The 57,671-nt window shown below is 71.9% G+C and carries 45 protein-coding genes, 2 pseudogenes and 1 riboswitch (2 of these 48 running past the window's edge); of the genes and pseudogenes, 22 read left to right on the forward strand and 25 right to left on the reverse strand.

The window, feature by feature from the left end; translation table 11 throughout:
- The 4 genes from DMB66_RS63460 to DMB66_RS03650 form a co-directional block, all read right to left on the reverse strand.
- On the reverse strand, positions 1-242 hold the start of the coding sequence (locus DMB66_RS63460; RefSeq protein WP_233624274.1) for an exo-alpha-sialidase. The gene continues 943 nt to the left of window position 1, outside the view; only the first 242 of its 1,185 coding nucleotides appear in the window; its start codon is at positions 240-242; its stop codon lies beyond the left edge, outside the window.
- 47 nt (positions 243-289) lie between these two features.
- Positions 290-2,458, reverse strand: coding sequence for an RICIN domain-containing protein (locus tag DMB66_RS03640; RefSeq protein WP_125802550.1), 2,169 nt, complete (start codon positions 2,456-2,458; stop codon positions 290-292).
- Positions 2,458-3,681, reverse strand: a complete 1,224-nt coding sequence (locus DMB66_RS03645; protein WP_233624275.1) for an alginate lyase family protein — start codon at positions 3,679-3,681, stop codon at positions 2,458-2,460. The genes DMB66_RS03640 and DMB66_RS03645 overlap by 1 nt, the downstream gene beginning before the upstream one ends.
- Positions 3,682-3,872: 191 nt before the next feature.
- The gene (locus DMB66_RS03650) at positions 3,873-4,211 is read right to left on the reverse strand and encodes a YciI family protein (protein WP_125802551.1); all 339 of its coding nucleotides are present in this window, start codon (positions 4,209-4,211) and stop codon (positions 3,873-3,875) included.
- Positions 4,212-4,347: 136 nt separating this feature from the next.
- On the opposite strand from DMB66_RS03650, the gene DMB66_RS03655 reads away from it, so the two are divergent.
- Together DMB66_RS03655 and DMB66_RS03660 are read left to right on the forward strand one after the other, a co-directional pair.
- Positions 4,348-4,905 carry a TetR/AcrR family transcriptional regulator gene (locus DMB66_RS03655; protein WP_125802552.1) on the forward strand — a complete coding sequence of 186 codons (558 nt, stop codon included), beginning with the start codon at positions 4,348-4,350 and terminating at the stop codon, positions 4,903-4,905.
- A 1-nt stretch (position 4,906) separates the two neighbouring features.
- Positions 4,907-5,569: a 1-acyl-sn-glycerol-3-phosphate acyltransferase gene (locus DMB66_RS03660; RefSeq protein WP_125802553.1), complete on the forward strand. Its 663-nt coding sequence runs from the start codon at positions 4,907-4,909 to the stop codon at positions 5,567-5,569.
- A 12-nt stretch (positions 5,570-5,581) separates the two neighbouring features.
- On the opposite strand, the gene DMB66_RS03665 is transcribed toward DMB66_RS03660, so the two are convergent.
- Positions 5,582-6,538, reverse strand: a complete 957-nt coding sequence (locus DMB66_RS03665) for a TIGR03885 family FMN-dependent LLM class oxidoreductase (protein ID WP_125802554.1) — start codon at positions 6,536-6,538, stop codon at positions 5,582-5,584.
- Positions 6,539-6,603: 65 nt separating this feature from the next.
- Between DMB66_RS03665 and DMB66_RS63465 the strand changes: the two genes are divergently transcribed.
- Entirely contained in the window at positions 6,604-8,148 is a 1,545-nt protein-coding gene (locus DMB66_RS63465; RefSeq protein ID WP_233624276.1) for an isochorismatase family protein, read from the forward strand.
- Here DMB66_RS63465 and DMB66_RS03680 read toward each other — a convergent pair.
- The gene (locus DMB66_RS03680; RefSeq protein ID WP_125802555.1) at positions 8,132-9,214 is read right to left on the reverse strand and encodes a M20 family metallopeptidase; all 1,083 of its coding nucleotides are present in this window, start codon (positions 9,212-9,214) and stop codon (positions 8,132-8,134) included. The two genes, DMB66_RS63465 and DMB66_RS03680, sit on opposite strands and share 17 nt — an antisense overlap.
- A 181-nt stretch (positions 9,215-9,395) precedes the next feature.
- Here DMB66_RS03680 and DMB66_RS03685 point away from each other — a divergent pair, with 181 nt between their 5' ends.
- A complete protein-coding gene (locus DMB66_RS03685; protein WP_125802556.1) occupies positions 9,396-10,334 on the forward strand; it encodes a GNAT family N-acetyltransferase in 939 nt (312 codons plus the stop codon).
- 115 nt (positions 10,335-10,449) lie between these two features.
- Here the strand turns inward: DMB66_RS03685 and DMB66_RS03690 are convergent.
- A pseudogene (locus DMB66_RS03690) lies at positions 10,450-10,669 on the reverse strand (alkanesulfonate monooxygenase); the annotation flags it as partial.
- 35 nt (positions 10,670-10,704) lie between these two features.
- Between DMB66_RS03690 and DMB66_RS03695 the strand changes: the two are divergent.
- Positions 10,705-11,181: a hypothetical protein gene (locus DMB66_RS03695; RefSeq protein ID WP_125802557.1), complete on the forward strand. Its 477-nt coding sequence runs from the start codon at positions 10,705-10,707 to the stop codon at positions 11,179-11,181.
- Here the strand turns inward: DMB66_RS03695 and DMB66_RS03700 are convergent.
- Positions 11,108-12,304, reverse strand: a complete 1,197-nt coding sequence (locus DMB66_RS03700) for an LLM class flavin-dependent oxidoreductase (protein WP_233624277.1) — start codon at positions 12,302-12,304, stop codon at positions 11,108-11,110. The genes DMB66_RS03695 and DMB66_RS03700 overlap by 74 nt on opposite strands.
- A gap of 249 nt (positions 12,305-12,553) precedes the next feature.
- Between DMB66_RS03700 and DMB66_RS03705 the strand changes: the two genes are divergently transcribed.
- The gene (locus tag DMB66_RS03705; RefSeq protein ID WP_199751886.1) at positions 12,554-13,303 is read left to right on the forward strand and encodes an ABC transporter ATP-binding protein; all 750 of its coding nucleotides are present in this window, start codon (positions 12,554-12,556) and stop codon (positions 13,301-13,303) included.
- A 10-nt stretch (positions 13,304-13,313) separates the two neighbouring features.
- Positions 13,314-15,191 (forward strand): FtsX-like permease family protein, encoded by a 1,878-nt coding sequence (locus DMB66_RS03710; RefSeq protein ID WP_233624278.1) that lies wholly within the window; start codon positions 13,314-13,316, stop codon positions 15,189-15,191.
- 9 nt (positions 15,192-15,200) lie between these two features.
- Here DMB66_RS03710 and DMB66_RS61000 read toward each other — a convergent pair whose 3' ends face one another.
- On the reverse strand, positions 15,201-15,611 hold the full coding sequence (locus tag DMB66_RS61000) for a universal stress protein (protein ID WP_158647134.1): 411 nt from the start codon (positions 15,609-15,611) through the stop codon (positions 15,201-15,203).
- A gap of 136 nt (positions 15,612-15,747) precedes the next feature.
- On the opposite strand from DMB66_RS61000, the gene DMB66_RS03720 reads away from it, so the two are divergent.
- The 8 genes from DMB66_RS03720 (at position 15,748) to DMB66_RS03755 (ending at position 28,200) form a co-directional block, all read left to right on the forward strand.
- Complete coding sequence (locus tag DMB66_RS03720; protein ID WP_125802560.1) at positions 15,748-17,148, forward strand: APC family permease; 1,401 nt, start codon at positions 15,748-15,750, stop codon at positions 17,146-17,148.
- A 198-nt stretch (positions 17,149-17,346) separates the two neighbouring features.
- On the forward strand, positions 17,347-17,598 hold the full coding sequence (locus DMB66_RS03725; protein ID WP_125802561.1) for a hypothetical protein: 252 nt from the start codon (positions 17,347-17,349) through the stop codon (positions 17,596-17,598).
- Positions 17,595-18,197, forward strand: a complete 603-nt coding sequence (locus tag DMB66_RS03730; RefSeq protein WP_125802562.1) for a hypothetical protein — start codon at positions 17,595-17,597, stop codon at positions 18,195-18,197. Before DMB66_RS03725 ends, DMB66_RS03730 begins: the two co-directional genes overlap by 4 nt.
- Complete coding sequence (locus DMB66_RS03735) at positions 18,194-19,264, forward strand: hypothetical protein (protein ID WP_125802563.1); 1,071 nt, start codon at positions 18,194-18,196, stop codon at positions 19,262-19,264. Before DMB66_RS03730 ends, DMB66_RS03735 begins: the two co-directional genes overlap by 4 nt.
- Entirely contained in the window at positions 19,264-22,698 is a 3,435-nt protein-coding gene (locus DMB66_RS03740) for a trypsin-like peptidase domain-containing protein (RefSeq protein ID WP_125802564.1), read from the forward strand. Before DMB66_RS03735 ends, DMB66_RS03740 begins: the two co-directional genes overlap by 1 nt.
- A gap of 3 nt (positions 22,699-22,701) precedes the next feature.
- A complete protein-coding gene (locus DMB66_RS03745) occupies positions 22,702-23,766 on the forward strand; it encodes a trypsin-like peptidase domain-containing protein (protein ID WP_125802565.1) in 1,065 nt (354 codons plus the stop codon).
- 146 nt (positions 23,767-23,912) lie between these two features.
- The gene (locus DMB66_RS03750) at positions 23,913-27,590 is read left to right on the forward strand and encodes a CHAT domain-containing protein (protein ID WP_125802566.1); all 3,678 of its coding nucleotides are present in this window, start codon (positions 23,913-23,915) and stop codon (positions 27,588-27,590) included.
- A gap of 208 nt (positions 27,591-27,798) precedes the next feature.
- On the forward strand, positions 27,799-28,200 hold the full coding sequence (locus tag DMB66_RS03755) for a hypothetical protein (RefSeq protein WP_125802567.1): 402 nt from the start codon (positions 27,799-27,801) through the stop codon (positions 28,198-28,200).
- Here the strand turns inward: DMB66_RS03755 and DMB66_RS03760 are convergent.
- From DMB66_RS03760 to DMB66_RS03775, 4 genes are all read right to left on the reverse strand, one after another.
- The gene (locus DMB66_RS03760) at positions 28,137-32,318 is read right to left on the reverse strand and encodes an NB-ARC domain-containing protein (protein WP_125802568.1); all 4,182 of its coding nucleotides are present in this window, start codon (positions 32,316-32,318) and stop codon (positions 28,137-28,139) included. The genes DMB66_RS03755 and DMB66_RS03760 overlap by 64 nt on opposite strands.
- Positions 32,319-32,525: 207 nt before the next feature.
- Positions 32,526-33,290, reverse strand: a complete 765-nt coding sequence (locus DMB66_RS03765; RefSeq protein ID WP_158647135.1) for a dihydrodipicolinate synthase family protein — start codon at positions 33,288-33,290, stop codon at positions 32,526-32,528.
- A gap of 74 nt (positions 33,291-33,364) precedes the next feature.
- Positions 33,365-34,162 carry an SAM-dependent methyltransferase gene (locus tag DMB66_RS03770; RefSeq protein ID WP_125802570.1) on the reverse strand — a complete coding sequence of 266 codons (798 nt, stop codon included), beginning with the start codon at positions 34,160-34,162 and terminating at the stop codon, positions 33,365-33,367.
- 50 nt (positions 34,163-34,212) lie between these two features.
- Entirely contained in the window at positions 34,213-35,112 is a 900-nt protein-coding gene (locus DMB66_RS03775) for a helix-turn-helix domain-containing protein (protein ID WP_370318329.1), read from the reverse strand.
- 161 nt (positions 35,113-35,273) lie between these two features.
- Here DMB66_RS03775 and DMB66_RS03780 point away from each other — a divergent pair, with 161 nt between their 5' ends.
- The gene (locus tag DMB66_RS03780; protein ID WP_125802571.1) at positions 35,274-36,185 is read left to right on the forward strand and encodes a CPBP family intramembrane glutamic endopeptidase; all 912 of its coding nucleotides are present in this window, start codon (positions 35,274-35,276) and stop codon (positions 36,183-36,185) included.
- A 74-nt stretch (positions 36,186-36,259) separates the two neighbouring features.
- Here DMB66_RS03780 and DMB66_RS03785 read toward each other — a convergent pair whose 3' ends face one another.
- From DMB66_RS03785 to DMB66_RS03795, 3 genes are all read right to left on the reverse strand, one after another.
- Positions 36,260-37,351: an IS630 family transposase gene (locus DMB66_RS03785; protein ID WP_125802572.1), complete on the reverse strand. Its 1,092-nt coding sequence runs from the start codon at positions 37,349-37,351 to the stop codon at positions 36,260-36,262.
- 245 nt (positions 37,352-37,596) lie between these two features.
- Positions 37,597-38,439, reverse strand: coding sequence for an alpha/beta fold hydrolase (locus DMB66_RS03790; RefSeq protein WP_125802573.1), 843 nt, complete (start codon positions 38,437-38,439; stop codon positions 37,597-37,599).
- A 158-nt stretch (positions 38,440-38,597) separates the two neighbouring features.
- Positions 38,598-39,212 carry a TetR/AcrR family transcriptional regulator gene (locus DMB66_RS03795; RefSeq protein ID WP_125802574.1) on the reverse strand — a complete coding sequence of 205 codons (615 nt, stop codon included), beginning with the start codon at positions 39,210-39,212 and terminating at the stop codon, positions 38,598-38,600.
- A gap of 49 nt (positions 39,213-39,261) precedes the next feature.
- On the opposite strand from DMB66_RS03795, the gene DMB66_RS03800 reads away from it, so the two are divergent.
- Both DMB66_RS03800 and DMB66_RS03805 read left to right on the forward strand, forming a co-directional pair.
- Positions 39,262-40,254 (forward strand): DUF2867 domain-containing protein, encoded by a 993-nt coding sequence (locus DMB66_RS03800; RefSeq protein ID WP_125802575.1) that lies wholly within the window; start codon positions 39,262-39,264, stop codon positions 40,252-40,254.
- A 92-nt stretch (positions 40,255-40,346) separates the two neighbouring features.
- A complete protein-coding gene (locus DMB66_RS03805; RefSeq protein WP_125802576.1) occupies positions 40,347-40,898 on the forward strand; it encodes a TetR/AcrR family transcriptional regulator in 552 nt (183 codons plus the stop codon).
- Between the two features lie 83 nt (positions 40,899-40,981).
- On the opposite strand, the pseudogene yicI reads toward DMB66_RS03805, so the two are convergent.
- The 7 genes and pseudogenes from yicI to DMB66_RS03840 all read right to left on the reverse strand — a co-directional run bounded on the left by yicI (position 40,982) and on the right by DMB66_RS03840 (position 51,477).
- A pseudogene (gene yicI / locus DMB66_RS03810) lies at positions 40,982-43,238 on the reverse strand (alpha-xylosidase).
- Positions 43,239-43,250: 12 nt separating this feature from the next.
- Complete coding sequence (locus tag DMB66_RS03815; protein WP_199751889.1) at positions 43,251-44,135, reverse strand: carbohydrate ABC transporter permease; 885 nt, start codon at positions 44,133-44,135, stop codon at positions 43,251-43,253.
- A 4-nt stretch (positions 44,136-44,139) separates the two neighbouring features.
- Positions 44,140-45,045 carry a carbohydrate ABC transporter permease gene (locus DMB66_RS03820; protein ID WP_125802577.1) on the reverse strand — a complete coding sequence of 302 codons (906 nt, stop codon included), beginning with the start codon at positions 45,043-45,045 and terminating at the stop codon, positions 44,140-44,142.
- Positions 45,042-46,352, reverse strand: a complete 1,311-nt coding sequence (locus tag DMB66_RS03825; protein ID WP_125802578.1) for an extracellular solute-binding protein — start codon at positions 46,350-46,352, stop codon at positions 45,042-45,044. The genes DMB66_RS03820 and DMB66_RS03825 overlap by 4 nt, the downstream gene beginning before the upstream one ends.
- A 134-nt stretch (positions 46,353-46,486) precedes the next feature.
- Positions 46,487-47,491, reverse strand: coding sequence for a LacI family DNA-binding transcriptional regulator (locus DMB66_RS03830; protein WP_125802579.1), 1,005 nt, complete (start codon positions 47,489-47,491; stop codon positions 46,487-46,489).
- Between the two features lie 61 nt (positions 47,492-47,552).
- Complete coding sequence (locus DMB66_RS03835) at positions 47,553-50,489, reverse strand: glycoside hydrolase family 3 protein (RefSeq protein WP_125802580.1); 2,937 nt, start codon at positions 50,487-50,489, stop codon at positions 47,553-47,555.
- A gap of 199 nt (positions 50,490-50,688) precedes the next feature.
- Positions 50,689-51,477, reverse strand: a complete 789-nt coding sequence (locus DMB66_RS03840; protein ID WP_125802581.1) for a class I SAM-dependent methyltransferase — start codon at positions 51,475-51,477, stop codon at positions 50,689-50,691.
- A 75-nt stretch (positions 51,478-51,552) separates the two neighbouring features.
- Between DMB66_RS03840 and DMB66_RS03845 the strand changes: the two genes are divergently transcribed.
- Complete coding sequence (locus tag DMB66_RS03845) at positions 51,553-52,263, forward strand: hypothetical protein (protein ID WP_125802582.1); 711 nt, start codon at positions 51,553-51,555, stop codon at positions 52,261-52,263.
- Positions 52,264-52,337: 74 nt separating this feature from the next.
- A riboswitch (FMN riboswitch) is annotated at positions 52,338-52,466 on the forward strand.
- A 66-nt stretch (positions 52,467-52,532) separates the two neighbouring features.
- Positions 52,533-53,237, forward strand: a complete 705-nt coding sequence (locus DMB66_RS03850; RefSeq protein WP_125802583.1) for a nicotinamide mononucleotide transporter family protein — start codon at positions 52,533-52,535, stop codon at positions 53,235-53,237.
- Between the two features lie 225 nt (positions 53,238-53,462).
- Here DMB66_RS03850 and DMB66_RS03855 read toward each other — a convergent pair whose 3' ends face one another.
- The gene (locus DMB66_RS03855; protein WP_125802584.1) at positions 53,463-54,122 is read right to left on the reverse strand and encodes a response regulator transcription factor; all 660 of its coding nucleotides are present in this window, start codon (positions 54,120-54,122) and stop codon (positions 53,463-53,465) included.
- On the reverse strand, positions 54,110-55,276 hold the full coding sequence (locus DMB66_RS03860) for a histidine kinase (RefSeq protein ID WP_233624279.1): 1,167 nt from the start codon (positions 55,274-55,276) through the stop codon (positions 54,110-54,112). Before DMB66_RS03860 ends, DMB66_RS03855 begins: the two co-directional genes overlap by 13 nt.
- Before the next feature lie 142 nt (positions 55,277-55,418).
- On the opposite strand from DMB66_RS03860, the gene DMB66_RS03865 reads away from it, so the two are divergent.
- Positions 55,419-56,597, forward strand: a complete 1,179-nt coding sequence (locus DMB66_RS03865; RefSeq protein ID WP_199751892.1) for a serine hydrolase — start codon at positions 55,419-55,421, stop codon at positions 56,595-56,597.
- Positions 56,598-57,389: 792 nt separating this feature from the next.
- Positions 57,390-57,671 carry the 5' portion of an RICIN domain-containing protein gene (locus DMB66_RS03870; RefSeq protein ID WP_158647136.1) on the forward strand. 276 nt of this gene lie beyond the right edge of the window, so the window shows 282 of its 558 coding nt (coding positions 1-282); it begins with the start codon at positions 57,390-57,392; its stop codon lies off the right edge, out of view.

The following is a 57,671-nucleotide window of genomic DNA, read 5'->3' on the forward strand; positions in this document are numbered from 1 at the left end:
TCGATCCGGCCGACCGCCGAGCTGTGCTCCAGGGCCCGGTGCCAGACCGCCATGATCCGGTCGTCGGCGTCCTGAATCTCGACGAAGGACGGGAACCGGGGCTCGTACCCGCCCTCCTCCTCGGTGACCGTCATGATGATGCCGATGGCCGCCCGCGCCGGCTGGGGCACCAGCGTCACTGCCAGCACCGCGGCCATCGCGACGGCAGCCCCGCGGTAGAGGACTCGGGTGATTCTTCGCATCTTCCGCCTGTCTCGGTCGGGGACGATTTCGGCGATGATCATAGGGGCTAGGGGCCACTGACCAGGCTGGTCACCTGGTGGCCGCTGTTGACCGCGGCGCCCGTGTTGTTGATGACGTGCGAGATCGTGCCCGTGCCGCCCAGCGAGACGGTCACCATGTTGTGGAACCTGACGCCGGCCTTCACCGGCACCTCGAAGGCTCGGGCGTTGACCACGCTGGGATTGACGTTGAAGTACGCGTACGAGCCCAGGCCCCACGCCTCGTGGTTGGTCACCGAGTCGGCCACCTTGTAGGCCGCCCAGCCCTGCGTCGAGCCGTTCATGTAGGCGGCCTGGTTCGGCGGGTCGTAGGGCATCTCGTTCTGGTAGAAGTAGGTGCGCCCGTTCTCGCCGTTCCAGATGGTCTGGTATTGCTGGTAGTGCTCGACGAACAGGCCGTAGAAGGTCACGTTGTCGCCGTTGACGGTCAGCCCGTTGGCGGCGGGATTGACGCTCCAGCCGTGCGTGCCGTTGTCGCTGTGGTCGGCGCGCCAGATCCAGGCGTGGTCACCGATCACGTTGTCGCTGTTGATCCGCAGGCTCACCGACGCCTTGCCGGCGATCGTCCCGCCGATCCGGAAGAACACGTCGGACAGCACGGTCGGGTTGGCCGCGTGGTTCGCCGCCGAGCCGGCCGGGCCGACCTCCATCAGCACCGGCGAGTTGGTCGTGCCGGCGTCGAAGAGCACCCCGGCCACCCGCACCCCGTCGACGTCGGCGACGGTCATCGCGGTGATGCCGTTCTGCGGCACGAAGGTGGCCAGGCCCAGGCCGAGCACGACGGTGTTCGCCCGGGTCACGGCGAGCGTCTGGCTGAGGTGGTAGACGCCCGGCGTGACCAGCAGGTTCTTGCCGGAGGCGAGGGCGGCGTTGATGGTGGCGGCGGTCTCGCCGGGCTTGACGACGAAGAACGTGCCGATCGGCAGGGACTGCCCGGCCGGGTTCCCGCCGGCCCAGGTGGTGCCGGTCGAGTTGGATCGCACCGCGGGCACGAAGACCTGGTACGCGCCGGCGGAGTCGACGTAGAGGTACGGCTTCTCCGCGACCACCGGTGTCTGGTTGACGGTGGTGTACGGCGGGCTCGGGAAGCTGTTCGCCGGCGCGCCCGGTGAGCCCACGAACACCTGGTTCCAGTTCGAGCCCGACCACGAACCCAGCTGCGAGTTACGGGTGATCCACTGCTGCTGCGAGCCGGACTGGACCTGCCCGTCGATCTTGGTGTCGGACATCCACCCGCCCGACGACCAGCCGCCGTCGGAGAGGGCCAGGTTGCCCCGCACGTGCATCCGGCGGTACGGCGCCGCCTGCGACACGGCCCACCGGTCGAGGCCACCGGCCGGCGTCACCGACAGGCCCTCGGCCGAGCGCCAGAAGTTCTGGGTGGCGTTCTGCGAGCCGTCCGGCCACCAGTCGGCCTCGGCGTGCACCGCGCCGTTGATGTTCACCGCGTCCGGCGTGAGTCCCAGCCCGGCGACCTGGGTGAAGAAGCCGACGTTGGCGTCGACGTTGTAGGAGCCCGGTTTGAACAGCAGGGCGTACCGCTGGTTGCCGAACTGGTTGCGCACCTGCTGGTTGAAGACCGTGTTGAGCCGGTTCTGGATGGTCGACTGCGCCATCGACGGGTCGAAGACGGTCACGTTCGGGCCGAGATCGGGGTTGCCGGTGCCCGGCGGAACCGTCGGCGGCGTGGTCGGCGGCGTCGAGCCGCCGTTGACCGTCCACTTCTGGTTGGCGCCGCCGCCGCAGGTCCACAGCTGCAGCCGCGCGCCGTCGGCGAGGTTGTTGCCGGTGATGTCGAGACACTTGTCCGCCTTGACGTTGACCAGGTCGCGGCCGGCCGTGTAGGTCCACTGCTGGCTGGTCAGCCCGGCGTAGCAGTCCCACAGGTGCACGACCGCGCCGTCGGTGGTCGCGCCGCCGGCCACGTCCAGGCACTTGCCCAGGCCCCGGAGCGACTTGTCGTCGCCGTACGTCCAGGTCTGGTTGGGCCCGCTCACGCAGGACCACATCTGCGCCGGGTTGCCGTTGGTGGTGGAGCCGTTGGTGACGTCGAGGCACTTGCCGTTGGCGCTGCTGACGACCGATCCGGTGGTGGCGGCCAGCGCGCCGGTGACGCCGGCGACGCCGAGCACGCCGGCGGCCAGGGTGGTGACGAGGACGGCGAGGACGCGTTTCATCAGGCTCCTTCGGGGTTGCCGGCGTGGGTGAGGGTCTCCCACGCGACGAACAGGTTGTTGCTGCCCTGCGGGCGCTTCGCCAGGGTGTACGTCTCGGTGTTGACCATCGCGATGCCGAGGCGGTGGTGCAGGGCGTTGAAGGCGACCTCGGTGACCGGGCCGAGCCCTTTGGTGACGCTGCCGCCGCAGATGGACGACGGCACGGCGGTGCCGTTCTCGAACTTCGTGTGCAAGCCCAGCGCGTGCCGCAGGCGGTCCCGCAACTCGGGGTAGAGATCGCCGCCCTGGATCCGGGTGGTCTCGGCGACGTGGGCGATCGCGGCGATGCCGTACCCGGTGTGCACGAAGTCGCGGCAGGTCTCCTGGGCGAGACCGTCGACGAAGGTGCTCTGCCCCTGCCAGTAGCTGATCAGCTCGGCGCGGGTGTCGATGCCACCGGCCGGCGGGTACTTCGGCTGCGCGCCGTCGGCGGTGACGTAGAGGTAGGCGGCCGTGCGCAGCTTGAAGCGGGCGATCGCCCGGTCGTAGGCGGCCCGGTCGTCGAGGTGGACGGCGATGCCGACGGCGGCCTCCATCATCGACAGTTCCCAGTTGCCGTTGCTGTGGATGCCGGGGATGACCACGGGCAGATACACGGTGCGCAGCATGGTGGCGAAGCGCGCCTGGTTCGGCCAGGTCCCGTACGCGTGCTTGATGATCTCCGCGGCCCGGGGCCATACCGAGCCGGCCCAGGCCGTCTGCAGCGGCGCGTTGCTGTTGGTGTGCGTCCTGATCGTGGCCGACCACGCGTCCATCAGCGCGATCGCCTTGGCGGCGTACGCGGTGTCGCCGGTGATGTACCACATCAGCGCGTCGGTGTACGCGGCGATCGCGTCCTCGCGCTCGTCGGTGCAGCCGTTGTTCGGGTTGGAGTACGAACCGCACTCGACGACCGCGCGCGGCGCGGGCGTCCGCGACAGGGCGGCGTACCTGCTCGCGGCCATCTGCCGGTAGGCGTTCGTCCAGGGTTGCGCCCCGGCGGCGACCCTGCCCTTGACGAAGTCGAGCTGGGCCCGGTTGAGCAGCACACCGGGGTGGGAGAAGGCGGCCGCCGCGCTCACGGCCGGGATGCGGGTGGGGGTGACGGTGCCGGCGTTCGCGGTGGAGCGGACGCCGGCGGTGGCCAACAGGGCGACGAGCACGGTGCCGGCGGCGAGCAGCGACCGGCGGGGGGATCTCGGCACGGTGGACTCCGGAGGGGACGGGAAACCGGAAGGTGACTTAACAGTGCCGAACTCAACCGTGGCGGCCGGGACGCGGTCAACCGGACATCGACCAAGTTAAAGATGACGAAAGGATCGACGACAAGAGAGCGCTTCCCCTTGACAGCAGAGCCGATCAGGGCCCCGGAACCGGTTACGGCGGGGAAGCGCTCTCACGGGGTCAGCAGCCGCCGCACGTCGATCTGCTGGCGCAGCGGCACACCCCCCGGGCCCGGCGCGGCCGACGCCTGGGCGGCGATCTGGAGGGCGCGTTCCTCGGACTCGACGTCGACCACCCGGTAGCCCGCCAGCGCCGGCGGCACGCCGTCGCCGGGCGCGAGATCGCCCGCCACCCGGTGCGCCCGGCCGCCGAGGCCCTGGGCCTCGACCAGCTCACCGGCCGCGGCGAGTTCGTCGTCCAGGCTCCGCTGGAAGTCGAAATGGCGGCGCACATCGGCGGGCGCCCAGGTGCCCATGGCCGCCTGGTGCTGGATCAGCAGAAACTTCGTCATACCAGCGGGTCGGTACCGCTCGGCGTTTCTCGACATGCCGTTTCCGGTCTCGACATGCCGTTTCCGGTACGGAAGCAGAGCTGCCCGACCGCCCGAGGTAATAGACACTGTCTACGCCAGCTGGTAGACAGTGTCTATGCATGCCGACCTGCGCGATCATCTCGTCGCCACCGGCGTCGAGCTGGTCACCGCCGAGGGCACGGAGGCCCTGACGCTGCGCGAGATCGCCCGCCGCGCGGGTGTCTCGCACGGCGCGCCGCGGCGTTACTTCCCCACCCATCGCGAGCTGCTCGCCGCGGTCGCCCGGGTCGGCTACGCCCGGCTGGCCGGCCGCGTCGACGCGCTCGGCGAGCAGCCCGATCCCCGCGCCGGGCTGCTCGCCCTCGGCCGGCTCTATCTGGAGTTCGCGCGCACCGACCGCGGCATGTTCGAGCTGATGTTCCGCCACGAGCTGCTGCGCGGCAACCAGGAGGGGCTGCGGGCGGCCAGCAAGCCGCTGTTCGCGGTGCTGGTCGACCTGGTCGCCCGGGGCCGGCCCGGCCGCGACGACGCGGCGGTGGCCGCCGGGGCGCTGTGGGCCAACCTGCACGGCATCGCGCAGCTCTGGTCCTGGGGGAGCCTGCAGATGACGGTCGAGACCGAGGACGCCGACGCGCTGCTGCGCACGGCCATCGACGCCTACGTGGAGCGCTGACATGCTGCCGGAGCTCATCCGTGCCCTGCTCGTGCCGGTGTCCCGGCTGGCCTTCCGGCCGGTGGTGGAGGGCCGCGAGCACGTGCCCCGCGAGGGCCCGGTGATCCTGGCCGCCAACCACCTGTCCGCCGTGGACAGCTTCCTGATCCCGCTGGTGTCACCCCGGCAGGTCGCGTTCCTCGCCAAGGCCGAGTATTTCACCCGGCCCGGCGTGCGCGGCCGGCTGACCGGCAGCGCGCTGAGCGGGCTGGGCGCGGTCGCCGTGCCGCGCGGCGAGCTCCGCGCCGCCCAGGCCGCCCTGGAGACCGCGCTCGGCGTGCTGAACGAGGGCAGGGCGTTCGGCATCCACCCCGAGGGCAGCCGCTCCCGCGACGGCCGGCTGTACCGGGGGCGCACCGGCGTGGCCTGGCTGGCACTCGCCTCCGGCGCTCCGGTCGTACCGGTCGCGGTGCTCGGCACCGACCGCATCCAACCGGTGGGCGTGCGCTTTCCGCGGCCCGGCCGGGTCACGGTGCGCTTCGGCGCGCCGCTGCGTTTCGCCCCGCCGGCGGGCAGCGCCGCGCGGGCCCGGCGCGAGGCCACCGACCAGATCATGGCGGAGATCGAGAAGCTGTCCGGCCAGGAGGCGGCCGGGATCTACAACGAGCTCTCCGCCGGGCAGTAGCCGCCGGCCGGCTCAGCGCAGCGCCGGCAGCACCTTCGCGCCGAAGGTCTCCACGAACGGCCGCAGGTCCTGGCCCACGTGGTGCAGGTAGATCCGGTCGAAGCCCAGCGCCGCATAGCCGCGCAGCCACTCGATGTGCCGCTGCGGGTCGGCGGAGATGTTGACGACCTCGCGGACCTGCTCCAGGGTGACGTTCTCGGACACCACGTCGAAGTGCTCGACCGTCTCCAGGTCCCAGCAGATCGGCGGGGTGAAGACGTTGCTGCGCCACTGGTCGTGGGCGATCGCCTCGGCCGCGGCCTCGGTCGGCGCCCAGCTCAGGTGGACCTGCAGGGCGGTCGGGCCGCGGCCGCCCGCATTCCGGTACGCCGCGAGCATCGCCCGCAGGTGCTCCTCGGGTGCGTTGACGGTGACCAGCCCGTCCGCCCAGCCCGCGCACCAGGCGGCCGTCCTGGTGCTGACCGCCGCGCCGATCAGCGCCGGTGCCGTCCCGGGCCGGGTCCACAGCTTGGCCCGGTCCACCTTGACGAGGCCGTCGCGGGTGACCTCCTCGCCGGCCAGCAGCCCGCGGATGACGCCGACGCACTCCAGCAGCCGTTCCTCACGAACCTCCTTGCGCGGCCACGGCTCGCCGGTGACGTGCTCGTTGCTGTACTCGCCGCTGCCCAGCGCCGCCCAGAACCGGCCCGGGTACATGGCGCCGAGGGTGCCGATGGCCTGGGCGATGATCGCCGGGTGGTACCGCTGGCCGGGCGCGTTGACCACGCCGAAGGACAGGCTCGTGGCCTGCAGCGCGGCGCCGAGCCAGGACCAGGCGAACGCCGACTGGCCCTGCCGGGCGCTCCACGGCGAGAAGTGATCGGAACACATCGCGGCGTCGAAACCGGCGCGTTCGGCGGCGACCACGGCGGCGAGAAGCTCAGCGGGCGGGATCTGCTCGTGCGAGGCGTGGATGCCGTACTCCGTCATGCCGAAGTCGTACCCACCGCGACCCGCGGGCAATCCCGGAAGGTGGACAGGCATAGCGTGCGGGGATGACAGCCGTGCCGTTCTACCTCGACTGTGACACCGGCGTGGACGACGCCCTCGCCCTCCCGCTGCTGCTCGGCCACCCCGATGTCGCCCTGGCGGGCGTCGGCACGGTCAGCGGCAACACGGCCGCCGGGCAAGCCGCCCGCAACACCCTGAACCTGCTCGCGCTCGCCGGCCGCGACGACATCCCGGTCGCCGTCGGCGCGCATCATCCGCTGGCCGGCACCTTCGGCGGCGGCGCGGCGCAGGTGCACGGCGGCAACGGCGTCGGCGGCGTCGAGCTGCCCGCCGCGCCCCGGGCGACCGAGGCCCGGGACGCCGCCGACCTGCTGCTCGCCCTGGCCCGGCAGCACGCCGGCGAGCTGCGGATCGTGGCGACCGGGCCGCTGACCAACCTGGCGCTGGCCCTGCGCCGGGAGCCGGGCCTGGCCGGCCTGGTCCGCGACGTCACCATCATGGGCGGGGCGGTCCGGGTGCCGGGCAACGTGACCGGGCGCGCCGAGGCAAACATCGCCGGAGACCCCGCGGCGGCCGCCGCCGTGCTCGGCGCGGGCTGGCCGGTCACGCTGGTCCCGCTCGACGTCACCATGCGGCATCGCTTCGACGAGGGCGACCGGGCCGCGCTGGCGGCGGGCACACCGCTGACCGCGGCCCTGGCCGCGATGCTGACCGGGTACTTCGACTTCTACGAGCCCGCCCTGGGCGAGCGCCAGGTGCCGCTGCACGATCCGCTCGCCGCGGGCGTCGCGACCGGCGAGCTCACCCCGGCGGAGGCGCCGCTGCTCGGCCTGCGGGTCGAGCCGGACGGCAAGCTCGTCGAGGATCCGGCGGTCGCGTCCCGGACCCGGGTGGTGCTCTCGCTGACCGGGGACGCCGCCCCGGTCATCCTCCGAGCCGCGCTGCGCATGACCGACCCGCATCTGGCGCCGCGCTGGGAGACCTCCGCGCTGGTCACCATCGACATGCAGCGGGACTTCCTGTCCGGGCGGCCGTACGGCCTGGCCGGAACCACCGAGATCGTGCCGTCGCTGCGGTCGCTGGCCGACGCCTTCCGGGCCGCGCGGCGGCCGATCGTCCACATCGTCCGGCTGTACCAGGGCGACGACGTGGACCGGGTCCGGCGCACGCTGGTCGGCGGCGGCGGGCAGCTCGCCCGGCCCGGCACCGACGGCCGCCTGCTCGCGCCCGGGCTGCTGCCCGGCGACGGGCCGGACCTGGACGACAAGCTGCTGCTCGACGGGCACGCCCAGGTGCTGGGCCGCGACGAGTACGCCGTCTTCAAGCCCCGCTGGGGTGCCTTCTACCGCACCCCGCTCGACGACCTGCTGCGCGGGCACGGCATCAGCACGGTGGTCTTCGCCGGGTGCAACCTGCCGAACTGCCCGCGGGCCAGCATGATCGAGGCGAGCGAGCGGGACTACCGCGTCGTGCTCGCCACCGACGCCATCTCCCAGGCCAGCGAGCAGGGCTTCCGTGAGGTCGCCGGGATCGGCGTCGTGCTCGCGCCCACCGCCGAGATCGTCGCCCGCCTCACGGCAGTGCGCTGAGGCCGGTCAGGAACGAGACCAGAGCCTCCCGGTACGGCAGCACGGTGGTCAGGTCGGCGTACTCGTCCGGGCCGTGCTGGCCGTCGCCGCCCGGGCCGAAGATGACGGCGTCGATGCCGCGCGCGGAGTAGAACCGGCCGTCGGCGGCGCCGTGCTTGCGCAGCAGGTCTCCGGAATAGCCGGCCTTGCGCGCGGCGGCCTGCAGCAGGGCCACCTCCGGGCTCTCCGGGTCGGCGTGGTGCGGCGGTCCGAGGTTGTCCACCAGCACCTCGGCGCCGCTCACCCCGGCGAGGAACGCGGCGACCTGCTCGGCCGTGCGGCCGGCGAAATCGGTGTCCTCGCTGGGGAAGCGGATGTCGAGCCAGGCCGTGGCCGCGGCCGGGACCTGGTTGACCGCGCGGTTGGTGCTCTCGATCCGGGCGACGTTGACGGTGGTCCGCCACTGCTCCGCCGGCGGCACCGGATAGCGCCGCAGCACCGCGTCGACGGCGCCGGTCAGCCTCAGCAGGGCGTTGTCACCCAGCCACGGGTAGGCGGCGTGGGCGGCTGTGCCGGTGGTGTGCAGGCGCACCTGCAGGATGCCCTTGGAATCGGTGACCACGCGCAGGCCGCTCTGCTCGCCGATGACCACGAAGCCGGCCGTGACGCCGGCGGCGATCTGGTGCGCGGTGCCGTCGTGGCCGCCGACCTCCTCGTCGGTGACCAGCTGCAGGCCGAGCTGGTACGGCAGCTCCGGGGCCAGCGACCGGAAGACGTCCGCCAGGACCAGCGCCGCGATCTTCATGTCCTGCGCACCCCGGCCGTAGAGCCGGTCCCCGTCGCGGCGCGCCGCGTAGGAGTCGGCGGGCACCACGTCGAGGTGGGCGTTGAGCAGCACCCGGAACGCCGGGCGGGGGCCGGGCAGGTGCACCAGCGCGCTGGGCTTGCCGCGCGCGGAGAACCGTTCGACCGTGAAGCCGGGCCCGACGACGCCGAGCACCAACTCCAGCGCCCGCCGCAGCTCCTCGGGCCGGTCCGCGGTCGACGGCACGGCGATCAGATCGGCGGCCCGGGCCATCAGATCCATGCGCTCGAGGCTACTTCCAAATTCGGTTGCGACCCGTCGGGCGACCGGATAGAACTGACCGCCGGACCGAGACGGAAAGGAGGACTGAGCCATGTACGCCACGCACACCGCGCTCACGTCCTCCCGGGGCGACCAGCGGAGCTGATCCCGGAGGACAGGGCGCCGCCAGACGGAGCATGCCTTGACCCTGCACGACCACGACCTGACCCTGCGCCCGATCACCGGGCCCGACGAGATCGACCTGTTCAACCGCTTGCCGTACGTCCTCAACGGCGAGATCGCCAAGGACCTGAGGGAAGGCCGCCGCCGCCCGGAGTGGCTGTGGCTCGCCCTGCGCGGCGACCGCGTCGTCGCCCGGGCCGCCTGGTGGTCCCGCGCCGGCGACGAGCACCCCTTCCTGATGGACACCTTCGACATCGACGGTGCCGGTGCCGTCGCGGACGGCGTCCGGCTGGTGGAGACCGCGCTGGCCGAGCTCGTCGCGCCCGGCACAAACCCACCCGACTACCTCCGGTTCGTCCCCGGCGACTGGCGCGACCACCCGGCGGTCCGCCGCGGCGTCGAGCTGCGGATGGGTGCCCTGGAAAGCCTGGGCGCCGAGCTCTTCGTCGAACGGCTGCGCCTGGAGTGGCGGCCCGGCACCCCGCTGCCGGAGCCGGCCGGCCGGCTCGCCTTCCGGCAGCCCCGCGACGCCGGGGAGCTCATCGACCTGATGACGCTGGTGCTGGACGACACGCTCGACGCGCACAGCCGCGAGGAGCTGACCCGGATGACCGCCCGGCAGGCCGCCGAGGAGCAGTACCGCGACGAGCTGGAACGCTATGCCAGCCCGCACGAGTGGTGGCAGGTGGCGACCCTGCCGGACGGCGAGCCGGTCGGGTTCGTGATCCCGGCGCACAACGGCTACAACCCGATCATCGCCTACATCGGCGTGCTGCCGGCGCATCGCGGCCGGGGGTATGTCGACGAGGTGCTGGCGACGGGCACCCGGCTGCTGGCGGACGAGGGCGTGCCCCGCATCCGGGCCAGCACCGATGTGGCCAACGTGCCGATGGCCGAGGCGTTCGCCCGGGCCGGTTACGTGACCTTCGAGCGCCAGCTCGACATGGTCTGGCGCTGATCGGGGGCGCGCTGTGCCCGGCCGGGCCCAGCGCGCGCGTCACCGTCGCTCGCTGCTGTCACCCCCGAAGGGTGGCTAGCCGCGAGCGGCGGTGGCGACGCCCGCGAACGGGATTCCGGCGCTGGCCCTCGGACTCGCTGCGCCGCAGGCCGGCCTGGACCGCCTCGATGTCGGCGGGTGAGACGCCCCGCAGCAGCCGCTCCGCCTCCGCCCAGGCCGCCGCCGCGGAGTCGCGGGCGATGACGTGCAGCCGGATGCCGAAGCGCAGCGACGGGTTCAGGCCGCGGATCCACTCGATCTTCCGCCACCTGGGCGGGCGGCTCGCCCCAGGTCAGCTGCGAGGTGGCGCGGGGAACCTAGAGTCGCCTTCGTGAACGGGGAACCCGGACGCGGGCGGCTCAGCCCGCCCTTGCTCGTGTCGGGCCTCGTGCTCGGCCTGGACGCGATCGCCTGCCAGCTGCTCGCGCTGGTCCTGGCGGTCCTGATGTGGCCCATCCTGTGGCCCTCCGCGGAGGCCACCGGCCTGACCGTGGCGGCGGTCCAGCTGGGCGTGGCCACCCTCCTGGCGCTGTGGTGCCCGGCAGCGGCCGCGCTGGTGCTCGGGGTGCGCAGCCGGAAGGCCCGGCTGACCGGGCTGGCGACCGCCGCGGTGCTGGTCGTCGCCGGCGCGGCGTTCGCCGCGGACGGCCTGGTGGCCGGCGGCGGGACACCTGGGCAGCTCATCGCCGGGCTCGTCGTGACGCTGGTCAACCTCGGAGTCGTGACGCTGCTGGTCACCCCGGCGCCGAGGGTGACCAGCGCGCCCGCCCGCCTGATCGACCTCGACGCTGGGGACGCCCTTCCCTGATCAGCCCAGCCACTCCTTGGCCAGCAGCTCGAACGAGTGCACCCGGTCCGCGTGGTCGTAGGTCACCGTGGTGACGAGCAGTTCGTCGGCCCCCGTCGCCCGTTGCAGGGTCCGCAGCCGCTCGGCCACGGTCTGCGGCGAACCGACGAACTGCGTCGCCACCCGGTCGGCGACCAGCACGCGTTCCTCCTCGGTCCAGGCGTGGGCCGCGGCCTCGGCCGGCGACGGGTACGGCCGCGCCCCCGCCCCCGTCCGGATGCTGTGCACCCACAGCCCGAAGCCGGCCACGAGCCGCCGGGCGGTCGCGTCGTCCGGGGCCACGACCACGTCCGCGGAGACCCATGACGTGCGGCGCGGCCAGCGTGGCCGAGGGCCGGAAGGCTTCCCGGTACGCCGCGACGGCCTCCAGCACCTTCGCCGGGGCGACGTGGTAGTTCGCCGCGAACGGCAGGCCGCGCTCCCCCGCCACCCGGGCGCTCTGCCCGCCGCTGCTGCCCAGGATCCACAGTTCCAGGTTCGCGCCCTCGCCCGGCACCGCGCGCGCCTCGTTGCCGTCGGCGTCGGTGATCGGGCCGGCCAGCAGCGCCTCGATGGTGTCGAGCACCTCAGGGAAGTCCGGCGGCTCTGCGCCCGGCTGGTGCAGCAGGCGGTTGAACAGCGCCGAGCGGGCCGAGGCGAGCAGCGGGGCGAAGGAGAACGGCCTCGGGATCAGCAGCCCGTCGACCACGTGTTCCTCGGCGGGCGGGGGTGCCGGGGCGGCCAGCTCGGTCAGCGCCTCCTGGCGGCGCTGGCCCGAGCGGCCCAGCCCGAGGTCGAAGCGGCCCGGGTGGAGCGCGTCGAGCAGACCGAACTGCTCCACGATGGACAGCGCGGTCTGGTGGCCGGTCTGCACCGCGCCCGAGCCGAGCCGGATGTGGTCGGTGACCGCGGCGATCTGCCCCAGCAGCAGCGCCGGCTGCGAGCTGGCCACGCCGGGGGTGAAGTGGTGCTCGGCCACCCAGTAACGGGCGTAGCCGAAGTGCTCGGCGTGCCGGGCCAGGTCGAGCGTGCGGCGCAGGGCGTCACCCGCGGTGCCGCCGCTCACGATCGGGGCGAGATCGAGGATCGACAGAGGTACGGCCATGGTTACTGTCCCCCCAGCCGGGACTTGACGTCGCGGTAGAACTCGCGGCCGTCCTCCAGCTGGTGGTGCCGCGAGAAGATGGCGTCGGCCCGGGCGGCGGCCAGCTCCCGGCCGCCGTCGGAGTCGCCGGCCTGCAGGGGTGGACCGTGTTGTCCCGCTTACTGGATACCGGGCCGGGGTGCTAGCCCTACCCCCGATCCGGGTGCCCACCGCAACGCTTTCCCGGGGCCCCGCCCATACGTTCGACCTATGACGATGACGACGATTTCCAGCCACACCAGCACCGCCGTCGCCCTGCGCGGCGTCAGCCGCGGCTACGGCCGCGGCGCCACCGCCATCCGGGCCGTCGACGACGTCGACGTCGAGTTCCGGCGCGGCACCTGGACCGCCGTGATGGGCCCCTCGGGCTCCGGCAAGTCCACGCTGCTGCACCTGGCCGCCGGGCTGGAACGCGCCGACAGCGGCCGGGTCCTGCTCGGCGACACGGACATCACTGCGGCGAGCGACAACGAGCTGACCGCCCTGCGCCGGACCAGGATCGGTTTCGTCTTCCAGAGCTTCAACCTGATCGGCTCGCTGACCGCCGAGCAGAACGTGGCACTGCCGCTGCGCCTGGCCGGACGCCGCCCCGGACGCGCGCGGGTCCGCCAGGCGCTGGACGACGTCGGGCTCGGCGACCGCGCCCGGCACCGACCGCGCGAGCTGTCCGGCGGCCAGCAGCAGCGGGTGGCCATCGCCCGCGCCATGGTCACCGCCCCCGAGGTGCTCTTCGCCGACGAGCCGACCGGCGCGCTGGACTCGACGGCCGCCCGCACCGTCCTGGACCTGCTGCGGGCCATGGCCGACCGGGGCCAGAGCATCGTGATGGTGACGCACGACCCGGCCGCCGCCGCGCGCGCCGACGGCGTGCTGTTCCTGCGCGACGGCCGGCTGGTCGACCACCTCGCCGGTGCGAGCGCCCGCGAGGTCGCCGACCGCCTCGTCGACCTGGAGCGCTGACATGCTGCGGATGAGCTTTTCCGGACTGGCCGAGCGGTGGCAGCTGTTCGTCGGCGCCACCCTGTCGGTGTGCCTCGGCGTCGCGCTGGTGCAGTCCTCGCTGCTGCTGCTGATCTCGGCGGCGACCCTGGACCCGCCGGCCGGGCTGCCGGCGGCCGAGCGGCTGCGCTTCACCGACAGCGCCGAGGCGTCGGTGGCGCTGCTCGGGGTGGTGCTGGGCTTCTCGGCGTTCCTGGCGATCTTCATCATCAGCTCGACGTTCGCCTTCACCGTGGCCCAGCGCCGGCGGGACCTGGCGCTGCTGCGGCTGGTCGGCGGCGCCCGGCGGCACGTGCGCCGGCTGCTGCTGGGCGAGGCGCTGCTGCTGGGCCTGGTCGGCACCGTCACCGGCGTTCCGGCGGGCTTGGCCGTGATGGCCCTGCAGACCCGGCTGCTGGTCGGTTTCGGCTTCGTGCCGGACGGCTTCACCGGGCAGTGGCGCGACTGGATCCTCGGCGCCTCCGCCGGGACCGGCCTCGGCCTGGCCCTCGCCGGGGTGCTGGTGGCCGCCCGCCGGGCCGCCAAGGTGCGGCCGCTGGACGCGTTGCGCGACCCCGACGCGGGCCGGGTGATGACCGCGGGCCGCTGGCTGACCGGGCTGCTCTTCGCCGCCGGCGCGGCGACGCTGATCATCCTGTCCCCGGTGGGCGGTCCGGACGGCGGTCAGGCGATGGCGATGAACGTGCCGATGCTCGCGGCGGTCGCGCTGACCCTGCTGGCGCCGGTGCTGGTGCCCGCCGCGGCCCGGCTGCTCCCGGCCGCCGGCGTGACCGGCATGCTGGCCCGGGCCAACCTGCGCGACGAGGTGCGGCGCAGCGCGGCCACCGCCGCCCCGCTGATCGTCCTGATCGGCATCGTCTTCGGGCAGGCCGGCGCGTCCGCCTCGTTCGCCGCCTCCGGGGTGGCCGAGCAACGCCGCGGCACCGCCGCCGACCTGGTGGTCGAGACCACCGGACCGGGCCTGCCGGCGGTGCCCGGGGTGGCCTGGTTCTCCGCCGAGACCGAGACGCTGGTCGAGCTCACCACGGGCCACGGCGAGGAGGCGGAGACCGACGTCGCCAGGGCGCTGGTCGTCGATCCGGCGGGGTATGCGAAGGCGCACCCCGGCAGCGGGCCGCTGGACGCCCTGCGCGGCGCGGCCGTGGCGGGCGGCCCGGGCCGGGAGAACTTCTCCCGCGGTGACACCGTGTCGCTCCGCTTCGCCGGCACGGACCACCGGTTGCCGGTCGTCGCCGTGGTCCCGACCGCGATCGGCGGCGGCGCCGACCTGCTGGTGCCCGCCGGCCTGATCCCGGCGGCGGAGCTCGCCGGGGCGCCGACGCGGACGTTCGTCACGCTCGCCCCGGACGCCGACGCCGCCCGGGTCACGGCCGCCCTGTCCGCCCTGGGCACGGTCACCGGCGTGGCGGACTGGCTGCGCGCCGACGCCGAGCACCGCAGGGGCACCAACGACGACATCATGCTGATCGTGCTCGGCCTCGGCGGCCTGTACGCGCTGATCGGCGTGGTCAACGCGGTGGTGATCGCCGCGGCGGCCCGCGGCCGCGAGTTCGCCGCCGCCCGCGCCACCGGCCTGACCCGGGCCCAGGTGCTGCGGGCCGCGCTGCTGGAGTCCACGGCGGTCACCACGATCGGGATCGTGCTGGGCGCCCTGGCCGCGGCGAGCGCGTTCGCCGCGGTGCTGGCCACCACCTCGGCGGTCACCGGCATCGCGACCCTGGACCTGCCGTGGACCCTGATGGCGGCCGTCGCCGGCACCGCGTTCGTGATCACCGGGCTGACCAGCCTGCTGACCTCATGGTCGGCGACCCGGCCGGCCCCGGTCTCGCTGCTCGGCGCCCGCGAGTGAAGGGCCGGCCTACGACGGGTGGGTGACCACGAGGACCGGGCGGGACGACTTCTCGATCAGCTGCAGGGGGACGCTGCCGAGGAGCCGTTCCGCCATCGCCGGCCGGGTGCTGGCGCCCACCATGATCACGTCGGCCTGCTGCTGCTCCGCGAACTCGATGATCCGTTCCAGCGGCCGGCCGGACAGCACCGTCCCCTGTGCCTCGACGCCGGCCTCGGCCAGCCGCCGGACCGCCGCGTCGACGGCCTCGCGGGCGCCCTGGAGAAAGAGGCTGCGCGGCGCGGCGGAGAAGCGCTCGAGCTCCACCTGGTCGACCGCCAGCACCGAGACCGTGGCGGCGGTCTGCTTGGCCAGGCGGGCCACCGCGTCGGTGATCCAGGGCTGGTCGGCGTCGGGCTTGGCAGCCAGCACGATGTGCATGTCGTCCTCCAGCAGACGGGAACACGTTCCTCGATCCTCGCCCGCCCGACGCGCCGGAACAAGCCTCAGCGGCAGCGCGTTCGGCTCCGATCGCTTAACGTGATGACCAGGCATGTCGATGTGGAGGGACGCGGCTATGGCAGACGCGGGCACACGGGACAGCACCGAACGCGAGCAACCCACCCTCAACCGGGTCATCGGGCCCGGTCTCCTGCTGCTCTTCGTGGTCGGCGACATCCTCGGCACGGGGGTGTACGCACTCACCGGCAAGGTCGCCGCCGAGGTGGGCGGCGCGGTCTGGCTGCCGTTCCTGGTCGCCTTCGCGGTGGCGCTGCTGACCGCGTTCAGCTACCTCGAACTGGTGACCAAGTATCCGCGCGCGGCCGGCGCGGCCCTGTACACGCACAAGGCCTTCGGGCTGCACTTTCTCACCTTCATGGTCACCTTCGCGGTGATGTGCTCGGGCCTGACCTCGGCGTCCAGCGCGTCGAAGGCGTTCGCCGGCAACTTCGCCGAGGCCTTCGACCTGTCCATCGGCGAGGGCCTGGGCCTGACCGCGGTGGCGGTCGGCTTCATGACCCTGATCGCGCTGGTGAACTTCCGCGGCGTCGGCGAGAGCGTGAAGGCCAACGTCGTGCTGACCTGCGTCGAACTGACCGGCCTGCTGATCGTCATCGCCATCGGCGCGTGGGCGCTGGGCGGCGGCAACGGCGACCTGTCCCGCCTGGTGGAGTTCGACTCACCGCCGGGCGAGAGCGCGTTCCTGTCGGTCACCGCGGCCACGGCGCTGGCGTTCTTCGCCATGGTCGGCTTCGAGGACTCGGTGAACATGGCCGAGGAGACCAAGGACCCGGTACGGATCTTCCCCAAGGTCATGCTGACCGGCCTGTGCGTCACCGGCCTGATCTACGTGCTGGTGGCGATCTCGGCAGTGGCGCTGGTCTCCCCCGCCGACCTCAGCGAGGGCGACGCGCCGCTGCTCAAGGTGGTGGCGGCCGGGGCGCCCGCGTTCCCGCTGACCATCTTCGCGTTCATCACCATGTTCGCGGTGGCCAACTCGGCGCTGATCAACATGCTGATGGCCAGCCGGCTGCTCTACGGCATGGCCAACGAACGGGTGCTGCCCAAGGTACTGGGCCGGGTGCACCGCACCAGACGGACGCCGTGGGTCGGCATCGTCTTCACCACGCTGATCGCCTTCGGACTGATCTGGTTCGCCGACCTGACCGCGCTGGGCGGCACGACGGCCCTGCTGCTGCTCTGCGTCTTCACGGTGGTGAACATCGCGGTGCTGGTGCTCCGCCGCGACAGGGTCGAGCACAAGCACTTCAAGGCCCCCACGGTGATCCCGATCATCGGCGCCGTCGCCTGCGCCTACCTGGCAAGCCCACTGTCCGGCCGGGCAGCCGCCGACTACCAGGTGGCCGGCGTGCTGTTGATCATCGGAGTCGTCCTCTGGGCGATCACCTATGCGACGAACCGGTTCATCCTGCACCAGGAAACAACCATCAACCCAGCCAAAATCGACAAGAAGTGACCCCACGGCATCACGTTAGAAGTTCAAGCCGGTAGCCCGACTCCAGGGAGAGGCGGCCGAGTCGCGAATCGGTCATGACGCGAGAGTGCGTTCGATGTCTCAGCAGACCCGGTGCGGAGCGATCGATAGTGACAAGAGCCGTGGAAACGGATATCCGGCCGATGGCGCGGCGTCCGGCCCGCGCCCGACGATGGTCCGATGTCGACGTGGCAGGAAGAGATCCGGACGGCGATGCGGGAGTCGGGTATGCAGTGGACCAGGCGTGACGCCGTGCGATGGGATCTGAACGGCCCCTGCCCGCGCTGCGGCGGCGCACTGTCCGCTCTGGTCGCGGACGTGGTGGCGACCGACTCCGCGCTGGAGTCGGGCAAGCGGATCGAGCTGCTGGTCGAGTGCGCGTGCGGGGCCGGCCGCGGCGACTACATCCTCGTCCCGGGGCCGGTGGCATGAATTCGTGGGCCGACGAGGTCGCGTTCTACGAGGCCCGCAACTCCGACCTGCGCCGCGGCCGGCTCAAGGCGCTGCAGGCCTCGGCCACCAAGTGGTCCGCGCTGATGGCCGGCTTCCTCGGCGTGTTCGGCACGGTCGCCTTCGCCGGCGGCCTGGCCACCGTCGACAAGCTGCCCGCGCCGGTCGACGTCCTGGTCAAGGCCACCACCACCCTGGCCGCGGTCGCCGCCGCGCTCGCCGTCTGGTTCCTCTCCCGCGCGGCCGGCGGCCTGCGCATCACCGACCTGCGGTTCCCCACCGGCAAGAAGCTCATGGAACGCGAGAACGACCTGGTCACCGAGGCCCGGCGCGACATCGGCCGGGGCCGCGTCTGCGCCCTGGCCGCCGTCGTACTGGTGCTGGCCGGTTCGGTCGCCGTCCTTTGGACCCCGCCCAAGCCCACAACACCCAAGTTCCTCGTACGTTTTGACGACGCGGCCACGTGCGGCGAGCTGACGAACCGTGGCGGCGCGTTGTCCATCGGCGGCCGCAGCCTGGGTCAGGCCGTCGAGGTGATCCCTGTCAGCTCCTGCCCGGCGCGCGCGAGGCAGGCGCGGTGACACATCCCTTCGACGGGTACGCGTACCCCTGGCACCGGCCGGATGCCATCCGCCTCAAGAAGGTGCTGCAGACCGTCTTCGACGACCCCATGAGGATCGAGATCCTGTACAAGCAGAGCGGCCCGCACCCCGAGCCGCTCACCCCGGGCAACGCCGACCGGATGTGGAGCGAGGTCCTGCAGCATGTCGCCAGGGCCGGTCGGATCCGGCGGCTGTGCGAGCTGATCCTCAACCAGCCGCTGGCGGCCGACGCCCGGGCCGCGGTCGAGCAGGTCCTGCACGCCGTGCCGGAAGTGGAGGAGCTGGCTGTCGAGGACGGCGTGATCGTGCTCGACCGCATCGCGCTGCGAGGGCTCATCGCACGCTTGACTCCGGCCGAGGCGCCGCTCAAGACCCTGGTCGTCCGCGGCGACCCGGGCAGCGGCAAGAGCCACGGGCGGCACCTGTTCGAACGGGCCGCCCGCAGCCGGAACGCCCAGCCGGTCTACCTCTGCGCCGACATCGTGGCCAGTCTCGACGAGGTGCTGCGGGAGCTGTTCGGGGCGCTGCACGCGATGGGTGAGATCCCGGAGCCGGGCGAGACCACCGGCAGCGCGTACCACAAGCATGTCTGGCGGACGCTGCGCGAGATCGCCGGTCGGGAACGGCGGGCGCTGTGGATCGCGATCGACGACCTGGCCCCGGCGGCCGACGGCGGTCCGCTGCTCGATTCGGAGATCCGCGAGTTCTTCGACCAGCTGGTGCCGATGTTCCTCAATCCGACGTACCGCGACTGGTTCCGCCTGATGCTGATTCACTATCCGGAGGGCCGGCTGCCGACCCGATGGCGTCGCGAGTCCTGGGCCGAGGACCGGACCACCCCCGATGACGTACGCCCGGAGCATGTGGCCGACGAACTGCGGGCCTGGTGGCGCCGCCGGGGCCAGGTGGTCGTCGAGGAGGAGCTGGATTCGCTGGTGACGGCCGTCTTCGCCGAGGCCGACAAGGTGGCGGAACAGGCCGGGCGCCTGCAACGCATCGATGAGGCGCTGGTGCAGGTGCTGGCGCCGCCGCGGGGAGACCACTGATGGACGACGCGGAGTTCTTCGAGGTGGACGAGCTGGCCCGGGCGCTCCACCGGGCCCGGCAGGGTGTGGTCGGAGTGAGCCGGTTCGGCCGGCACGCCACCGGCTGGCTGATCACCGACGATCTCGTCGTGATCCCGGACCATCGGGCCTGGGCGGACGACGATCCGGACGACTCCCTGTTCTTCTGCCGGCTCCAGGGCGACGGCATGCCTGCGGAGCTGGTGCTCACCGCGCCGGAACAGAGCGAGGTGTCGATCTCGGTGCTTCGCCTGCGCGATGCGCCCGTCCCAGGTGGAGCGCTGAATCTGTCGTCGTCCGCGTCGGGGCGGTGGGGTCAGCCGATCCTGCTGTTCCACTATCCCCTCGCGATGGAGAGTCTGCGAGTCAGCAGCGGGGAGTTGCACAACGGGGGCCAGGGCCAGGGCCGGCTTATGCACACCGCCAAGGTGGGTCCGGGATCGGCCGGCGGCCCGATCACCGACGCACGGGGCTTCGTCCTGGGCATGACGCTCTCGACGTCGATCTATACCGTCGTCCCTGGTCCGGTCGGCGTCGGCCCGACGATCGGGGCGATCCTCGGCCAGCTCGGCGACTCGGCGGTCGCCCGAGAGATCCGGGACCGGCACAACCTCGTCGACACCACGAAAACCCACACGACGATCGTCAAGCTCAATCGACGGATGAGCCCCTTCGACACCGCTTTGCTGTACGCCGCGGTGCGCTGGACGTTCGACCCGGCGGCACTCACCGCGCGCGAGCGGGAACAGTTGGCGCCGCTGGTCACCGATTCGGCGGCCCCGGCCTGGACCCTGCGATCGGCCGAGCGGGAGAAGGCGGTCGTCGCGGCTCCCTCACTCGGCGTCCTCCGCGGAGCGCGCGACAACGACGAGATCGACGACCCGCGGCAGGCAGTGATCGACCGAATCCTGGCCGGACCGCCGTACCGGCTCGATGAAGTCGACGAAGCCGCGCTCCCGTACTGGCTGCAGGCGGTGCGCTGGTTCGGGCCGGTCCTGCCCGGACTGCCGAGCCCGGCCGAGGTGGCCCGGGTGCTGGAGCGCCGCCGGCACCGCAGCCGGCTGACCGCCATCGCCGGGCCTGGCTTTCGGGGCCGGGACGCCGAACTCGGCCTGCTCCGCTCGTGGCTCGGCCAGGCGCAGGCCGGGCCGATGGTGGTCACCGGGATCGGCGGCATCGGCAAGTCGGCGCTGGTGGCCCGGTTCGCGTCCGAGCTGCCGGCCGAGGCGCTGCTGCTCTGGCTCGACTTCGACCGCGCCGACCTGGCCCCGGACGACGCCGAGTCGGTCACCGCGCTGATCGCCGGGCAGCTCGCCGTCCAGGTCGACGGCTTCGTCCCGCCCGCGGCCGGCGACGATCCGTGGGAGGCGCTGGGCGCCGCCTTCGCCGGGCGGCCGGTCGCGCTCATGGTGCTGGACGGGTTCGAGGTGGCCCAGCACGTCCGCGAGCACGGGCAGCTGTGGCCGGTGCTGGAACGCCTCGGCGACCAGGTGCCCGGCCTCAAGGTGATCGTCAGCGGCCGATCCGGCGTACCCGGCCTGGCTCTGCACCGCCGCCCGGCGGCAATGCTGCCGCTCACCGGGCTGGACCGCGCCGAGGCGGCGGCCTGGCTGCGCGAGCACGGCGTCACCGACCAGGCGGTGCTCGACCGGGTGCTCGATCTGGCCGGCGGCATTCCGCTCGCGCTGCGGCTGGCCGTGCGCTACCTGCGGAGCGGCGGCACCGCGGCCGACCTGCCCACGACACTGCCCAAGGCGATGGTCGAGGGGCTGCTCTACACGCGCATCCTGGAGCGGGTGATGGACCCGGCCCTCATGCTGATCGCCCGGGACGCGCTGGTGCTGCGCCGCCTCACGCCGGAGCTGATCGACGGGGTGCTGGCCGACCGGATCCCGGAGGGGCTGACCGCGGCCGAGGTGTTCGAGCGGCTCGCGTACGAGCTGGCCCTGGTCGACGCCCGCGGCGCCGACCCGCTCACCGTCGCCCTGGACGGGCCGGGCAGCGAGCTGGCCCTGCGCCCGGAGGTGCGGGCGGCGACGCTCGCGCTGCTGGAAACCGACGACCCCGACCGGGTACGGGTGATCGACGAGCGCACCGCCCGCTGGTACGCCGAGCGGCCGTTGACCGCGGTCGCCGACCGGACCGAGCTGGTCTACCACCTGCTGCGGCGGGACGACTTCGCTGGTGCGGCCGAGTTCTGGGCCGATGGGTGCGCGCCGCTGCTTGATCAGGCGCGCGACGAGTTGTCGGCGGAGGCCCGGAGCTGGCTGCGCCGACGGGTCGGCGGGACCGGGGCCGGCCTCGGCGCGTGGGAGGCCGACGCGCTCGCCCGGCTCCGGTCGGCGCTGGCCCGCGGCGTCGATCGGGCGGTGCCGGAGATCCTCGCCGAACGCTCCGGCCGGACGGACGACAGCCCGCTCGTGCTGTACGACGCGTGGGTCCTGGCCGAGCGTGGCGAACAGGCGCAGGCGCGGGATCTGCTCGACCGCAGCTACGCACGGGACGAACTGGTGATGCGCGACCGAGAGGTGCTGGCGGCGTGGCTCGCGGCTCGGGCGGGCGACCGGCCGGATGCCGACTATCGGCTGAGGGAGCTGGCTCGTGAGGCCACCTGGCAGGACGTGTCGGCCCCGGTGAGCCCCGCGCTGCTGGTGTGGGCGGGCCGGGTGCGGCTGACCGTGGACCTCGCCGCCGAGGCCGAGCTTCTTCGCGGGTCCTCGGCCAAGGTTCACACGCCGCAGTTGCTGACTCGGGCGCACGTCGTCTCCCCGCGCCTCGCGGACCGCCTCGGCCGTCACTCGACATCGGCGGTGGAGATCCCATCCCTCGGGCTCAGCCTCGGCCAGTTCCGTCACTACTTGACCCTGACGGGAGCGCTGCCCCGCACCTCGTCGCCGTCCTGGTTGCGGCGGATGCGCTGGGACAACTCGCAGGGCCCGTGGCTGGCTTCCGAAATCCCGGAATGGAAGACGAACGCGACCGCCGCCAACCTCACAGTTCTCGGCTTCCGCCGGTGGACCCTCGTGGCGGACGGCTTGCTCCTGTCCCGCGCCTGCGAAGAAGTGCTCTCGACGGAACACCTTCCCACCGCCGCAAGCGCCGCCATCGGCGGAGCACTCGCGGCGTATCACTCGCTGCCGCTGTTGTTTCCGACCCAGACTCGCGCTCTCAAAACGATCGAGCAGGTCATCCACCCGCTCTACCGCCGCACCGGACCGAATCAACGGCAAGTCGATCTCTCGTTGGCGAGGGAGCTCGGCCTCTCATCGGACCTCCTGGCAGGCTCGAACGTCTCGCTCCCCGGGTTGCCCGAGATTGATTCCAGTGGCAAGACGATCTTCCTTCACCTGGCCGCTCCTGACCCGCTGGAGATCCTCTTCCGGCTGGTAGCGGGTCTGCCGGTCGAGGAGTGGTGACGGATGCTGGAGGACTTTCCCTATCCCTGGCACGAGAAGTGGGCGCAGCGACTGCACCGCACGCTGACCCAGCTCTTCCCGGGCCGGCAGCCGGTGCAGGACGTGGTCGCGCGGGCCGGCATCGACCTCACCGAGATCGACACCGACGGGGCGGTCGCGCACATCTGGTGGCGGGTGCTGGACTACGCCGGGCGTACCGGCCAGGTGCGGGACCTGGTCACCGCGGCCGCCGACCGGCTGCCGGCGGGCAGCCCGCGCCGCCGTACCCTGGACGACCTGCTCCTGGACCGGCCGGTCAGCTCAGACGGTGAGCCCCGTGGCACGGACGGCGCGCCGCGCTTCCTGCACGCGACCGACGACGTGCTGGAGCACGAGGCGCGGCTCTATCACGACGACCTGACGCTGCAGATCGGGCGGGTGCCGGCCCTGATCGCGACGCTCCAGCGGCTTTTCGAGCACGCGCCCGCGGTGTGCAAGCTGACCGTCGCGATCGGCCCGGAGTGGCAGGAGGGCACCGCCTTCCGGATCGGGTCCGACCTGCTGCTGACCAACTGGCACGTCGTGCACAGCGAAACGAACGGCGGCCGGGCCACCCGGATCACCGCCGAGTTCGGCTACGAGGACGACGGCGACGGCGGCCTCCGCACGGCGACCACCTTGCCCTGCGATGTCGCCACCGTCACCGGCGACGTGGACGACGACTGGGCGGTCGTGCGGGCGCCGCTCGACGACCGCTGGCCGATCATCGCGCTCGACGGCGCCGTGGAGCCGACCGAGCACTCCGCCGCGTACATCATCCAGCACCCCGACGGGCAGCGGAAACGCTTGGGCTTCGTACGCAATCAGGTCTCGTACGTGGGAAGCCGGGTGATCCACTATCTGACCGACACTGAGACCGGCTCGTCGGGGTCGCCGGTCTTCGACGCGAGCGGCGCGCTGATCGCCGTGCATCACGCCGGCGGACGGCCGCAGGAGGTGCTGGGCAAGCCCCCGGCCAAGAAGAACGAGGGCATCCGCATCCCGCGCATCGTGGCCGGGCTGACCGCCGCCGGCATCCGGATCGGCTGAGGGGGCTTTTCGGCCCTGGCCTCGCCTGTTCAGAGCGACCTCACGCAACTCCACGACCATCGCCCAAGGCCGGTGCCGTCCGTCAGGTCTTCATCAACGAGTGGAAGTGGGGCACCGGCGGGTGGGGACGGATGAGGATGGGCTGGATGGCTGGGCACCGTGCCGCTCTTCGCCGGTACGAGAAGACCGGTGATCCGGAGGCGTTGGAAGAGGCGACGGCGAGGCTTGTCGGTGCTCACCGGGCGGGTGAGCTGAACGCGACCCAGTACGCGGCCCAGCTGACCAACATGGGGATCCGCTATGGCAACCGCCTGGCGGCCACCGGCGCGGACGAGGACTCCGTTGCGGCGGTCGGGGTCGGGCAGATGGCGTTGCGCGCGCTGCCGGCGGGGCACCGCGACCGGTGGCTCTACCTGTCGAACTACGCGGCGGACCTGGCGGCGCGCTACGACCGGTTCGGCGAAATCGAGGCGCTGGAGGAGGCGATCGAGCGGCTCGACGAGGCCATCCGGCTGGTGCCGCCCGGCGAGTCGCGGCGGGCGACGCTGCTGTCCAACATGTCGATATACCGGCGGATGATGTTCGGCGCGCGGGCCGACCGGGAAGACCTCGAACGGTCCGTCGCGTGCGCCGCGCAGGCCGCGCAGGAGACCGCGCCGAAGGACCCGAACCGGGCCAAGCATCTCTACAACGCCGGCGTCGCGTTCCGGCTGCGGTTCGAGGCGCTCGGCCGGAACGAAGACCTCGACGCGGCCCTCGGCTACGGATCGGCCGCCGTGCGGGCCGCGCCCGATTCACAGGAGCGTGCCCGTTTCCTGTCCGGTCTCGGGCTGGCTCTCCGGATCCGGTTCGAGCGCACCGGTCACCGGCCCGACCTCGACCAGGCGGTCCAGGCCGGGATGGACGCGGTGCGATTCTGCGCCCCGGACCACGCCGACCGGGCGATGTTCTTGCAGAACGCGGGCATCGCGCTCGGCGCCCGTTACGAGATCGCCGGCGACCCCAGGGATCTGGGTTTCGCGATGTGGCACGCCATCGAGGCTGTGCGGCTCACCCCGGCCGACTCGCCCGACCTGCCGCAGCGGCTGCTGAACCTCGGCATGGCTCACCTGCGGCGCTTTGAGATCCGCGGCGACCTGGCCGATCTCGAGTCGGCCATCGGCTACCTGGGCACCGCCGTGCGACAGGTGCCGGGCGACGACGCCGACCTGCCCACCTATCTGACCGACCTCGGCGTCGCGCACTCGGCCCGCTTCCACCGGCTCGGCGACCTCGCCGATCTGGACACCGCCCGCCGCTGCGAGCAGCAGGCACTCGAACTCACCCCGGCCGACCACGCCGAGCGGGCTTCGCGACTGTCCAATCTGGCTGGCAACTACCTGCTGCGCTTCTGGCGGCTGGGTGATCCCGCCGACCTGGACGCCGCGCTGACCCTCAGCGCCGAGGCCGTGCGGGCGACACCGGCAGGCGCGATCGCACTGCCCAAGCGGCTCCGCAATCTCGGGCACGCGCACGAGGAGCGTTACCGGCTCACGGGTCACGTGGCCGATCTCGACGAGGCCATCCGCTGCGGCCTCGACGCCGTCGCAGCGAGCCCGCCCGGCTCGGTGGAACGCGCCGACCAGTTGTCCGCGCTCGGCTTCGCCCACCTGCAGCGAGCACTCCCGCTCGGCGACGACGGCGACGACCTCGACGAGGGTCTCCGGCTCGTCGCGGACGCCCTCGCCGCCACTCCGCCCGAGCATCCCGACCATCCGGTCCGGCTCGCCAACCTCGGCTCCGCCCACCGCCTGAGGTACACCCGGCGGGCCGACCCGGCCGACCTCGACGAGGCGATCCGGCTGGGCACCGAGGCGCTGCGGCTGATCCCCGCCGATCATCCCCGGCATCCGGCGCTGCTCAGCGGCCAGAGTGACGCGCACTACGAGCGCTTCCGGTTGGGCGGTGCCGACCCGGACGCGGACGCCATGGTCTTCCTCGCGGCCGAAGCCGTCCGCCTGATCCCGCCAGGACACGCGGACGCCCTGAGGTTGTCGGCCGACCTTGGCGAGACCTATCGGGCGCGCGCCCGCTCGGACGACGACCTGCGGCTGGCGGTCGAACACCTCACGACGGCGGTCGACGGCCTGCCGGCCGACCATCCGAGCCGCGCGGTGCGGCTGATCCAGCTCGCCCGGGCGCACCTCGCGACCTCGGCGACGGACGAGGCGCTCCGCCGGCTACGGGAGGCGGCGGCCTCGGCGACCGCGCTGCCGGCGCGGCGGCTCGAGGCGGCCCGGTTGTGGGGTTCGTCCAGCGCCGACGCGGGCGACGCGGCGGACGCCTTTGCCGTGGCCGTCGGCCTGCTACCGCTGCTGGCGTGGCGGGGCCTCGGCCGGGCCGAACGTGAGGCCCGGCTGGCGTCCACGGCCGGGCTGGCCTCGCTGGCCACGGCTTGGGCGATCGAGGCCGGTCGCCTGGAGACCGCGGTGGAGCTGCTCGAACAGGGACGCGCGGTACTTTGGGCGCAGACCTTGCAGACGCGGACGGACCTGACGGCGCTGCACCAGATCCAGCCCGAGCTGGCCGACGAGCTCGGTGCTCTGCGGGCGCGGCTCGACTCGTACGCGCAGCGGGCCGCGCTGATCGCCCTCCAGCCACCGGACAGCCGCGAGCAGGTCGCCGCCGCCTCTCGGCGCGACGCGGAGGCCTGGGACGACGCCGTGCGGCGGGTGCGATCGACGGAGGGCTTCGGGACCTTCCTGGCGCCGACGCCGTTCCGCGAGCTGCGCCCGGCCGCCGCGAACGGCCCGGTGGTGCTGGTCAACGTCAGCGCCGTGCGCTGCGACGCGCTCATCGTGACAACCGACGGCGTACGCCTCGTGCCCCTCCCCGACCTCACCGAAGCCGACTGCCTGCACCGCGCCGTTGACCTGCCCCGCGTGGTAGCCGCCCGCGACCTGGCCCCGGCCCCGGCCGCCGTCCCCCCGATGGTCGACCTGCTGGACTGGCTCTGGAACACGATCGGCGCACCGGTCGTCGCCGCTCTGGATCTCGCGTCGCCCCTCCCCCGCCTCTGGTGGTCGCCGACCGGTCCGCTGTCCGCGCTGCCGCTGCACGCAGCGGGCGCGCTCCCCGACCTCGTTGTCTCGTCCTATACGCCGACGCTCGGCGCCCTGCTGCGAGCCGGGACCTCGGCACCGGCCAGCCGGCCCGTCGTCCTCGCGGTCGGCATGCCGAAGACCCCGCCGATCGGCGCCCTGCGGCCCGCCGACCTGCCCGGTGTCACCGCCGAACTGGACCGCCTCGCCGCGCGGCTGCCCGTTCGCCAAATGCGGACCGCTACCGACGACCAGGCGGTGCCGGACGATCAGCTGCCGACGGTCTCGCGGGTACTCGACGCGCTGGGTTCCCACACCTGGGTCCACCTGGCCTGCCACGGCGGTCAGGATCCGGACGACCCATCGAGCGGTGCCGTGTATCTCGCGGACGGCCCACTGACGGTGTTGCGGATCGCCGCCCTGGACCTGCGCGACGCCGAGCTGGCGTTCCTGTCCGCTTGCAGCACCGCCGTCGGCGGAACTGACCTGCGCGACGAGGCGATCCACCTGGCGGCGGCGATGCAGGTGGCCGGTTACCGTCACGTCGTCGCTACGGCCTGGTCGATCAGCGACGAGCACACCCCGGACCTCGTAGACCGCACTTATGCCCGGCTCGCCCCCGCCGACGGCTCGCCGGACGCCGGCCGCTCGGCCCGGGCGCTGCATGAGGCCGTCGCCGCGTTGCGCGCGGAACTGCCGGACCGCCCCGACCTGTGGGCGGCCTACCTCCACGTCGGCCCGTAGACTCCGGCAACGGATCGTCGGCTTTCCGGTTGTACGCGGTGGGCCGACTACGGGCCAGCAGCGCCTGGCACGCTTCGGCCGACCGCCTCGGCGGACGGGCTGCCGAGACACCCTCGACGCCGGAGGCGACCCCGCGCTCATCGACAGGTCTGCCATGGACGCGGAGTTGTGAAAGGGTTGCCCGGTGAACAGTCGAGCCCTGTCAATCATGGAACTGCCCGACTCCGGTGACGCCCGCGGCAGCAGTCACAGCGTCCCGGCGGAGGTGTTCGCGGAGGGCTTCGGGCTGGCCGACATGCACATCGCCGCCATCGAGCCCGGTGCCGTACGTGGTAACCACTTCCACCTCGCGCGCCGTGAGATCCTGGTGGTCATCGCCGCCGATCGCTGGTCGTTGCACTGGGACGACGGCGCCGGGACACCGGCTCAGCGGCGCAGCTTCGCCGGGCCCGGCGTGGTTCTCATCCGGGTCCCGATCGGCGCGTCACACGCCATCCGTAACGATGGTGCGGTCGCGATGCGGATGGTCGGCCTGACCGACGGTCCCTACGACCCTGACCAGCCCGACGTCTTTCCGCGGCCGGTCGTGGCGGTGGCGGCGACGCCTTGATCGCGGGCCTGGCGCTCCAGGTCGGCAAGCATCGGATAGCGCCTGCCGTAGCCGAGTGATCGGACCCGCCGGGCCGCCTCGGCAAGAGCCCTCGCGGCTCTCGCGGCGGCCTCGTTCCGCTGCTCGGGGGTCAGGGACGGCCAGACCGCGAGATGGCAGGCTGCCCGCTGCAGATGAACGTCGGCGGCGAGCAGGTGCATCCCGCCCCGGGTCGTTTCGATGATCGCCTCGTCGAGATCCTCGAGGGCCTTCGCGTAGTCCTCGGGAGCCTGCCTGACCCGCAGCAGATGGGCCCGTTCGAGGAGTCCCCGCACGATGTAGTCGGTGTAGCCGACCCCCCGGAGCTCGACGATCACGGCATCCATCCGGGCGACGACCTCGGCCAACCGCGATCGGTCCAGCGCACCTCGTTCGGCCTGGGCGCGGTGGGCGGCGGCCAGGACGAGTGGGCGGATGGCACGGGAGAGCGGAGTGGAGTTGCCGCCGTTCAGACCCCATCCGGGATCCTTCGCGTCGGTCAGCAGGCCCGCGGCCCCGCCGGTTTCGATCACGTAGTAGCCGTAGCGGTAGAGCGTCTGGGAATATCCGAACGGCGGGTTCGCGCCCAGTTTCAGGGAGATCGCCTCCGCCTCGGCGAACAGCTCCCCCGCGCGGCCGAGGTCGCCGACCATGAAGTCCACCTCGGCGAGGCACGACCGGCTGTACATCTTGAAGTACGGGTCCTCGCAGCGGCTGGCGAAGTCGATGGCCAGCTCGGCGCTCGCCCGAGCGGTGTCCGGGGAGTCCGGGCCCGGGGTCTGCAGGTGCCCGGCGATCACCAGCAGCTCGCAGTAGAGCGAGGCGGTGTAGGACGCGTCCGCCATCTCCGCCGGTTGGTCGGCCGACGGATCGACGGCGTGGAACACCGCGCCACAGCTCGCCCGTGCGTCGTTGAGCTGGCCGATCTGCCGCAGCCGCAGACCCGCGTTGGTCAACACCATGAGCCGGGCCTGCCGGGACAGCGGGATGTCCCGCAGCTCCGTCCACTGATGCGGGTGGAAGTAGTTGGACAACGCGACGATCTCCGAGCCGGTCATGCCCAGCGTCCGGGTGGAGTAGCTGGCGCGCGGGTCGCGCCAGATCCGGGGCTGCAGCACCGTGTCGAACACCTCTTGATGCTGATCGATCGCGCAGCCGTGATTGACCGCCTCATAGAGCAGGCTCATGCCCTCGGCGCTGGACGGCAGCTGCGGGGCGCGCCGCTGGAAGTACGTGTAGAGCGCACGGTGGCCGGCTGTCCACAGCTCCGGCGCCGTGGACCTGAGCCGGTCACGAAAATGCTCGCGAACCAGCGGATGCGTGTCCAACGTCCCGGGCAGCCCTTCGGTCTCGCTGCCCAGCAGGCCCATGTGCCGCAGGCTGGCGACGCAATCCACCCACGTGGCGCCGCCGAGGTCGTCCAGCCCCGGCACCGACCGGCCGAGCTCGGTCTCGGTCAGGACCGCCTCGATCGCGGCGTACGGCGCCGGCCGGTCGAAAAGACCGATCATCTCGAGAATCGCGAGCTCGGCCGACCGGTCGTACCGTGCCAGCCACTCCGCGTACGTCTCCATGATCCGGCGGGCGTGCCCGCCGTCCGCGACGGCGACGGTGAGGTCGCGCAGAGCGAACCGTCCGGCCAGCTGCCCGCCCTGGACGTCGCGAAGGTAACGACCGAGCAGGTTGATCGCAAGCGCGTGACCCATGACCTCACGGACCGCCTCTTCGGCGACCGTGAGGTCACGTTGCGGCCCGATCAAGGACTGCAGGAGCAGGGCACCGGCCCGGTCGCCGAGGTTGCCGAGGTCCAGTTCGGCCACCGTCGCCGGCACGGCCCGCCCGGCCGCCGCGAGGTCGGCCAGCGGGACCCGGGTGGTGATCAGGCACAGCCCGTCCCACCCCGGCTTGGCCAGATCACGCAGCAGGGCAGCCATCGACGAGTCGGTCAGGGTGCCGCCCACATCGGGTGCGGTCTCCGGATGCTGAAGGGGTTCGAGGCCGTCCAGCACCAGCAGGAACCGGTGCCGGCGGATCAGCGCGGCCAGGCGTGCCCCGCGGGCGGGCGGGCTCATGGTCGGCGGCGCGTCATCGCCCAGCTGCTGCAGGGCGGAGCTGACGAAGTCGTCGGCGGAGACCATGTTCTCCCTGGTCCCCTGGCTGTAGAACGACCAGGCGAACAGCTTGCGCGCGCCAAGATAGTCGCAGCCGCGCATCTCCCGCAGCCACTGGTTCACCAGCGCGGACTTGCCGACCCCGCCGGGGGCGACGACGGAGAGAATCTGGACGTCGTCGGAGAGCCAGGCGTCGTGCAGGGTCCGCAGCTCGTCCTCCCGGCCGAACAGCTCGGGGGCGGTCTTCGGCAATCCGCGATTGAAGATGTCCTCGGCGGAAAGCGACGGGCTCGCCATGCTCTCCGTGCCGGCGTAGCTGTCCGGACGCTGGTGCGCGTTGCCCTGCACGTCGACCGGATCGATCTCGATCGACGACTGCAGGACGCCGTACGCGAGCTGTTCCTGCGCGGCCGTGCCCCCGACGACGAGAACCGGATCGGGACGGTCTCGCTTCCGCTCCTGCCGCCGAATGGCGTCGAGTGCCTCGAGCAGCCTGTTCCAGCCGCTGCTGGGCTGGTGATCGGGCAGGTCGACGGGGATCAGCACCGGCCCGGCCGGCAGCTCGGCGAGGCCCAGCTCGGCGAGCGTCGTCGCGGCGAGTTCAAGGTTGCGCCCCGGGTCGTAGACCGCGTGCCCGGCCTTCCGGGCCCGCGACACCGCCGCGAGCAGCGCCTTGCTCCGGACCGCGCCCGCTGCGCCGACCAGCCAGAGGACGCGGAGCCCGGGGTCACCGCGCTTGCGATGGCGCCCTCCCACCCAGCCGTCGAACGCCCGCCCGAGGCCGGCGAACTCCCGCTGCAGATTCGGCAGCCGCCCCTTCCTCAGCAGGACCGCGTCGACCGGTTGGTGCGGCATCAACGGCGGCGGCGGGTCAATGCTGTCGTCGGTCGCCGTTCCGGCGGTGAACAGCTCGTCCGTCCAGATCTTCAGCCCCCGGTTGCCCAGGGCCGTCCGCCAATCCGCGACCGGCGGGCCGCCGTCCGCGCGGCCGCCCGTGATCGTGCCGGCGAGCTTCCCGAGCAGCGCGAACAGCACCTCGGCCGACGCCTTCGCGGCGAAGCGCTGGTATCGGTCGCGCTTGTCCGGGTCGGCATGATCCACGACGCCCTTGGCGACCAGCCACAGCGGAATGTCCTGCGTGCTGGCCACCGTGGCGATCGCCGCGCTCTCCATCTCCAGCCCGGTGATGCTCCGCACTCCCAGGTCACGGAGCCGCTGCCAGGTCACGCCGTCCTTGACTACCGCGGCGCCGGCGGCAACCGGGCCGATCGCCAGCCCGAAGGGCAGCCGGTCGGGCCCGTCGACATCGTCGTAGATCGCGCGGGTGATCCCCGCCCGCCCTCGCTCGGTCAACGCCCATTCGTTGTCGTGTCTGGTGATCAAGCCTGCATCGGCATAGTCGGCCAGCCGGCTCTGCCACGTTCCGCGGGGGAAATAGCGCTCGCGGCCAGGCTGGTCTCGCGGTTCCCGGCCCAGCAGCAGCGTTTGGAGATACCAGAGCCTCGCCTCGGTTTCGGTCGCCTCGGCAAAGCTCGGCAATGTCGCGGTGTCGACGGCACGGGCCGCCTGGATCGCCTGGTGATGAACCTGCAACGGCCGATAGTCCGCCAAGAATCCGTCCTTGGTCCGCTTGCCCTCGTCGTAGTCGTAGACCATCTCGGCGACGATCACGTCGCCGAGCGCCACCGCCGCCGGGTCGCCGGCGCACACTCCGCTCATGGCGAGGCAACTGGGCTTCAGCCGCTCGGCCAGCGCGGTGGCGAGCGGTCCGACTGTCCGGCCGCCCATCCGGGTCGCCAGGGCCAGCGCCACCGACAGGCTGATACCGTCCGGACTGACGTACTCGCCGAGCAGATATGGCGAAACCTTTCCGGCCTGTTCCGCTCTCCACTCGGTGACACCGGGATTCCCCGGGGCGATGGCCGATCCGGCCGACCGAGCCGCCTCGTATTCCAGCGGCAATGCCGTAATGATCAGTACGTCGACCATTTTCGCCTCCCCGGGCAGAGGCTGCCGAACCTACAGTGGCCACCGGCACCGCGGGTGGAAAATACCCTTCCGGGGACGGATCGACGGGTCGGTTCGTCCTTTCAGAGGACGCGGTCCGCGCCACGATGGACTGCCGCCGCCCGAGGCGCGACAAACGTGGCGGGATGTGCCCGGCGTCGCCCCCCATTCACCCGCCGCTCGGACGGTTCAGCCCAGCCGGCGTACCGGTGAGGTGCCGTACTGCCGGGCCATGGCCTCCTTGAGGCCGCCCGGCAGGGCCTTGCTCTCCCGCTCGGTGCGCGACACCACGTGCTGCGCGGCGGCGTCGCGGTCCCAGGCGGCAAGACATTCCCCGGGTACGAGGTTCGCCGCCGCGACGATGGCCCCGGCCGCGCCCAGCCAGCTCGCGTAGCCCAGCAGCGCGGAAGCCCCGGTGTAGACGGCGAGGTCGCCGCCGAGGCCGAGCTCGTGCCCGAACCGGGCCGGATCGCCACTGGAATCCTTGATCCCGCCCACGCCCAGGCCGGGCAGGGCCTCGACCGGCACCGGGCCGCCCGCGACGCCCGGGTAGTGGTAGGCCAGCACGGGCACCCCGGCGGCGGCGTCGACCACCCGGGCGTAGTAGCCGGTCAGCGCGCCACCCAGCCGCGGCGGCGCGACGAGCACGGCGTCCGCACCCGCGTCGATCGCCCCGGCGACGCGGGCGGCGGCCTGCTGCCACCAGTCCCCGGAGGCGCCGGCGATGACCGGCACACCCGGGCAGGCCGCGCGGACGGCGGCGATCAACGCCACCCGCTCGGCGTCGGAGAGCGCGGCGGCCTCGCCGGTGCTGCCGTTCACCACCACCGCGCGGATGCCGGCCTCGACCACCCGGGCGGCATGCTCGGCGGTGCCCTCGGCATCGACCGCGGCATCGGCGTCGAACAGGTTGACCAGGGCGACGGCGGGCCCGGTCCAGAGCGGCTCAGTCATGGTCCCAGCCTTCCCCGGGACCCGTTCCCGCGCCAGCGTGCGGCCCGGGCGCGTCGTGGGCAGCGCCGGGGGCGCTACGGCTTGCGGGCCACGGCGCCGTACCCGTCCACCGGCTCCGCGTCGCCCTCGGCGGGATCCGGCCGCCATCGCGATATCGACACCAGGCCCGGCTCCAGGATCTCCAGGCCCTCGAAGCACCGGGCGAGTTGCTCCGGGCTCCGCACGATGTAGGCCTCGCCGCCGGTCTCCTTGTAGTCGTCGGCGGCGGTGACCTGCTCCTCGCTGGTGTCAGTGCCGTCCCACAGCACGAGGTAGCTGCCGGACGGGACCGCGTTCATCACCCCGGCCACGATGGAGCGCACCTCGTCGAAATCGGCCACGTGGCCGAGGACGCCCATGAACATGACCGCGACCGGCTTGGTGAAGTTCAGGACGTTCCTGGCGTCGGCCACGATCTGATCCGGGTCGTGAAAGTCGACGTCGATGTAGTCGGTGACGCCCTCGTCGGTGGTGTTGGTGAGCAGGGCGCGGGCGTGTGCCAGCACGAGCGGGTCGTTGTCGACATACACGACGCGGGCCTCCGGGGCGGCCCGCTGGGCGACCTCGTGGGTGTTGTCCATCGTCGGCAGCCCGGTGCCGATGTCGAGGAATTGACGCACGCCCGCCTCGGTGGCCAGATGGTTGACGGCCCGGATAAGAAACTTCCGGGACTGCCTCGCCAGGTCGAAGACGCCGGGGGAGATCGCGGCAAACGCATCCCCGGCCTCGCGGTCGACGGGATAGTTGTCCTTGCCGCCCATCCAGTAATTCCAGATCCGGGCCGAATGCGGGACGGTGACGTCGATCTTCGAGCCGGGCACTGGCTCAGCCATCGGAACAAGCCTTTCCGGAGGGAAGCCTGCGGATCGTCGCAATTCTAGTGTCAGCGGCCTTGATTCGCGAGATCGGCGAGGGCCGCTTCCAAAAGCTCGACGGTACGGGCCGGCGGTTCCGCCTCGACGGCCAACTGGTCCATCATCAGGACGTAATCGTGGGTTTCCTCGCGTTTGTCGAGATACAGCGCGCTGGTGAGCAGCTCGATGTAGACCATGTCAGGCAGTTCCTGGTCGCGGAACCGCAGCACGGTGAACGGCCCGCCGGCCGCCGCATACCCGCCGGATCTGAAGGGGATCACCTGCAGGCGGACATGCGTATTCGGGGTGGCGTCGATGAGGTTCTTGAGCTGGGCCCGCATCACCTCGGAACCGCCGACCGGCCGCCGCAGCGCCGCCTCGTCCACCACGGCCCAGATCTGCGGCCCACCACCGGGGCCGGAGAAGACCCGCTGCTGACGTTCCATCCGAAGCCGAACCCGGTGCTCGATCTCCGCCGGCGAGGCCCGCTGGTGGCCGAGGAGCACCACCGCTCGGGCGTAGTCCTCCGTCTGCAGCAGACCGGGAACGAACTTGACCTCGTACGTGCGGATCACCGAGGCTGACGCCTCCAAACCCAGGTAGGGCTGGAACCAGGCGGGCAGTATGTCTCCGTACCTGTGCCACCAACCCGGAGAATTCGCCCGGCGCACCAGGGCGAGCACCGGGGCGCGCTCGGCCTCGTCGACCACGCCGTACAACGTGAGCAGGTCCGCGACATCCCGCTCCTTGAAACCGACCCGGCCCAGCTCCACTCGGCTGATCTTCGATTCGGAGGCCCGGATCTCGTATCCGGCGGTCTCCCGGCTGATGCCCCGCGACTCCCGGAGCTGACGCAACTGCCCACCCAGCATGATGCGCAGCACGGTCGGGCTCCCGGCCGAAGCGTCATCTGGCGGAGCGGTCGTCACGTGTTCGACCTCCGATGCGGCAAGAGCATCCTGAACAGCTGTCGTACCGCACCGCCAGGGATAGTACAAGCGAGCTTGTATTCGGGAGATCAAGTCTTCGCGGCCGCCATGATCGCAGTCGCGGGACAGCGCCCGGACCCGGCAATCGCCATGATTGCCCGATGGGGACGACAAGATTGACTGCCGACGTCCGGGTGTTCCTGGGGATCGTGTTCGGGCTGCCGTGGGCGCTATGGGTGTTCGAGCAGGTCACCGGTGTGCGCATACTCTTCTTCGCGGCGATGCTGTCGGTCGCGGTCGCGACCTGGGTGGCGGCCCGCTATGTGTGGCGGCCGGCGAACATCGCCGAGGCGACCGCGCTGGTTCCGGTCCGCCCGATCCGGCGGACGGCCGGGTATTGCCTGCTCGCCTTCGTGCTGTTCATCGCGATGTCGGCGCTGGCCGTCGCGCTCAATGCGGTGACCGGGCTCTATCCGGCCGACCTGGACGGATTCTCCGCGCTGCGCGACGGCTACGCCCCGGAGACCGCCGGTCAGGCCGGTGTCCCGTGGGCGCTGATCGGGCAGGCTCTCGCCGCCAACCTGGTGCAGTTCGCGTTGATCCTGCCGCTGGCGTTCTGCGAGGAATGGGGCTGGCGCGGCTACCTGCTGAACCGGCTGCGCGAGCGAATGGGCACGTGGCCGGCGCTGGTCCTGATCGGCGTGATCTGCGGAGTGTGGCATCTGCCGTTCTATGTCGGCCCGTGGTTCTCCATCAGCGGGGACGCGCTGCGGTCCCTGCTGCCGTTCACGATCTTCTGTGTGTTCTTCGGAATGGTGCTGGGGTGGCTGCGGCTGGCCGCCGGGTCGATCTGGCCGGCGGTGGTGGGGCACGCGGTCAACAACACCGTCGTCTTCGGGTTCGTGCAGGTGGTGGTCGCGGACAAGGCGGCCGAACCGAGGATCGACGGCTGGCTGACCGGGCTCAGCGGCTGGCAGGGCTGGCTGATCATGCTCATTCCGGTCGCGGTGCTCGCCGTCCGCGGTCGAGCGTCCAGGAAGGTCGCCGCCGCGGGGAACCGCCACTCGACGTGAGGTGTACCGCGAGCATGGGAATCTGAGTGACGGGGATACCCCGGCTGCCCTAGTGTCGCGTGATTCTGGTTGTGTTACTTGGCGTTGTTGTCGACGAGTTGTCTGACGCTGGTCTGCACCCAGCGGACCTTGGCCAGGATCTCGTCGGCGGTGGCGGTCCAGACGAACGGTTCCGGATCGGTGTTCCAGTGCTCGATGTAGGCGCGGATGCGGTGGATCAGGGCGTTGACCGAGGTGAACGTGCCCCGGCGGATGGCTTGCTTGGTGATGATCCCGAACCAGGTTTCGATCTGGTTGATCCACGACGATCCGACCGGGGTGAAGTGGAAGGTGACGTTCGGGTTCGCGGCCAGCCAGGCTCTGACCTCGGGGGTGTCGTGGGTGGATAGGTTGTCCAGCACGACGTGGATCTCTTTACCGGCATGCGGTTTCACGGCGCGTTTGACGAAGGCCAGGAACTCCACCGCGGTACGGCGGGGATGGCAGTCGGCGAAGACCTCACCGGTGCCGGTGTTCAACGCCGCGAACAGATTCGTGGTGCCGTGCCGCTTGTAGTCATGCGTGCGCTTCTCCGACAGGCCGAAGTCCAGCGGCAGCAACGGCTGGGTCCGATCCAACGCCTGGATCTGGGTCTTCTCGTCGATCGACAACACCACCGCCCCGCCCGGCGGGTCCAGATACAAACCGATGACGTCGGCGACCTTCTCCGCGAACGCCGGATCCTTCGAGAGTTTGAACGTGCCCTGCCGCGACGGCTGCAACCCGTTGTCCCGCCACAGATTCGCCACGTAATGCCAGGACACCGACACCCCCTCGACCCGCTTCACATACGCGGCCATCTCCCTGCTCGACCAGTGCGACAACCCCGTATCGACCGGCGGCGACATCCGGGACAACGCCAGAATCCGACCCCGGACCCAACCCGGCACCTGCTCGCGGGGCGCGGCATGGGAGCCGTCCTCCAAACCGGCCAGGCCTTCAGCGGCGTACCGATCCACCCACCGGTCCACCGTCGGCAACGACACCCCGGCCAACACGGCCACGTCCTTACGCCGGCGCCCCTCGGCCATCCACAACACGATCCGCGCCCGGGTCGCGACCACCGCCGGCACATCCCGGCTGTTCAGCACCGCCCGCAACTCCGCAGCCCGCTCCTCGTCCAGCATCACACCAGGATCAACGAACCAGTCACATAACGCAACCAGCATCACGAGACACTAGCTTCATGCGACTGGCTCCGCCGGTCCTGGCCCTGCCCGCCCGATGATCCCTTCAACGGTGGCATCGCCCTGCGCAATCCGCATGCCGAGGACGTCGCCGTCGATGCGACGACGAACTCCGTTCGCCAAGTCGCCCAGGCGGTCAGGGCAGCAGTCCACTGGTGACCTTCCCCCGAGAGGGACTGCGGCGGTCAGGATGTGTGACGCAGCAGGGCGTCCACGACGGCCGTCCACGTCACGCGCGGTATGCCCTGGCCGATGCCGGGCAGTGTGAGCAGCGTGGCGCCCGGGATCTCCTCGGCCAGCGCCACCCCGTTGCCGTACGGGAAGAACGGATCCTCGTCCCCGTGGACCACCAGGGTCGGCGCGGTGATCTCGCCGAGCCGCTCGCGCCACCGCGGCCGGCAGTCGATGGCCGCGAACATGCTGCCGAGGTGGCTCGCCCGCTGCGCCTTCGTCGTGCGTCCCGTTCGGTCGAAGACCGACCCGGCGGCCGCCCGGACATCCCGCTCGTCGAATCCCCGCGACCCGGACATCAACCGCGCGGAACCGGTCAGGTGGTCGATCACGCTGTTCCGATCGGTCCAGTCCGGCTCGGGACGCCCGAACAGCTGCCCCATCAGCTCCGGCGCGTGGTCGGGCAGGTCGGGATCGGCCGGGCCGGGCGCGACCGGACGGGTGGAGACCAGCGTCAGCGACGCGACCTGGTCGGGGTGATCGAGCGCGAGCAGCTGCGCGATGAAACCCCCGACGCCCAGCCCGGCCACGTGTGTACGCCCCAGACCGAGGGCCACCAACAACTCGGACGCGTCGGTCACCAGGTCGCGCAGGTCGTAGCCGGGCGCGTCCGGGTCGGCGAACGTCGACCGGCCGGCGTCACGCAGGTCATAACGCACCACATACCGCCCGGCCAGCGCGGCGCACAGCTCATCAGCCCAGCTCAGCGTGGTGACGCCGACCAGCAGCACCGGCGGGTCCGCCGGGCTCCCGAAGGTTTCCACGCACAACTCGACACCGTTGACTTCAATTCGCATTTCCCGCTCCTCCGAGTCGTCAGGTAGGACCGACCGGCGCCCGGAAACTCATCGCGGACGAACACCCGGCCTCGTCGAGCCGACCGCGGGCCAGCCGGCAGCGGCGGCGTCGAGCCGGCGAAGCTCCGCTTGGGTGGCGGCGAGGTAGGGCGCGGTGGTCAGCCGTCGGCGGCGGTGAGCAGCCGGATGACCCGGTCGACGTAGCCGCGGCGGTCCGCCTCGGCGGCGGGCAGGGTGCCGGGCGCGACGTGCGCGAGCTGCGCATAGCCCAGGTACGCGGTGACCGCCAGCAGCCCACGCCGCCGGGCTTCCGCGGCCGGCCAGCCGAGCGCGGCGAACAGCCCCGCGGTGTATGCCACCCGGCGCTCGGTGACCCGGGCGAGCACCGGGGCGACGTGCGGGTGGTCGGCCGTGGCCAGCATCGCCAGCTCGATGGAGCCGTCCTCCTGCAGCACCGTGGATTCCAGGACGAGGCCGATGAGCAGCCGGAGCCGGGCCAGCGGGTCGGGTTCGGCGTCGACGTGGCCGATGACGGCATCGGTGTGCTCGCGTTCCCACCGCAGCACGGCCGCCTCGATCAGGGCGTCGCGGTTGGCGAAATGCCAGTAGAAGCTGCCCTTGGTGGCGCCCAGCCCGGCCGCGAGGGGCTCGACCGCGACCGCCGCGAGGCCGCCGCGGGCCATCGCGTCCAGGGCCGCCGAGGTCCAGTCGTCGGCCGTCAGCCGGGGCGCCGTCCGCTTGCCGGTGCCGCGCCGGACACGTCGCTCGCTCATCACTGTACGGTAGCGTATGGAAAACATACGGGAGCGTACGGAGGCGACGATGACTGCCACGGTGCACAATGTCCACGAACGAGCGTTGCCGGTTCCGGCGGCGGAGGTGGGCCGGCTGGTGGACCGGATCGGCGCCGCCGACGACCCGCTCTGGCCCTCGCCCGCCTGGGTGCCGGTGCGGTTCGACCGGCCGCTCGCCGTGGGCGCCGACGGCGGGCACGGCCCGGTCCGCTACCACGTCACCGGGTGGGAGCCGGGCCGGCGGGTCGAGCTGACCTTCCACCCGGGCACCGGCCTGATCGGCACCCACACCCTGGAGGTCGAGGAGCGCGGCCCGCGCGCCTGCGTGCTGCGGCACCGGTTGAGCGCCCGGCCGGTCGGCAGCATGCGACTGCTCTGGCCCGCCCTGGTGCGGGTCTGCCACGACACCGTCATCGAACACCTGCTGGACAACGCCGAACGTGCCACGACCGGCACCGTCACGCATCCCGTCCGGTATCCGTGGCGGGCCCGGCTCGCCGTCAGCATGGAGAGCGCCCGGGTACGCGCCGTGCCGGTCCCCACCGCCGCGGCCCTGCTGCCCGGCTCCGTCCTCCGGCCCGAGCTGGCCGACGCCTTCGCGCTGCGGGTGCCACCCGGCACCACCACCGACCCGCAGGACTGGGCGGACGCGATCTTCCGCAATCCGCCCCGGGTCGTGGTCGCGCTGCTGCGCCTGCGGAACCGGCTGGTCCCCGCGCTCGGCATCGAGCGCGGCGACGCCTCGGCCTTCGACACCATCACCCGTACGGATTGTGAGGTGCTGCTCGGCACCGACGCCGGCCACCTGAACTTCCGAGCCGGCGTCCTGGTCGAGCCGGACCCCGACGGCACGACGATCACCGTGGCCACCCTGGCGGCGACCCGCTCCCGGGCCGGCCGCGCCTATCTCGCCGTCGTACGCCTGGTGCACCCGCTGGTGGTCAGGGTGATGCTGCGGCACGCCGGCCGGACCACCGTCGCCCCGTGGCGGTCCACCAGCCCGGCCCGAGTCCGCGGCTAGCGCGCGGCCGGCGGTCGACATGCGGGCACCGCGGCTTCCCGGTACGATGCGGAGGGGCGCCCCGTTTCACGAACCGCCCGGGATGGTGAGGCATGCGACCCAGACGCGCGGACGCCCGGCGCAACTACGACCAACTGGTCGCCGCCGCCTCGGCGGCGTTCGCGCGCGACGGCGCCGGGGCGTCGCTGGAGGAGATCGCCCGGCAGGCGGGCGTCGGCTCAGCCACGCTGCACCGGCACTTCCCGTCCCGGCAGGCGCTGCTCTCCGCGGTCTTCCACGACCGGGTCGAGGCGCTGTGCCGGCAGGCACACCAGCTCGCCGCGGGCGCGGAGCCCGGCCCCGCCCTGACGATCTGGCTGCGCGCGGTCGGTGCCTCCGTCGCCTCGACCCGCGGCCTGGCCTCGTCGCTGCTGCCGAGCGCCGACAACGCCTGCCACCGGACGGTCGAGGAGGCCGGTGCGGAGCTGGTGACGCGGGCCCAATCGGCGGGCGCGGTGCGCCCCGAGGTGTCGATCACCGACCTGCTGACCCTGGTGGTCGCCATCTCGATGACCGTCGAGCACGGCCCGGGCGACACCGGCAGCGAGGCCGAGCGGCTGCTCAGCCTCGCCATCGACGGCATCCGCCCACTACGGCAGCCATAGGCCCGCAGGAAGCCCACCACGGCAGCCACAAGCCCACAGGAAGCCGAAGCCCACCACGGCAGCCACAAGCCCGCGGAAGCCCGCTACCCCAGCCGAAGCTCGCAGGTCGCCTCGTCCGCGGCCACCTCGACCACCGTGTCACCGGACCGCACCCGCCACGGCGCGGCCTCGCCGGTCCGTACGACCCGGGCGGTCTCCCCCTGCCTGGTGACCTCGAACGTCGTCGCCGGCGCGCCCAGGGGCCCGGGTACGGTCGTCGTGCGCGTGCCCTCGGCCAGCTCGTACAGGCTCAGCGTGATGCCGTCGCGGTAGTCGTAGTCCGGCCGGTCTGTCCGGGCGCCGAGCGCCAGCACCGAGTCCGGGCGCACCAGCAGCGGCACGCTGGCGAAGCCGTGCGTCTCGTGCACCCAGCCCGGGCCCTCGACGATCTCCCCGGTCAGGAACTTGGTCCAGCGGCCGGCCGGCACGTAGTAGGACGTGTCACCCGCCGCGCTGAACACCGGCGCCACCAGCAGGTTGTCGCCGAGCAGGTACTGCCGGTCCAGGTGGGTCACGGCCGGATCCCGCGGAAAACCGAAGATCATCGGCCGCATCACCGGCAGGCCCTCGCGGTGCGCCCGGCCGGCCGCGGCGAACAGGTACGGCATCAGCGTGTGCTTGAGCCGGGTGAACGAGCGCAGCACGTCCACCGCCTCCTCGTCGAAGAGCCACGGCACCCGGTACGTCTGGTTGCCGTGCAGCCGGCTGTGCGAGGAGAGCAGCCCGAACGGGATCCAGCGCTTGAACACCGCCGGGTCCGGCAGTCCCTCGAAGCCGCCGATGTCGTGGCTCCAGAAGCCGAACCCGGACGCCGCCAGCGACAGCCCGCCGCGCAGGCTCTCCGCCATCGACTCGTACGTGGCGGAGTTGTCGCCGCCCCAGTGGACCGGGAACTGCTGGCCGCCCACGGTCGCCGAGCGCGCGAAGACCACGGCGTCGCCCTCGCCCCCGGTGCTCGCGCAGCACGTCGAAGACCACCCGGTTGTAGAGCTGGGTGTAGTAGTTGTGCATCCGCTCCGGGTCCGAGCCGTCGTGCCAGACCACGTCGAGCGGGATGCGCTCGCCGAAGTCGGACTTGAACGCGTCCACGCCCATCTCCAGCAGGGCGCGCAACTTTCCCGCGTACCAGGAACGGGCCGCAGGGTTGGTGAAGTCGACCAGCGCCATGCCGGCCTGCCAGCGGTCCCATTGCCACACGTCGCCGCCGGGCCGGCGGACCAGGTAGCCGGCCGCCATCCCCTCGGCGAACAGCGGCGAGCGCTGCGCGATGTACGGGTTGATCCAGACGCAGGTGCGCAGCCCCCGGTCGGAGAGCCGCTTGAGCATGCCCGGCGGGTCGGGGAAGATCCGCGCGTCCCACTCGAAGTCGCACCAGCTGAACTCGCGCATCCAGAACGTGTCGAAGTGGAAGACGCTCAGCGGCAGGTCCCGCTCGGCCATTCCGTCCACGAAACCGGTGACCGTCTCCTCGTCGTACGAGGTGGTGAACGAGGTGGTCAGCCACAGCCCGAAGGACCACGCGGGCGGCAGCGCCGGGCGGCCGGTCAGCGCCGTGTACTTGCGCAGGATGTCGGCCGGGGTGGGCCCGTAGATGACCAGATAGGACAGTGACTGCCCGCCGACGCTGAACTGGGTCCGCCCGACCAGCTCGGAGCCGACCTCGAAGGAGACCTTGCCCGGGTGGTCGACCAGCACGCCGTAGCCGCGGTTGGTGAGATAGAACGGCACGTTCTTGTACGCCTGCTCGCTGCTGGTACCGCCGTCCTCGTTCCAGATCTCGACGGTCTGGCCGTTCTTGACCAGCGGGCCGAACCGCTCGCCGAGCCCGTAGACGGCCTCGCCGACCCCGAGGTCAAGCTGCTCGTGCACGTAGTGCTCGCCCTCGGCGGTGTCGACGACCCCCATGCCCTTCCAGCCACTGCCGGTCAGCCGCTCGCCGCCGGCCAGGAAGTCCAGCCGCCAGGTGTCGCCGTCGGCGAACCGCGCGGTGAGCGCACCCGAGGTCAGCTCGCTGCCGTGCACCAGCGGGCGGAAGTCCGGGTCGGTGGCGATCTCGAAGTCGGGCTTGCGGGGCTGGTAGCCGGCGAAGTGGCTGATCGACACCCGGACGACGTCGGCCAGCGGGGCGGAGACCGAGACGGTGATGATCGGCGCGTCCAGGGTGTCCCCGCGCCCCTGCACCCGTTTGGCGGTGGCGAAGGCGGTCAGCGTGCGCGCGTCCGCCGCAGTGTCCTGCAGCTGCACCGGATGCAGCACGGTCAGGCCGTCACGCTTGCGCCAGTAGCCGTCGGTGAACTTCATACACCAAATCCTTTACTTGATGGCACCGGCGGTGATGCCGCGGGTCAGGGTGCGCTGGAAGATCAGGAAGAAGAGCATCGCGGGCAGGATGCCGATCAGGGCCGAGGCGCTGGTGGTGGTGGCGTCCATCTGCTTGTCACCCTGCAGCACGCCGAGCGCGACCGGGACGGTCTGGTTGTCGTTCGAGATCAGGAAGACCAGCGGCAGGAAGAACTCGTTCCACGTCCAGATGAAGAAGAACGTGAACAGCACCGCCAGCGTCGGCCGGCTGACCGGCACGACCACCCGCCACAGCGTGCGGAAGCGGCCCGCCCCGTCGACCGCGGCGGCGTCCAGCAACTCGGTCGGGAACTCGGCATAGACCGAAGAGAGCAGGTACGTGCCGAACGCGCTCTGGATCACCGTGAAGATGATGATGATCGAGAACAGGCTGTCGTACAGGTGCAGGCTCTTGGACAGGTAGTAGAGCGGGTAGACCAGCACCTCCTGCGGCAGCAGGTTGGCCACCAGGAAGAAGACCAGGAACCAGATCCGGCCGCGGACCCGGCCGATGCCCAGGGCGTACGCGTTGAAGACCGAGAGAATGACCGCGAGTACGGCCACGACGGCGCTGGTGATGAAGCTGTTGAACAGCTTGCGGCTGAAGTCGACGCGCTGCCAGAAGTCGACGATGCCCGACCAGTGCAGCGACTCGGGGATCGACAGCGGCCCGTTGCCGGCGTAGTCGGCCGGGCTCTTCACCGCGTTGAGCGCGACGACCAGCAGCGGCGCCACGACCAGCAAGAGCAGGACGAGCAGCACGGCCAGGACGATGAAGCGGGCCGGATACCGGCGCCGGTTGGTGCCCGGCGCGGCGGTCACCTCCCGCTGGTCCGGTGCGGTGGCCAGAGCGGTCACGATGTCACGCTCCCTTGCGCTGGTCACGGGTCTGCAGGCGCAGGAACACGAACGCCAGCACGACGATGAGCACGGTGAGTACGGTCGAGATCGCCGAGCCGTAGCCGACCTGGGCCTTCTGGAAGAAGTTCTGGTACGCGAAGTACGACGGCACCAGGGTCGCGTTGCTCGGCCCGCCCCGGGTCAGCACGAAGATCTGCCCGAAGATCTTCAGCGCGGCGATGGTGGTGGTCACCAGCACCACGTAGAACTCGGGCCGGATCAGGTACACCGTGATGTGCCGGAAGCGCTGCCACCAGCCGGCCCCGTCGAGGTCGGCGGCCTCGTACAGCTCGGGGTCGATGCGCTGCAGGCCGGACATGAACATGACCACCGGGTAGCCGAGCTGGAACCAGATCATCACGGCCATGACGCTGTAGAGCGCGTACTTCGGGTCGCCGAGCCAGTTGCGGCTCAGCGAGGAGAGCCCGACGGTCTCCAGGATCCGGTTCAGCGCCCCGTAACTCGGGTGCAGGATCCAGCCCCAGACGATGCCGGTCACCGCGACCGGCAGCACCTGCGGCAGGTAGAACCCGGAGCGGAACACGCTGGCCCAGCGCGGCCCGTACACCTTGGCGATGTAGTCGAACAGCACCGCGGCGAGCAGCAGGCCGAGCAGGGTCGGTAGCACGGCCATCGCGACGATCAGCAGCAGGATGTGTCCGAACGAGGCCCAGAAGTTCGCGTCCTGGAACAGCCGGGTGTAGTTGTCGAAGCCGATCCACTCCGGGCTGCCGATGCCCGACCAGCGGGTGAAGCTGACCCCGACGGTCATCACCAGCGGCACCACGATCACCGCGAGGGAGGCCAGCACCCCCGGGATCAGGTACAGCCCGTATCCGGCGCCGTGCCGGCCTCCCTGCCGGCTCATTTGCCGAGGTCGGCGAGGTTGTCCTGGTACGGCTTGGCGACCTCGTCGAGCATCTGCTGCGGGGTCTTCGAGCCGTTGATCAGCCCCTGCACGCCGCCGACCAGCACGTCGTAGTAGCCGGGAGCGGGCCAGTCCGGGTAGAAGGCCAGGCCGTCGCTCGAGGAGATCTTGGCGAAGTTGTCGATGAGCTCCTTGTTCTTCGCGTCGGTGATCTGCGCCGAGTCCGCCGCCACCGGGACACCGCCGTTGTTGCCGAGCAGGCCCTGCACCTCCGGCTGCATGGTGATGTCGATGAAGTCGTACGCCAGGCTCTTGGCCTTGCTCTTGGTCGGCACCACCCAGAGGTTGCCGCTGGAGCCCGGGTGCAGCGTGTTGCCGGGGAACAGGAACGTGCCCCACTGGAAGTTCTTGATGTCCGAGGCGAAGCGGCCGTACCACCAGCTGCCGGAGATCATGATCGGGAACTTGCCCTGGGTGAACGCGGTGCCCATGTCCTCGGCCTTGATACCGGCGGAGTTCTTGGCGATGAAGCCCTTCTTGACCCAGTCGGCGAACGTCTGCGCGCCGTACGTGAACTCCGGGCCCTGGAAGTTGACCTTGTTCTTGTAGAGCTGGAAGTCGTCGACGAAGGCCCGGTTCGCCTTGGAGAGCGCCAGCTCGTAGAAGATCTGCTGGGCCGGATATTCGGCGCCGCCGACCGACAGCGGCGTGACGCCGGCCTTGACGAAGGTGTCCATCGCCGTCTCGAACTCGGCCAGCGTGGTGGGCACGGCGACCTTGTGCTTCGCGAACAGGTCCTTGTTGTAGTAGACCATCACGTATTCGCCGTAGTTCGGCACGCCGAAGGTCTTGCCGCTGCCCATGATGCCGTCGTCGTCGTACTTGGTGGTGGTCTGCAGGCTCGGGCTCAGTTTCTTGTCCCAGCCCCGCTTGCCGGACTCCTCGGTGAGGTCGGTGAGCAGGCCCTGCTTGGAGAGCAGGCCGGCGGTGGCGTTGCCCTTGTTGTATTCGAGGATGTCCGGGGCGCTGTCGGAGTTGAGGATCATGCCGGCGTTCTGCTGGATCTGCTCGAAGCCCTTCGCCTCGAACTTGACCTCGACGCCGGGGTGGCTCGCCTTGAACAGCTCGATCGCCTTGGCCCAGGCGACGCCCATGGCGCTGGTCGGGCCCTCGTAGTGCCAGAGGGTCAAGGTCTTGGCGTCGGCGCCCTCGTCGCCGGAGCCGGAGTCGTCGCTGCAAGCGGTGAGGCCGAGGGACGCCGCCAACAGCAGCGCGCCCGCGGCGAGGCTCATTCGGGATCTGACCATGCCGTCCTCCCAGGGGAAACCGTGTTCGTCGAAGCGCTTCGACGAACGGCCGTCGAAGCGCTTCGACGATGGGGCTGGGGCAGACGCTAGGGAACGGCTCACCTAGATGTCAACAGCGTGACGGGGAGATTTCCTCAGCCAGCGGAAGAGCAGCTGTCCCGTTCGACGATCGTCGGGGCCAGCAGCCGGGTCTGCGGCGTGCGGCGGCCGTCGAGCAGGGCCATCGCCGTCTCCACCGCCAGCGTCCCCACGTCGTGCGCCGGGATGTCGGCCGAGGTCAACCGCACCGGCAGGCCCACCGCGACGTCGCGCGGGCACACCGCGACGATGGAGAGATCCGCCGGGATCCGGCGGCCGCTGGTGCGCAACGCCTCCAGCAGCGGCAACAACGCCTCCTCGTTGTGCACCACCAGCGCCGAGACGTCCGGCAGCTCGGCGTCGATCTCGGCGAGGCACTCGCGCACCCCCGCCGCGCCGGGCCCGCACGGGTGCGCCACGGTCCGCAGGCCCAGCTCCGCGGCGGTGTCGATGAAGCCGGTCAGGAAGCGCGACGCGTAGGTGGTGCCGCGCTCGTACACCGCGGGTGACGGCCCGATCAGCGCGATCCGGCGATGCCCGTGGCCGGCCAGATGCCGCAGGCACTCGGCCGCGGTGGCCGCGAAATCCAGGTCGACGCAGGCGATGCCGGCCGCGTCGTCCGGCAGGCCGATCAGCACCGACGGCTGCTTGAGCCGGCCCAGCGCCGGGATGCGCACGTCGTCGCGCTCGACGTCCATCACGATCAGCGCGTCGACCATGGTGGCGCCGGCCACCCGTTCCAGGCCGGCCGTGCCCTCGTCCTTGGTCAGCAGCAGCACGTCGTGGTTGTAGGTGCGGGCCGCGGTCACCACCGCCGTGACGAACTGCATGATGACCGGCACGCTGACGTCGACCCGCAGCGGCACCACCAGCGCCAGCACGCTGGTGCGGCTGCTGGCCAGGGCGCGGGCGCCGGCGTGCGGGTGGTAGCCCAGCTCGGCGATCGCGGCCTTGACCCGGGCCTGGGTCTCCGCGGAGATGGGCCGGCGCCCGCTGAGCACGTACGAGACCGTGCTCATCGAGACGCCCGCCGCCCGGGCGACGTCGCTGATCGTCGGCATCGCCCCTCCCCCGGTTGCCGTTCGCCGCTGCTGGCCTGCCGATCCTACTGACCGCCGGCGGTCACCCGGCCCGGAAGGTGGCCAGCCGTACCCCGGCCCCGAGGACGAGGTACACGTCGTGCCGCCCGCCGGCCCGGTCCAGCCGCGCGGTGGCGGTGGCGTAGGTGTACCGGTCGCCGGTGCTCGCCACCGTGGCCGTACCGAGCAACCGGCCGGTCGGCGAGCCGAGCCGGACCTCCACGGTGCCCGCGCCCGCGGTCGCCTTCGCGACCCGGGCGGTGAAGGCGGTGCCGAGGCGCGCGTCCCGGAACGCGATCCAGCCGCCGCTCACGGCGGTGCCGCGCGCCTTGCTCTCATCCACCAGCAGTGCCCCCCGGTACGCGTCGAAGCTCTCAGCCCGCGTCGTCCGGGTGAGATCCCGGGCCGGGATGCTCTCGCCCCGCACCGGCAGCGAGGTGCGCTGCCGGATGTCCGCCGACGACGCGCCGACGAGCAGGTCGTGCACGGAGGTCTCAAGCACCCAGCGCTCCCGGGTGACGTCCCAGTGGACCAGGTCGGCGAGGGCGAACCGCAGCGTGACGGTCTTGGTGGCACCGGGCGCGATGGTCACCCGCTGGAACGCGCGGAGCGCCTTGACGGGCATCTTGTCGCGCGAGGTGCGCTGGTGGCTGTAGAGCTGCACGACCTCGTCGCCGGCGCGGGTGCCGGTGTTGGTCACGTCGACGCGCACGGTCACCTCGCCGCCGGCGGTCCGGGTGCGCGGCGGCGAGTAGCGGAACCTCGCGTACGAGAGCCCGTGGCCGAAGGCGTACAAGGGCTTCTGCCTGCTGTACAGATAGGTCTGCTCCGACGAGATGATGTCGTAGTCCAGCAGGTCGGCGGGGAGCTGGTCGTCCGAGCGGGGCCAGGTCTGCGGCACCCGGCCCGCCGGGTTGACGTCGCCGAAGAGCACGTCGGCGACGGCGTGCCCGGTCTCGGCGCCGGCATGGGTGGTCCAGAGGATCGCCGGTACGTGCTCCTGCTCCCAGGTGATCGAGTCCGGGTAGCTGGTCTGCAGCACCACGGTCGTCCGTGGATTCGCCTTCAGCACCGCCTCGACGAGCGCGTGCTGGCTCTCGCTCAGCGCGGTCGTGGTCCGGTCGTGCGCCTCCCGCCCGTTGATGAACGGGTTGCTGCCCACCACGACCACCGCGGCGTCGGCGCCCTTGGCGGCGGCGACGGCCTGCGCCACCCCGCTGCTGATCACCTCGCGGGTGAAGTGCGCCGCCCCCGCGGCGGTGGCGGCACCGAGGCCGAGCCTGCCGTCCGCGCCGACCGTGACGTAGGTGTTCGCGCCGAACCAGCTCTCCTTGGTCTCGTAGCCGGCGTAGTGCAGGACGTAGCTGCCGTCGGCCTGGCGTTCGAGCTTGAACTGCTGCTGCACGAACCAGCCGTTGGGCTGGTCGTCGCGGGTCAGCAGCGGCCCCCAGTTGTAGCCGAGGAACTTGCCGTTGGCGACGTTGCGCAGGGTGGCGACGCCCTGTCCCCAGTCGACCAGGTCGAACTGGGCGGCGGTGCCCGCGGTGGCGCCGGTCGCGGTGACAGCGTCGGCGTCGGTGGTGCCGGTCGAGGTCACGTACCGGCCGGTGGCGGCGTCCCGCAGCGCGATCCGGTCGGCGCCGTCGCTGGTGGTCACGCTCGCGGCGCGCTCCCGCACGCCGTCGAGCGTGCTGACCTCGTACGGCAGCTTGCCGCCGTACCAGTCGGTGTAGAGGGTGTCGGCCAGCGGGCCGACCACGGCGACCGTGCCGCCCGGCCGGAGCGGCAGCGCGTCGCGGTTGTTCTTCAGCAGGACGGCCGCCTTGCCGGCGGTCTCCCGGGCCAGCCGGCGATGGGCCGGGCTGTCGATGACGCTCGGGCCGATCGACGCGTAGGGGCCGCCGCCGGGATCGAACTCGCCGAGCCGGAACCGGATGCTCAGGGCGTGCCCGGCCGCCGCGTCCACATCGGCCTCGGTCAGCAGGCCCTGCGCGAGCGCGGCCTTGACCGCGGTCACCGTGGGCGTGCCGTTGCCGTCGTCCACGGTGAAGCTGTCCAGCCCGGCCTTGAGCACCGCGGCGTTCGCCTCGGGCTGGGTCGCGAAGTATCCCTGCGACCGGGTCAGGTTGTACGGGGCGCCGGCGTCGCTGACGTTGAACAGCGGCCGGTCGGCCCAGCCGCGGACCAGGCCCGCCAGATCGGGATCCACCGTGGTCGGACGGCCGTTGAGAAGGTTGTAGGACGCCATGACGCCGGTCGCCGCGCCGGCCCGGAGCGGGATCCGGAACACCGGGCGCTCGTACTCGTTGAGCACCCGTTGCGGCACGTTCGAGGAGGTGACGTCGCGCCCGGCCTCATTGTTGTAGGCCGCGTAGTGCTTGAGCGTGGGCGCGGTCTTCAGGTGGGCGGGATCGTCACCCTGCAGCCCGCGCCCGTACGCGGTGGCGATCGCGCCGGTCAGCAGCGGGTCCTCGGAGTAGCCCTCCTCGTTGCGGCCCCAGCGCGGGTCGCGCAGCGGGTTCACCACCGGCGCCCACAGGTTGAGCCCGAACACCCGCGGGTTCGCCGCGTGGTAGCCGCGGGCCTCGTCGCCCACCACCGCGCCGACCCGGCGCAGCAGGGCCGGGTCCCAGGTGCTGGCGAGGCCGACGGCCTGCGGGAAGGCGGTGCCCCGCGCGGTCACCACGGCGCCGCCGGCGTCGATGTCGTTGGACCAGGCCACCCCGTGCAGCGCCTCGGTGCCGGCCTTGAACAGCGCGATGCCCAGCCGCGGAATGGCCGGCTGGTACTGGTGCAGCAGCGAGATCTTCTCGTCCAGGGTGAGCCGGCCGATCAGGTCGCCGACCCGGGCGTCGAGGGCGAGGCCCGGATCCCGGAAGGGATAGGACGGCTCGGCGGCGGCCGCACCGGGAACCGCCGGCAGCGTGAGCAACGCGATCGCGACCACGGCGAGGACGCGCCTATGGGGCCTGTTTCGCATATTTCCCTCCTGTTTCCCTCTCCTGTTTCCCTCGCCAGGGCGGAGCCGTTCCGGGGTAATCGAAGCGCTTCGACGATGAGCCCCGGTCAACGGCCGGGAATGACGGGAATGAATACCGACCGTAGCCGCCGGGCGATGCCGGGGCAACCATCGAATGTCGCCCGGCGGAAATGTCGCCGAAACGGATGAAGTGCTGTCTCTAGTGGAGTACGCCCCGGATCGCCCAGGCCCGGGCGGTGAGCCGGATGGACCCGTCGGGACCGGCGGGCAGCCGGGAACGCAGCAGGTCGCGCAGCGCCGCGCGCCGCGGCCCGGTCAGGGCGGCGACGTACTGGGGCGCGGGGCCCTGGCCGCCGAGAAAGGGCTGCCAGAAATCGGCGAAGTCGGCGAACACCGTCGGCACCTCGATCGCCCTCGTCCCCACCTCGGCGAGCCCGGCGCCGGCCCACAACTCGGCCAGCGGCCCGGGCGCGCACTGCGGGAACCGGCGGCCCTCGTCGAACGCCCCGGCACCGGGATCGAGGGCGGTCGCGGCGTCCCAGAAGTGCCGCATCATCGCCATGCCGCCGCCGTAGTCCCAGACGTAGGCGGCGGCGACTCCCCCGGGCGCGACGACCCGGGCGAACTCGGCGGCGGCGCGCCGCGGATCGGACACGAAGTTGAGACACAGCCCGCTGACGACGACGTCGAAGCGGCCACCCGGCAGCGGCAGCGCGGCGGCATCCCCCGCGGCGAACCCGCTCCGCGGGCCGCCCGCACGCGTACGCGCGTCGCGCAGGAAGCCCGGCGAACGGTCGACGCCGGTCACCCGGGCTGGCGCGGTCGCGAGGGCCGCGGTGGTCAGGGCGCCCGGGCCGCAGCCGACGTCGAGCCAGGACCGGCCGGCGGGCACGGCCAGCCAGGCGACGAACTCACGGGCGACCGCGCGGCTCCAGCGGCCGACGTACGCCTCGTACGCGTCACCGACCTCCCACACCTCGTGACCCATGGTGCGACCCTACGACGGTCGCGCCGCAGGTCGCAGGGTTGCCGGACGCCGGAATCTAGGTACTCTTCATCCGCGATGCGGGTTTCCCAGGGACGACACGAGGAAAACGGGCAGGCCCACACCGGGCTGGGCCTGCGCGACCTGCTGCCCTGGACGCCGACGGTGGTCGGCGTGCTGACCCTGATCGTGCTGCTGGTCGTCGCCGCCACCCGGTTCGCCGCGTCGCCCGCGCCGGCGGCCCTCCCACCTGCGCCGACGTTCCTGCCACCGCCGGTGCTGGCCCCGATCCCGCTGCCGCCCGGCCAGGCCGCGGTGCCGATCAGCCCGGCCCCGTCGGCCGCCTCGGTGAGCACGTCCGCGAGCGCCCGGCCCGACAAGACGAGACCGGCGACCGCACCCACCTCCCCGCGCCCGTCCCGGAGTACGAGCCGGCCCACCACCGCCCCGGCGCCGCCGGCCGGCCCGGTGAGCGGCCACTATCGGGTGATGGACTCCTACGCCGATTCGTTCATCGGGGAGGTGCTGATCGCCAACTCCGCCGGCAGCGACCGCGACTGGCGGGTCGAACTGCGCTTCCCGGCGGCCGTCGGCGACCTGGTCACCTCCTGGGTCGAGGGCGCGCCGCAGGCGACGCTGCGCCGCTCCGGCGACAGTTACATCTGGTCCTCCGGGGTGCCGGTGCCCGCCCGTTCGGAGGTGCCCCTGCGCTTCCACTTCCGCCGTGCCGGCTCGGGAAACCTGGCGTCGTCCTGCACGGTGAACGGCACCGCCTGCACCGGTCTGTGAGGACCGGCGGATAAGGACGCAGGTCACATTTGCCGGGCCGCCCACGGGATTACGATGAGGCCAAGTGACACGTTCAGCGCGCTCCGGGGTCGGTGCAATTCCGAACCGGCGGTGACAGTCCGCGACCCGACCGCAGCCGGCGGCCGGTTGACCCGGTGAAACTCCGGGACCGACGGTGAGAGTCCGGATGGGAGGCGGCGCGCGGACGGTTCGGCTTTCCGCGTGCGCGGTCCTCCCCGGCGTGCACCTCTGTCCCGGAGGTGCAGGCCATGCACTGGCTCGATCAGCTGCTCACCGCGTTCTACGACGCCAAGTGGCAGGTCACCGACACCCAGGCCATCTACTACCGCGAGATCGTCGGCAACGCCTTCGGGCTCGGCTCGGCGCTGTTCGGCCTGCGCCGCAACGCGTGGGCCTGGCCGGTCGGCATCGTCGGCAACGTCCTGCTGTTCACCGTGTTCCTGGGCCAGGCGCTCGGCAACGACCAGGGCACCCCGCTGTACGGGCAGGCGTCCCGGCAGGTCTTCTTCATCATCACCAGCGTCTACGGCTGGTGGCGCTGGCAGCACTCCCGCGACGGCGTGACCGTGCTCCCCCGCTGGGCGACCAACCGCGAACGGATCGTGTTCATCCCGGCGGCCCTGGCGGCGGTCGTGCTGTGCTTCTACGTCTTCCGCGCGGTGGGCGCGGGCTTCCCGGTACCGTGGTGGTACTACCTGGCCGACGCCTGGATCTTCGTCGGCTCGATCCTGGCGACGTACGCGATGGCCCGCGGCTGGGTGGACTTCTGGCTGTGCTGGATAGCGGTGGACCTGGTCGGCGTGCCGGAGTTGCTGCACTTCGGCTACTACCCGTCGGCGATCCTGTACGCGGTCTACGCGGCCTTCGTGATCTGGGGCTTCGTGGTGTGGCTGCGCATCTCCCGCGAACAACCGCCGCGCGTCGACTCCCCGACGATGGAGACGGTCGCCTAAGCCAACCCACGGCGAGCCCATGCGAGTTGACTGCCGGAGCGCTCCGGGACGTCGTGGCTCCCCGAGCGCCTCCGGACGCCTCGCCTCCCCGAGCGCCCCCGCACGCCTCGGCTCCCCGAGCACCCCCGCACGCCTCGGCTCCCCCGAGCACCCCCCGCACGCGGCCGGGGCCGGCGAAGTCCTGCTCGGCGGCTCGGGCTCCCCGAGCGCCCCCGGACGTCCGGATCAGTGGCCGCTGATCCGGCCCGCGCCGTTGAGATAGGTGAGGACGGCGAGGACGCGGCGGTGGCCGCTGTCGGTCACCGCGAGGCCGAGCTTGGCGAAGATGTTGCCGATGTGCTTGTGCACGGCGTTGTCGGTGATGACGAGCTGCTGAGCGATCGTGGTGTTGTCGTGTCCCTGCGCCATCAACGCGAGCACCTCGCCTTCGCGGGGAGTCAGGGCGGCGATCGGGTCGCCGGCGCGCTGGACGAGCTGCGCGATGACCTCGGGGTCCATCGCGGTGCCGCCGGCGGCGACGCGGCGCAGCGCGTCGACGAACTCGTCCACGCGGCTGACCCTGTCCTTGAGGAGGTAACCGACGCCGCCGCCGGTGGTGGCGAGCAACTCGGCGGCGTATTGCTGCTCGACGTATTGCGACAGCACCAGGACCGGCAGGCCGGGGTGCTCTCGACGGGCCTGCAGGGCGGCGCGGATGCCCTCGTCCCGAAATGACGGCGGCAGCCGAACGTCGACGATGGTGACGTCGGGCCGGTGGTCGCGCACGGCCGTCAGGAAGCCCGCCGCATCGTCGGCGATGGCGGCGATATGGCAGCCCGCGCGGTTGAGCAGCAGTTCCAGCCCGGTGGACAGCAGCACGTTGTCCTCGGCGATCACCACCCGCACGGCAGCTCCAGGGTGATGGTCGTCGGGCCGCCGGCCGGGCTGTCGACGTCGACGGTGCCGTCGAGCGCGAGCACCCGGCGACGGATCCCGGCGATGCCGGTGCCCAGCCGATGGTCGGCGCCGCCGCTGCCGTTGTCGGTGATCCCCACCGACAACCGGTCGGCCGTGCGGCTCACCCGGACTCCGGCCGCGGTCGCGTGGCTGTGCCTGGCCACGTTGGTGAGTGCCTCGGCGACGGCGAAGTAGACGACCGCCTCCATCGCCGCCGGCACGCGGTCGAGGTCGCCGACGTCCAGCCGGGTCGGCACGCCGCAGCGGGTGGTCACGGCGGTCAGGGCACCGGCCAGTCCCCGGTCGGCGAGAATCGGCGGATAGACGGTCCGGATCACATCGCGTAGTTCGGTCATCGCCTCTTCGGTCCCCTCGTGCGCGTCCCGAAGAAGTCCTGCCAGGAACTGCTCGTCGCGCGGATCGTCGGACAGCGCCTGCCGGGCCACGGCCAGCCGCATCGCGATGGCCACCAGCCGGGCCTGGGTGCCGTCGTGCAGGTCGCGTTCGATCCGGCGCAGCTCCGCGCCGTGTGCGTCGAGCACGTCCGCCCGGGTGCGGGTCAGCACGGCGACCCGATCGGCGAGCGCTTCGGCCGCCGAGTGCGACAGCACCGCCAGGCAGATCCGGGCGTGTGCCCGGGCGATGGGCGGGAAAGCCAGGTATGCCAGCGCGGCGAGCAGCAGGATCTGCAGCGGACCGAGGGTGAGGGCTGTCGCCCAGCCGGTCACCGGAATGTCGATGAACAGCCGTGGCCGATCCTCCAGCGCGAACGCCCACCACAGCGGGGTGGCGATCGCGGCGACCACGACGTTGCCCACGCAGAGCAGCGCGGGCAGGCCGAGCACCACCCCGGTGACGGCGTGCACGGGCAGCCAGAGCAGGTCGCGAGGGGTGGCCGCATCGGCCCAGGCCCCGCGCTCCGTCGCGGGCAGGGCAGGACGCACTGCCAGCGGCTTCCCGAGCAGCCAGCCCGCGCGGTCGCGGTGCCACTCCGCCCACGGCCGGGCGAGCCGCGGAAAGCACAGCAGCGGCAACGCGAGCAGCGTGGCGATCCCGGTGGCCAGTGACCCCAGTAGATAGACCGCACCACGCCACACCCGCACCCATCGCCGACCCCTTCGCGTTCCCGACACGTCGCCCAGTCTGCCCGCTGGCGCCCGGCCACGGCACTACAGCCAGCTGTAGCTCATATCCGGTGGCACGGGGTAGTGGCCCGCGCCGACCCGACTCGTAGCGTCGGACGGCATGAGATTGAACAGCGGAAACGTATCGCGGCGGCGGATCGTCCTGGCCGCGGTGGCGGGGCTGATGGCCCTGACGGTCTCCGGGCTGGACGCGGCCGCCGGGGCCGTGACAGGCCCCGCCGCCACCGGGCTGCAGCGGGACACCGACGCCATCCACGCCCTCGGGGTGACCGGCGTGCAAGCCCGGGTGACCACGTCCGACGGCCGGCACCTCGTCGCCACCAGCGGCGTCGCCGACCGCGTCACCGGGCATCCGGTGCCACCCGACGGGCGCTTCCGGATCGCGAGCACCCGCAAGGCGTTCGAAGCCACCGTCGCTCTGCAACTGGTCGGGGAGCACCGGCTGTCCCTCGACGACACCGTCGAGCGGTGGCTACCCGGCGTGGTCCGCGGCAACGGCAACGACGGCCGCCGGATCACCGTGCGCCAGCTCCTGCAGAACAGCAGCGGCATCCACGATGACCTGCCCGGCTACCTGACGCCCGAGGAATATCTCCAGCAGCGCTACGACGTGCACACCCGCGAGGAGCTCGTGGCGCGGGCGATGAACCACCGGCCGGACTTTCGGCCCGGCACGGGATGGGCCTACTCCAACACGGGTTTCATCCTGGCGGGCATGATCATCGAGCGGGTCACCGGCCGGCCCCTGCACCAGGAGGTCAGCGACCGGATCGTCCGGCCGCTCGGGTTGCACCACACCACCTGGCCGGGAGCCTCGCCCACCATGCCGCGGCCGCATTCCCAGGCATACCAGCTGTTCGAGACCGGCGACCTGGTGGACGTCACCGAGCAGGTTCCCGGGGACCCGGACTCCATGGTCTCCAGCACCCACGACCTCGACCGCTTCTTCCGCGCCCTCCTGGGCGGCGGGCTGTTGCCGCCGGCCCGGCTCGCCGACATGAGGCGAACGGTGCCGGTCAGCGCCGACGTCGAGCAGATCTGGCCGGGCGGCCAGTACGGGCTCGGCCTGGCCCGCCGCCCCCTGCCCTGCGGCGGCGTCTACTGGGGTCACGACGGCGGCGACGCCGGCTACATCACGGGCACCGGCGTCACCGACGACGGCCGGCGCAGCGCCGTGGTCTCCATGTCCACCGCGCTCGGCGACTCACTGGACCACTACCTCCAGCAGCAACGCGCCGCCGACACACTGATCCAGAACGCTCTCTGCGGCCGGATGTAGCCGATATCGGAAGTCAGGCACGGTGCTTCATCGAGCCGGCGACGACGAGCACATCCGTGTAGCCGGCATCGGAGGTCCGGCACGGTGCTTCGTCGACCCGGCGACGACGAGCACGTCCGTCGCGAAGCTGCGCACCACAGCCCGGAAACGACCCGCAGGACAAGGCCATCCACGATCTCGTCGGGAGAGCTACCCACCCCCGCAGCGACGACGTCCGCCGCCGCCGCCGCCAGGGAGCCCACAACGCCCGCACCCGCGGCACCGGCGTCAAGCGGCTCCACCACCACACCGTCGGCGACCTCACCGCTCAAGACCACTTGTGTGACGGTGAGCCCCGCCGCGGTCAGCAGCGCCGACGCGCGTGCACTTCGTGGGTGCGTTTGCCGCTGTTTTCCAAGGGCACGATGGCATCGCTTTCTCGGTGTTCGCCGACCGGCTGCCGACGGCCATGAAGCGGTGAGCCGGCGCGCGTCGCACCAGGAACCGTCGCCGGCTGGCAGGGCCGGATACGGGACGACGATCGCGGCGGCCACCGGGAACCGTTCTCGAATTCGATCTCACCTGGCGATGTCGGCGCGGGTCGATGAACGCCCCCGGATGGAATAGCGCCGCGGGCGCGGTCCGCGGCCCGAGCAAGCGTGAGGCTGCCCGGTCTGCGCCGACGTAACCATTTTCGAAGCCGGTGACATAGGCGAGTGTCCAAGTGTAAGGCTGTTTGCAGACAATCGGAAATCGTCCAGAATGATGCACGCCTCGTCCCGACACCTTCCCCTCAACTCTTCGGAGGTATCTGTGAGACGTCTCGCGATCGCTCTCGTCGCCGCCGGTGCGGCCGGTGCGGCTGTCCTCGCGGCACCGGCCGCTGCGCAGGCGAAGCCTGATCCGGCTTCAGCCGCCGCATCCGCCTCGGCGCAGGATCTCTGGCGGGCTGTGCGGAACTGGAGAAGCACGAAATGCCTGGAGCAGAGCTGGGTGAACGGCACCGAGCAGCCGGACATCAAGGCGGCCGCGTGCACTGGGGGCGACGACCAGCAGTGGGCGTTCACTCTGGTGGACCCCTCCTACAGCATTGTG

The sequence above is a fragment of the Actinoplanes sp. ATCC 53533 genome (genome assembly GCF_003947245.1).

Excerpts from the sequence above, each read along its gene's own strand:
- DMB66_RS03705 (WP_199751886.1), top strand. The coding sequence starts at position 12,554 with ATGACGATGACGACGATTTCCAGCCACACCAGCACCGCCGTCGCCCTG.
- DMB66_RS03800 (WP_125802575.1), top strand. The coding sequence starts at position 39,262 with ATGACTGCCACGGTGCACAATGTCCACGAACGAGCGTTGCCGGTTCCG.
- DMB66_RS03725 (WP_125802561.1), top strand. The coding sequence starts at position 17,347 with ATGTCGACGTGGCAGGAAGAGATCCGGACGGCGATGCGGGAGTCGGGT.
- DMB66_RS03805 (WP_125802576.1), top strand. The coding sequence starts at position 40,347 with ATGCGACCCAGACGCGCGGACGCCCGGCGCAACTACGACCAACTGGTC.
- DMB66_RS03660 (WP_125802553.1), top strand. The coding sequence starts at position 4,907 with ATGCTGCCGGAGCTCATCCGTGCCCTGCTCGTGCCGGTGTCCCGGCTG.
- DMB66_RS03835 (WP_125802580.1), bottom strand. The coding sequence starts at position 50,489 with ATGCGAAACAGGCCCCATAGGCGCGTCCTCGCCGTGGTCGCGATCGCG.
- DMB66_RS03755 (WP_125802567.1), top strand. The coding sequence starts at position 27,799 with ATGGAACTGCCCGACTCCGGTGACGCCCGCGGCAGCAGTCACAGCGTC.
- DMB66_RS03865 (WP_199751892.1), top strand. The coding sequence starts at position 55,419 with ATGAGATTGAACAGCGGAAACGTATCGCGGCGGCGGATCGTCCTGGCC.
- DMB66_RS03845 (WP_125802582.1), top strand. The coding sequence starts at position 51,553 with ATGCGGGTTTCCCAGGGACGACACGAGGAAAACGGGCAGGCCCACACC.
- DMB66_RS03655 (WP_125802552.1), top strand. The coding sequence starts at position 4,348 with ATGCATGCCGACCTGCGCGATCATCTCGTCGCCACCGGCGTCGAGCTG.
- DMB66_RS03640 (WP_125802550.1), bottom strand. The coding sequence starts at position 2,458 with ATGAAACGCGTCCTCGCCGTCCTCGTCACCACCCTGGCCGCCGGCGTG.
- DMB66_RS03780 (WP_125802571.1), top strand. The coding sequence starts at position 35,274 with ATGGGGACGACAAGATTGACTGCCGACGTCCGGGTGTTCCTGGGGATC.
- DMB66_RS03790 (WP_125802573.1), bottom strand. The coding sequence starts at position 38,439 with ATGCGAATTGAAGTCAACGGTGTCGAGTTGTGCGTGGAAACCTTCGGG.
- DMB66_RS03710 (WP_233624278.1), top strand. The coding sequence starts at position 13,314 with ATGAGCTTTTCCGGACTGGCCGAGCGGTGGCAGCTGTTCGTCGGCGCC.
- DMB66_RS61000 (WP_158647134.1), bottom strand. The coding sequence starts at position 15,611 with ATGCACATCGTGCTGGCTGCCAAGCCCGACGCCGACCAGCCCTGGATC.
- DMB66_RS03665 (WP_125802554.1), bottom strand. The coding sequence starts at position 6,538 with ATGACGGAGTACGGCATCCACGCCTCGCACGAGCAGATCCCGCCCGCT.
- DMB66_RS03830 (WP_125802579.1), bottom strand. The coding sequence starts at position 47,491 with ATGCCGACGATCAGCGACGTCGCCCGGGCGGCGGGCGTCTCGATGAGC.
- DMB66_RS03760 (WP_125802568.1), bottom strand. The coding sequence starts at position 32,318 with ATGGTCGACGTACTGATCATTACGGCATTGCCGCTGGAATACGAGGCG.
- DMB66_RS03785 (WP_125802572.1), bottom strand. The coding sequence starts at position 37,351 with ATGCTGGACGAGGAGCGGGCTGCGGAGTTGCGGGCGGTGCTGAACAGC.
- DMB66_RS03730 (WP_125802562.1), top strand. The coding sequence starts at position 17,595 with ATGAATTCGTGGGCCGACGAGGTCGCGTTCTACGAGGCCCGCAACTCC.
- DMB66_RS03770 (WP_125802570.1), bottom strand. The coding sequence starts at position 34,162 with ATGGCTGAGCCAGTGCCCGGCTCGAAGATCGACGTCACCGTCCCGCAT.
- DMB66_RS03650 (WP_125802551.1), bottom strand. The coding sequence starts at position 4,211 with ATGACGAAGTTTCTGCTGATCCAGCACCAGGCGGCCATGGGCACCTGG.
- DMB66_RS03680 (WP_125802555.1), bottom strand. The coding sequence starts at position 9,214 with ATGGATCTGATGGCCCGGGCCGCCGATCTGATCGCCGTGCCGTCGACC.
- DMB66_RS03765 (WP_158647135.1), bottom strand. The coding sequence starts at position 33,290 with ATGACTGAGCCGCTCTGGACCGGGCCCGCCGTCGCCCTGGTCAACCTG.
- DMB66_RS03840 (WP_125802581.1), bottom strand. The coding sequence starts at position 51,477 with ATGGGTCACGAGGTGTGGGAGGTCGGTGACGCGTACGAGGCGTACGTC.
- DMB66_RS03820 (WP_125802577.1), bottom strand. The coding sequence starts at position 45,045 with ATGAGCCGGCAGGGAGGCCGGCACGGCGCCGGATACGGGCTGTACCTG.
- DMB66_RS03700 (WP_233624277.1), bottom strand. The coding sequence starts at position 12,304 with ATGGCCGTACCTCTGTCGATCCTCGATCTCGCCCCGATCGTGAGCGGC.
- DMB66_RS03825 (WP_125802578.1), bottom strand. The coding sequence starts at position 46,352 with ATGGTCAGATCCCGAATGAGCCTCGCCGCGGGCGCGCTGCTGTTGGCG.
- DMB66_RS03850 (WP_125802583.1), top strand. The coding sequence starts at position 52,533 with ATGCACTGGCTCGATCAGCTGCTCACCGCGTTCTACGACGCCAAGTGG.
- DMB66_RS63465 (WP_233624276.1), top strand. The coding sequence starts at position 6,604 with ATGACAGCCGTGCCGTTCTACCTCGACTGTGACACCGGCGTGGACGAC.
- DMB66_RS03750 (WP_125802566.1), top strand. The coding sequence starts at position 23,913 with ATGGCTGGGCACCGTGCCGCTCTTCGCCGGTACGAGAAGACCGGTGAT.
- DMB66_RS03740 (WP_125802564.1), top strand. The coding sequence starts at position 19,264 with ATGGACGACGCGGAGTTCTTCGAGGTGGACGAGCTGGCCCGGGCGCTC.
- DMB66_RS03795 (WP_125802574.1), bottom strand. The coding sequence starts at position 39,212 with ATGAGCGAGCGACGTGTCCGGCGCGGCACCGGCAAGCGGACGGCGCCC.
- DMB66_RS03745 (WP_125802565.1), top strand. The coding sequence starts at position 22,702 with ATGCTGGAGGACTTTCCCTATCCCTGGCACGAGAAGTGGGCGCAGCGA.
- DMB66_RS03720 (WP_125802560.1), top strand. The coding sequence starts at position 15,748 with ATGGCAGACGCGGGCACACGGGACAGCACCGAACGCGAGCAACCCACC.